We start from the raw sequence: 44,967 nt of genomic DNA on the forward strand, positions 1-44,967 counted from the left end.
CCACTTAACGCCCATACAATAACGGCGATAATAAGTATGAATGAAATACCGGCTCCGCCAAGTCCACCGCCGCTACCATTGCCGGATTTTTTCCCGCCAAATAAGCCGCCGAACTTGTTACTAAACTTGCGGAACACCTCGTCTAAATCAGGTGGGCCTTGATCACGTCCGCCTTTATTATTCCACGGATCTTTGTCATTGCCATTATTACCCGGTTCATTCCAGGCCATAGCTATACTCCATTGTTATCTAAATAAATTAGGAAATTGTGTTAAATCTAACAAATCTACCGCGTTTCTCATACAAAAACCGACATTAAAACGTCAATTTTTAATTACGGTTGATAAAACCAGCAATTTCAGGACCAAATTCTTTAATTAAACGATTCCACTCAACCATTGGCATTCTAACATCTAACAGCCAATTACCTTGCTCATCAAAGCGTTCTTCATGTACTGCATTTAAACTAAACAATGCAGCCCTTAGGCGACCATACAATGGCGTAAGAAATAATGTTTCGTTAAACATCTTCTTAGCAAGCAGTTCACTAATAGCCTCACTAAGTAATTCACACCCTTCACCAGTCTGAGCGCTAAGCCATACTCTTATAGGTTGGCCTTCGTCATCTCGATCAATACGTGGGCTTACGTTATCCAGCGCATCAATTTTATTATAAATTAATAGCTGTGGTACTTCATCGGCTTCAATTTCTTTAAGCACCGATTGTACTTGTTCAATATTTTCTTGAAGACGAGAGTCTGCTGCGTCAATTACATGTAACTGTAAATCAGCTTCACGAGTTTCAGTTAGCGTTGCTTTAAAAGCAGCAACTAAGTCGTGCGGTAAATGACGAATAAAGCCCACTGTATCAGCTAAGATAACAGGACCAACATCACCTAATTCAAGCTTACGTAGAGTCGGGTCAAGCGTTGCAAACAACTGATCGGCCGCGTATACATCTGAATTCGTAATTCGATTAAATAATGTAGATTTACCCGCATTGGTATAGCCAACTAACGATACCGTAGGTATTTCGTTACGAGTGCGAGCTCGCCTACCTTGTTCGCGTTGCACTGCTACTTTAGCTAAACGCGCACGGATATTTTGAATTCGGGCACGAAGTAATCGTCTATCTGTTTCAAGTTGGGTTTCACCAGGTCCACGTAAACCAATCCCGCCTTTTTGGCGTTCAAGATGGGTCCAGCCCCGAATTAATCGAGTCGACATATGGCGAAGTTGTGCCAATTCAACCTGCAGCTTACCCTCATGGGTACGTGCACGTTGGGCAAAAATATCAAGAATTAGCGTCGTTCTATCAAGCACACGACACTGACAAACACGCTCTAAATTGCGCTCTTGTGACGGCCTGAGTTGATGATTGAAAATTACGACATCTGCATTGTGGATTTTGACAATCTCAGCTATTTCTTCTGCTTTACCGGTACCGACGAATAGTTTCGGATGTGGTGCTTGACGGCTGCCTTGCACAACCGCCAAACTACTAACACCAGCAGAAGATACCAACATTTCTAATTCATGAAGATCTTCACGATCCCCTTCTTTAGGTAAGTCGATATGAACTAAAATTGCCTGTTCGCCGGATTCATAGCGGTCAAACAAACATTATGCTCCTAATTAAAAGTTACCAGCTTCTGGTTCCTCAGTGTCTTCACTCCCTTGAACTGCTTGGAAGTTAACTGCGCGAGCAGGGACAACTGTTGAAATTGCATGCTTATAAACCATTTGATTTACGGTGTTCTCTAGTAAAATAACAAATTGGTCAAATGACTGAATTTTGCCTTGTAATTTTATGCCATTTACCAAAAAGATTGATACTGGAATGCGCTCACGTCGTAGTGCATTCAAAAATGGGTCTTGTAACGATTGGCCTTTTGCCATGTTATTGTTCCTTCGTTCTAGGTGTTATTATAATTAAGTGGCTGAACTTATTTGATAAAAAACAATATTCAACTACTACTAGCTTAGCGAACTTACTACACGATGCAAGTTTTCTTCGTCACCCGTTGTTAACCAAGTAACATCAGGCCAGCTACGAAGCCACGTTAACTGACGTTTTGCCAATTGACGTGTTGCTGCGATGCCACGAAAAACCATTTCATCATGGCTTGTTTCACCCGCAAGGTAATCCCACATTTGTCTATAACCAACACAACGAATAGAAGGCATATTGGGGTGTAAATCCTTACGTAGATATAGGGTCGAAACTTCATTTTCAAACCCCTGATCAATCATTATTTTAAACCTTTCTTCAATTCGGCGATGTAATTCGCTACGTTCTTGCGGTGCAATCGCAAATTGATGAAAAGTATAAGGTAAAGCCGGCTGTTTTTGCTTTTGCAACTCAGTCATGGTCTTACCAGTTAACCTGTAAACCTCTAAAGCTCGATTAATTCTTTGTGAGTCATTCTCACTTATTTTTTCGGCTGCTTTTGGGTCAACTTTAACTAATTCTTTATATAAATGAGGCCAGCCAAATTCTTTAGCTTGTGCTTCTAGCTCTGATCTTATTACTGTATCTGCTTCAGGCAAAGGCGATAAACCATCAATTAAAGATTTAAAGTACAACATTGTACCTCCAACCAATACAGGCACTTTACCTTGTCTATGAAATTCGTCAATTTTTTGTACTGCATCGCGCCTAAAATCAGCAACTGAATATGTTTCACTCGGGTCAAGTAAGTCGATCAGATGATGCGGAGCTTTAGCAAGTTCTTCTGCATCGGGTTTTGCAGTACCAATGTTCATATCTTTATACACTAACGCTGAATCAACGCTGATTATTTCTGTATTTAAATGCTCGCACAGTGAGATTGCCAATGCTGTTTTACCAGCAGCAGTTGGACCCATTAAAAATATGACTGGTAAATTACTCAACACTGATACCTTAATCTAATTGCATTAAATAGTGATTTAGCTCTATTTTAACTGCTTTTTCGCGTAAGCGTTCAATAGTTTGCGGATTATTTTGTAAGCGCATTTGTTGCGCTAAAAACACATTGCTTAAATAAAACCGGGGAGGTACACATTTTATCTGCCACTCTAACCAATTCTCTATATTTTCAAGCCCTGCTTTACACCCATCAAGTAGCTCACCTATCGCTGTACTTACATCAAGTAAATATAAGCACGCTGGCAATTTTTTAACCATTACAAACTGTTTTTCTATTACGAGTTCAAAACCAAGTAAAGTAAACCACGATTGCTGAGCTTCTATAAGTAAGCAATCTTCTTTTGATAAGTTTACTCTTACGGGCAGCAAAAGAGCTTTCCCTTCTAAACTTCCGGACTCTTTAATTTGATTATGCCAATCATCTACCAATGCATATTTGAAATGTGAGCAATACAATTGCTGCTCAACACTAAATACACACGCACCTTCATTAACACTGATGATTGAAACTGTCTTTAAAACATTATGCGCAGACTCTAACTGGTGTTGTGCTACGGGTATGTTTGCTACATTATCAAAATGCGCAGCGTGTTGCTCACTCACACCTTGATAAAACGCGTTTACATCATGATGGCTCGTACTTGGTGTAGCACGGTATGCCCCGCCACCGCCAACACTTCTAGTACCTGATGATGAACTACCAGCACTTCCAGAGTAAGAGGGCTGTAATTGCGATTTAGGGTAATCAAATACTCCATCCGCTTTTGTATCATTAGAACTACTATGCGCTGACCCCATAAACACAGGCGCAGATTCCATCTCAGAGCTAAGCGGTTCATTCGTAAACTCACCTTGCAGCGGCACTACCACTTGCTTAATAGCCTGTAATATAAAGTCATGAATTAAGCGCCCTTGATGAAAACGCACTTCATGCTTAGCTGGATGAACATTTACATCAACCTGCCGAGGGTCTATATCAATATAAATGACAAAACCGGGTAATTCTTGTGTTCCACTTACTTCTTCAAATGCCTGGCGTATAGCATGCAGAATAAGTTTATCGCGCATCATACGATTATTAACATAAGTATACTGAGTCGTATTAGCTGACCCTACAGGTAGCACCCAACCATGCAGCTGTAAGCCACCCTCTCCTGATTGAATATGCAAACCTTGCTCAGCAAAAGCCTTACCTGCAACTTGGGCTACACGTGTAATAGCCTGAGAGGGATCTGTCTTCGCACGATACTGCCTTACTACTTTTTCGTTGTGAGTTAGTGTAATAGAGACATCAAAGCGACTAAGCGCAATACGCTTTATCAACTCATCAATATGGCTAAATTCAGTTTTTTCGGTACGCAAGAATTTACGACGAGCTGGGGTGTTAAAAAATAAATCTTTTACTTCAATGGTTGTGCCATCAGGGTGCGCTACTGGCTTTACTTGCACGGCCATATCGCGACCTTCTGCAAATGCTTGCCAAGCAGCTTCTTGATCTTTTGGTTTTGAGCTCAGTGTTAAACGCGATACAGAACTAATTGACGCAAGCGCTTCACCCCTAAAACCAAGTGAACAAATATTTTCAAGGTCATCTAGAGATTTTAATTTACTCGTAGCGTGACGAGAAAGCGCGAGCGTTAGCTCATCTTTACTTATCCCTGAACCGTTATCACGTATACGAATAAGCTTATGACCGCCACGCTCTATATCTATCTGAATACGTGTAGCGCCAGCATCTAAACTGTTTTCGACTAGCTCTTTTACTACCGACGCTGGGCGCTCAACCACTTCGCCTGCGGCAATTTGGTTAGCTAAACGCGCGGGTAATATTTCAATATTCATGAGATTTCCTAGCAAGCATTGCGCTAATAATAATGACTAACTTTGTGGTATATCGAGCTCTTGCCCAATAAACAAAGTATTAGAGCTAAGCTTATTAACTTGTTTTAATTCAGTGACTGTAATGCCATAGCGACTCGCCAACATACTTAAAGATTCACCCGGGCGTACCTTGTGCTTTGTTGGATATTGCGACTTTAATTTAGCAAATAAAGAGTCATCAGGTGGATTTTTTAAATAGTAATTTTTAATAGAAGTAAATATAGCTTTAGCCAAACGCTCTTGATGGTTAGCACTTTTAAGCAGCTTTTCTTCTCGTGGGTTAGATATAAACCCTGTTTCTACTAAAATTGATGGGATATCTGGTGATTTAAGTACAGCAAGACTCGCATGTTGGGGATCTTTCTTATGCAACTTAGCAACTTTACGTAGCTCTTTAACCACTTCGTCAGCTACGTTTAAGCCGGTTTTCATAGAGTGATCCATCGACATATCAAGTAATGCTTGCGCTAAGTATTTTTCGTTAGCGGCATCTTTCATTACATCCGCAGCGCCACCTAAAAGCTCAGAGTGCTTTTCTTTATCTTCTATCCATTTACCTATCTCTGAATTAGCACGCCTTAACGACAACACCCAAACAGAGGCACCATTTGGTCCCGGGCTCGTAAATGCATCAGCATGAATAGAGACAAAAAAGTCGGCCTTTTTTTCACGAGCACGATTGGTTCGCGTATTAAGTTTTACAAAGTAGTCACCGCTTCGTACCATGCGCGAAATCATCCCACGTTCGCCATCAATCATGCGCTCTAAACGTTTTGCAATTTGCAGTGTTACTGTTTTTTCGTACGTGCCAGAGGGACCAATTGAACCTGGATCTTCGCCGCCATGACCCGCATCAATTGCAATCACAATATCGCGTTCTTGGCTTAACTGGCGGTTTTTAGCTGCTGTTTGAGCAGGAGAAACAACTGTGGCAGCTTGGCTTTTATTGTATAAATCAACAACGAGCCTGTTTTTATAAGGGCCTGTAGGCGCTAAAGCAAATACAACTGGCTTTACTGGTGCGTTTAATTCAAACACTAACCGAACACTGTGCTTATTTTTAGGTTTTGAGTAGCGTAACTTGCTCACTATTTGATGTTTTGGTGGTACACCTGGTAGTATTTTTAACTCGCTAGTGTTTTCTAAATCAATTACTAAGCGGCTTGGGTTTTTAAGCATGAAATAGCTAAAGTCAGGCTTATCATTTAAATCAAATACCACACGCGTACTATCAGGGGACGGCCATACGCGTACACTATTAATTGTATTTTTGGCCCACAGCGGCAAGCTTATGGTAATAACCATAAGGTAAATAAAGAGTTTAACTACACCTCGGCTCATTTGATAATTACTGCCTTAACTATATTATTATTTGTTATTTAGTTTTTCGACAATTGCTACACCACGCTCACTGGCGCTATTAATAACAATTTTACGTTCGTTACCCATATAGCTTAGAGTAATATCTAAATCAGGCACAGGAATAAATTCACCACCTTTTTCTGGCCACTCAACAACGCAAATTGCATCTGGTGAAAAATAATCGCGTATTCCCATGTATTCAAGCTCTTCAGGGTCACCTAAGCGATATAAATCAAAATGATAAACATTTGCGCGCTCGAGTTCATAAGGTTCAACAAGTGTATACGTTGGGCTTTTAACTTTGCCTGTATGTCCAAAGCCTTGCACTACCCCTCTTGTAAACGTTGTTTTACCAGCGCCTAAATCACCATGTAAATAAATAACCGCACCTTGCTCTATAATATCAGCAACGCGATTACCCATTGCAACCGTGGCTACTTCATCAGTCAAATGAAATTCAAAACTACGCGTCATTACTACCTCAAAAATTCATTCAAAAGCGCATATTTGCTAATCATACCAGAATATTAATTTAAGGCGATAAATTGAGGTTTTAGACATAAAAAAACCAGATAAGCTGATAATGAAAGTTGTGTATGGATGTCTATTTTCGATACTTTGAAACTGTATTATTGTAATAAAATAAGGTAAGTGAGTTCTCAGACTAAAAGATAGTAAAAGATAGTAAAAGATAGTAAAAGAAAGGTAACACCACGAATTAGATGACCCCATATTGGCATTAAATTAACTGAGATATGTAAGTTTATTATCTAACTTCTTCTGATTCAGTAGATGGTTCTGCTAGCAAAAAAGTAACTGGTAAATGAAACTCTCAACTACTCCCCAAGATAACTTTGTATTTTCAGATAGAAGACTAATCCAGGTGACCCGCTCACCCTAGTTTACTGTTTGCAGGTGCTTTAAATACAAAAAGCCCCAGCTAATGCCGGGGCTTTTTTACAAAACTAACTTAATTAAAAAATTAAGCTTGTTTTGGACTAGAAATAACGTCTACTAAAGTCCAAGATTTATTCTTAGAAATTGGTGCGCATTCACGGATAGTAACTACGTCACCCGCTTTTGCTGTGTTATTTTCGTCATGTACGTGTAACTTAGTCGTACGTTTAATGAATTTCCCATAGATTGGGTGCTTCACGTAACGTGCGATAGCGATAGTGAAAGATTTTTCCATCTTGTCGCTGATTACACGGCCTTGAAGAGTACGAATTTTATCGCTCATTATTGACCTGCCTTCTGGTTAATAACTGTTTTTACACGCGCGATATCGCGGCGTACTGTTCTTAGCGTGTGTGTCTGAGCTAACTGACCAGTGCTAGCTTGCATGCGCATATTAAATTGCTCACGAAGTAGTCCTAGAAGTTCAGCATTAAGCTCTTCTACGCTTTTGTCTTTTAGTTCGCTAGCTTTCATCACATTACCGTCCGAGTTACGAAAGTTGTTTTGAATGGCAATTTACGAGCAGCAAGGTCGAATGCTTCACGAGCAAGCTCTTCTGAAACACCTTCCATTTCGTAAAGTACTTTACCAGGCTGAATTTCAGCAACCCAATATTCAACAGAACCTTTACCTTTACCCATACGAACTTCAAGAGGTTTTTCTGTAATCGGTTTGTCAGGGAAGACACGAATCCAGATTTTACCTTGACGTTTCACGTGACGCGTCATAGCACGACGAGCTGCTTCGATTTGACGAGCAGTCATACGGCCACGGCCAGTTGCTTTCAATCCGAAAGTACCGAAGCTTACTTTGTTACCGTTTTGCGCTAAACCGCGGTTGCGGCCTTTGTGCATTTTACGGAATTTTGTACGTTTTGGCTGTAACATTAGTCGCTACCTCTACTTAGCACTTTTCTTGGCTTTCTTTGGTGCGCGTTTAGCTGGCTTCTCTTGCTCTTGTACTAGTGGTAAACCACCAATAACTTCGCCTTTGAAGATCCAAACTTTAACACCAATGATACCATAAGTGGTTAAGGCTTCAGAAGTTGCGTAATCGATATCAGCACGAAGAGTATGTAGAGGTACACGACCTTCACGATACCATTCTGAACGTGCGATTTCAGCGCCGCCAAGACGACCGCTAACTTCAACTTTAATCCCTTTAGAACCGATGCGCATTGCATTTTGTACCGAACGCTTCATAGCGCGACGGAACATAACACGACGTTCTAGTTGAGAGGCAATGCCGTCTGCTACTAGTTGTGCATCTAGTTCTGGTTTACGTACTTCAGAGATATTAATCTGAGCAGGTACACCAGCGATTTTAGTTACCGCTTGACGTAATTTTTCTACGTCTTCGCCTTTTTTACCGATAACAACACCCGGACGAGCCGTATGAATTGTTACACGGATTGATTTTGCTGGACGCTCAATAACGATTTTAGACACAGAAGCCGTTTTCAATTCCTTAGTAAGGAATGTACGAACTTTGTGATCGCCAAAAAGCTGTGCAGAGAAATCTTTTGAACTCGCGTACCAGGTAGAAACCCAAGGTTTAGATATACCTAGGCGAATACCAGTAGGATGAACTTTTTGTCCCATTACTTATACTCCTAGCTATCTGAAACCATAACAGTGATATGGCTTGTACGCTTAAGGATGCGGTCTGCGCGTCCTTTAGCACGAGGCATAATACGTTTCATTGTAGGACCATCGTCCACAAAGATCGTTGTTATACGAAGCTCATCAATGTCAGCACCTTCGTTATGCTCTGCGTTAGCAATAGCAGACTCAAGTACTTTCTTAACTAATACAGCCGCTTTCTTCGGGCTGTACGCCAGGATTTCTAGTGCGCGATCTACAGGTAACCCGCGGATCTGATCTGCAACTAGACGTGCTTTTTGCGCCGAACCAGAGGCGAATTTATGTTTAGCTAATGCTTGCATTTATCTTCCCCTCTTATCGTTTCTTCGCTTTCTTATCCGCAGCATGGCCACGGTAAGTGCGAGTTGGTGCAAATTCACCTAGTTTGTGACCGATCATTTCGTCAGAAACGAAAACTGGTACGTGCTGGCGACCATTATGGACAGCAATGGTCAATCCGATCATGTTAGGTATGATCATTGAACGACGGCTCCAAGTTTTAATTGGCTTTTTCTCACCGCTTTCCAAAGCTTTCTCTACCTTCTTCAGCAAGTGTAGGTCTATAAAAGGACCCTTCTTGAGAGAGCGTGGCATGGCTATTCCTCAATATTACTTAGTACGACGACGTACTATAAATTTATCCGTACGCTTGTTCTTACGCGTCTTCGCACCTTTAGTCGGTTTACCCCATGGAGACACAGGATGACGACCACCAGATGTACGACCTTCACCACCACCGTGTGGGTGATCTACCGGGTTCATGGCAACACCACGAACTGTCGGACGAATACCACGCCAGCGATTTGCACCTGCTTTACCAAGTGAACGAAGCATATGCTCAGCATTGCCTACTTCACCTAGAGTCGCACGACAATCAGATTCAACTTTACGAACTTCGCCTGAACGAAGACGTAATGTTACATACTGACCATCACGAGCAAGGATTTGAACGTATGCACCAGCAGAACGTGCGATTTGAGCACCTTTACCTGGTTTTAATTCTACGTTGTGAACAGTCGAACCTACAGGCATATTACGCATTGGTAATGCATTACCAGGCTTGATTGGTGCATCAACACCAGACTGGATTGCATCGCCAGCTTTTAAGCCTTTAGGTGCGATAATGTAACGACGCTCACCGTCTGCATATAATACAAGAGCGATGTTTGCGCTACGATTTGGATCGTATTCTAAACGTTCAACAGTAGCTGGAATGCCATCTTTAGTACGTTTAAAATCGATTAAACGGTAGTGTTGTTTATGACCACCACCGATATGACGAACCGTAATACGACCATTGTTATTACGACCACCTGATTTAGAGTTTTTCTCTAAAAGTGGTGCGTATGGCTTACCCTTATGTAGATCAGAGTTAACCACTTTAACTAGGTGACGACGGCCCGCAGAAGTAGGCTTACACTTTTGAAGTGCCATAATTCTATCCCCTTATTACTCGGCGCCGCCGACAAAGTCTAGCTCGCTGCCTTCTTTAAGAGTAACGTAAGCTTTCTTCCAGTCGCTACGACGACCGAAACGTGCGCCAGTACGTTTTGTTTTACCCTTAACGTTAAGTGTGCGAACACCAGTTACTTCTACTTCAAAAAGCTTCTCAACTGCTACTTTAATTTCAGCTTTAGTTGCGTCATTTACTACTTTAAAAACAATAGTATTGTTTTCTTCAGCAGCAATTGTGCTTTTTTCAGAGATATGTGGAGCAAGGATCACTTTTAAAAGACGTTCTTCGCGAATCATGCTAGCGCCTCCTCAAGTTGCTTAACAGCAGCGGCTGTAATAAGTACCTTATCGAAAGCAATTAAGCTTACAGGATCGATACCAGCTACATCACGTGTGTCAACCTTATAAAGGTTACGTGCCGATAAGAAAAGATTTTCATCTACTTCTTCAGTCACGATAAGAACATCTTTAAGCTCAAGTTCTTTAAGCTTAGCAACTAGTTCTTTAGTTTTTGGTGCTGCTAGAGCAAAACTTTCAACAACGATTAAACGCTCTTGACGAACTAATTCAGATAAGATGCTTTTAATCGCACCACGGTACATTTTACGGTTTACTTTTTGGCTGTGGTCTTGTGGTTTAGCTGCAAAGCTAACGCCACCTGAACGCCAAATTGGGCTACGGATTGTACCGGCACGTGCACGGCCAGTACCTTTTTGAGCCCATGGTTTTTTACCACCACCGCTTACTTCAGAACGTGTCTTCTGAGCACGAGTACCTTGACGAGCACCTGCTGCGTATGCAACAACTACTTGATGTACTAATGCTTCGTTAAACTCACGTCCAAAAGTAGCTTCAGAAACTTCAAGACCGCCAGAAGCGTCTTTAATTGCTAATTCCATCACTAAATCTCCAGGACTTATGCTTTAACAGCTGGTTTAACGATAACGTCACCGCCAATAGCTCCAGGTACTGCACCCTTAACTAAAAGCAAATTACGCTCAGCGTCAACGCGAACTAGTTCTAAGTTTTGAGTCGTTACACGCTCAGCACCCATATGACCGGCCATTTTCTTACCTTTAAACACCTTACCAGGTGATTGGTTTTGACCGATTGAACCAGGAGCACGGTGAGATAGAGAGTTACCATGTGTAGCGTCTTGCATGCTGAAATTCCAGCGCTTAACACCACCTTGGAAACCTTTACCTTTAGAAGTACCGGTTACGTCAACCTTGTTGATTTCGTTGAATAATTCAACAGTAAGCTCAGCGCCTACTTCAAAATCGCCTTCACCACCGTTAAGGCGGAATTCCCACAGACCGCGACCCGCTTCAACACCAGCTTTAGCGAAATGACCCGCTTTAGCTTTGTTTACACGACTTGCTTTTTTAGTGCCTGCGGTTACTTGAAGCGCGTTATAACCGTCTGTTGCGTCAGATTTGATCTGAGCAATGCGGTTAGGTGTCGCTTCAATAACTGTCACAGGGATAGATACACCATCTTCAGTGAAGATTCGTGTCATACCCACTTTACGACCGACTAGACCTAATGCCATTTTCCTAAAACCTCTCTAATCTTTCGATTAACCCAGGCTGATTTGAACATCAACACCAGCAGCAAGATCTAAACGCATAAGCGCGTCTACAGTCTTGTCAGTTGGTTCTACGATGTCTATCAGACGTTTATGGGTGCGGATCTCGTACTGATCACGCGCATCTTTATTAACGTGCGGTGAAGTTAGTACAGTAAAACGTTCAAAGCGTGTAGGTAGTGGGATTGGACCACGTACTTGTGCGCCAGTGCGTTTCGCAGTTTCCACGATTTCTGCCGTTGATTGGTCAATCAAACGGTGGTCAAAAGCTTTTAGGCGAATACGAATGCGTTGATTTGACATTCTTAACCTCAATATAAAGAGCATATAAAAGAGCATAAAAAAACGACCGAAACAATCTTAAAACTTAAGATGTCGGCTGTTTGATTATATCTACGTTGAGTTCCAAATCGGAACTCCTGTTTATTAGCTTGAAATCCAAGCTTAATTTATCCTTTCTAGTTCCCAGAGGAATTTTGAAAGCCTGCGTATTATAGAGGTATTGGTGATAAATGCAACAACTATTTAGAAACAATACAATGCCTATAAATTTGATTAAATAAGCACCCATACATGCTTACTAGCTATACTTGAACTAATACCTCTACTGTTAGTCAATAAACAACTTAACACCTTAATTACGCAAACTAAGGGATTTTTAGATATTATGGTATCCTACTGCGCTAATTTTGCCCTTAATACTCTCAATATGGTGAGTCGATGCGTATTTTTAATTATTGTTTAAATATTATGTCTGCTGGATTTAGCCGCTTATTTGTAAAAAGCAAAGTGCTGCCAGAAAATCCGATTAAACAGTATGATCTAAACCCTGAGTACCCTACATTTTATATAGTGCGTTTAAATTCACGATTTGATTTAGCGGCTCTCGCACATGCGTGTAAAAAAAATGGTCTACCTAGCCCAACCGAAGAGCAAGTATTAGGTAACCAAGATTTAGACCGTTTTATTGGTATTAAAAATCCACCACCACTTTTTGGTGATGAAGCTAAGCCAACCAATGCTTTAGCTCAAGGTAAACAAATTATTGAATACCTAATACAAAGTGGGCAGCAAAACGTACAAGTGGTTCCGGTTACTATTTTATGGGGTCGCGACCCGGGTAAAGAAAAGCCGGGGCTACGCACTTTAATTACGCACTCTCTAACTCCTAGCTGGTTTAGAAAGTTTTTTGTGGTGTTGTTTTCAGGACGCGACAACTTTATTCGCTTTAGCCAACCACTCGACTTATCGCTTTTAGTCAATGAAAAAGCCGATGTAAGCGAGTTACCACATAAATTATTACGTGTAGCACGTGTTCACTTTAAGCGCCAAAAGCTAGCTGCTACAGGCCCTAAAATGCCCTCTCGTGAGCAATTATTTAATTCATTATTAGCGTCACCTACAATAAAAAAAGCAATTCAAGATGAAGCTAAAGCTAAAAACATTAGCCAAACAGAAGCCCGCCAAAATGCACTTAAGCTACTTGATGAGATAGCTGCTAATTACTCTGAAGCAATGATACGTGTGGCCGAGCGATTTTTAACTTGGTTATGGAATAAGCTCTATAACGGTATTGATATTAAACACGCAGAACAAATTCATGAACTAACAGATAAAGGCCATGAAATAATCTATATGCCTTGTCATCGCAGTCATATGGATTACTTACTGCTTACTTACTCTATTTATCATTTAGGCTTAGTTCCACCACATATAGCTGCAGGTATAAATCTTAACTTTTTCCCTGCCGGTGGCATATTTAGACGCTCTGGGGCATTCTTTATTCGTCGCTCGTTTGCAGGCAATAAACTTTATTCTGCAATATTCAAAGAGTATTTAAGCCAACTGTTTATTAAAGGTTACTCTGTTAAGTTTTACACGGAAGGCGGTCGAAGCCGAACTGGGCGCTTACTTCCACCTAAAACAGGTATGCTATCTATGACATTACAAGCAATGCTGCGCGGAATAGACAGACCAATATCTATCGTTCCTGTGTACATTGGCTACGAGCACGTAATGGAAATTAACACCTACCTTAAAGAGCTAGATGGAAAAGATAAAAAAGGCGAATCTATATTTGGTATTTTTAAGGCAATCAAAAACCTTAAAAACTACGGTCGTGGTAATTTAAACTTTGGTGATCCAATCTCGATTAACCAATACTTAAACGATAACCAACCTGATTGGCGCGATTCAATACATCCAACTGACGTGCAAAAGCCACAATGGTTAGCACCACAAGTAACTAAACTTGCCGATCAAGTAATGGTTAAAATTAATAATGCAGCGGCGCTTAATGCGGTTAACTTACTAGCGATGATATTGCTGGTTAATGATAAGCAAGCATTGAGTAAACCAAAGCTATTAGCACAGCTTGATTTTTATCTGCGCTTACAACGCGACGCCAGTTACAGCGATAAAGTAACAGCTCCAGACGAAACACCAGAGCAATTACTAACGCATGCATTAAAGCTTAATAAGTTTGAAGTTATAAGTGATGAATTTGGTGAAATTATTACTATTAGCGATAAAGAAAAGGTATTGTTTAATTACTACCGAAACAACATATTGCACTTGTTTGCAGTTCCAAGCTTAATTGCACTACATCTGTTTAAACAACACAGCACAACTATTGAGCAGTGCCAGCAACTTGTAAAAACGTTTTATCCGTTATTTGCTAAAGAATGGTACTTACAGCCTCTTGATGAAAACTATATAACGCGTATTTTAGCTAATTTTGCTGATCAAAATTTAATTGAGTTTGATGGCGATAACATTCATATAACGAACAGTAATGACTGCTTAGCTAAGCTAGAAATGCTTGGACGAGCGCTCAGCTTTACTCTGCAACGATACGCTATTGTGATTGGTTTTATTCAAACAAGTGATGGTATTGAAAAAGCTGAGCTTGAAAGAGAGAGCCAAGTACTTGCACAGCGTTTAGGCACACTCCATGGTATTAAAACACCTGAGTTTTTTGATAAAAAAGTACTTGTTAGTTTTATTGATAACTTACGTGGCGAGTCGTTAATAACAGAGGGTGATAAAGGCTTAGTAGGCAGTACACAACTTTGCGAAACCTACGCACACCTTAAAACATTACTGCCAGCACGCGTCTGGCAGTCAATCAGCGATATAGTACAAGATCAGTGTAATTAGTACTACTGTATCTATAGTAGGGGTTAGCGCTGGCGCATAACCCCTTCTTGCATTGTTGAGGCAACTAAGTTGCCTTGGCGGTCAAAAAACTGCCCTCGTACCAAACCACAACCATTGCTCGCACTTGGGCTATCAATTGAATACAAAATCCAATCATCCATTCTAAATGGACGATGAAACCACATTGCATGGTCAATCGTTGCTACTTGCATATTTGGCTGCATAAACGACACACCGTGTGGCTGTAATGCAGTTGGCAAAAATTCAAAGTCAGACGCATACGCTAATAAATAGTTATGGATGCGCTGATCGTCCGGCATTTCACCATTAGCTTTAAACCAAATATGTTTTACCGGCTCCATAACTTCTGGCTTAAACGGGTTATGAAAAGTAACCGGTCGCATTTCAATTGGCATTTCACGCGTAAACTTATTACGAATCACTTCAGGAATGTGTGAAGCGTTATCTTGGTAAAACTCAAGCGATGAGCGAAGCTCTTCAGGTGCTGGTACATCAGGCATTGTTGCTTGATGCGACAAACCATTTTCTTCACCCTGAAATGACGCTGTCATATAAAAAATGGGCTTACCGTACTGAATCGCTTTTACTCGGCGAGTACTAAAGCTCTTTCCATCGCGAATAGTTTCTACGTCGTAAACTATAGGTTTAGCTGGATCTCCTGGGCGTAAAAAGTAAGAATGTAATGAATGAACTATACGCCCCTCAGGTAGAGTTTCTTTAGCGGCAGAAAGCGCCTGCCCCATAACTTGACCGCCAAACACAGCACCAAAGCCTAAATCTTGGCTTTGTCCTCGATATAAACCTTGCTCAATTTCTTCAAGTGTTAACAACGACAATAAATCATCTAATACTTGGCTCATTACTTCTTCCTCATTACCCTAGTATCCAAATGATACTATACAATAGTGGGAAGTAAATATTTGTTAGGAATACTGTTATGGCTTACTGGCTATTTAAAACTGAACCCGATGCGTTTTCATTAGATGATTTAAAAAACGCACCAAAACAAACGACTCTTTGGGAAGGCGTGCGTAATTACCAAGCGCGAAACTTCATGCGTGATGGCGTTAAGCTCGGTGATTCAGTGATGATTTACCATTCAAGCTGTAAACACGTAGGTGTAGCGGGTATTGCCGAAGTGACACACGATGCCTACCCAGATCCTACTCAGTTTGATTTAAGTAGCGACTATTACGATGCAAAAGCCACCAGCGACAAACCACGCTGGGTTGTTGTTGAGGTTACTTACCAAAGCCATTTAAAAAAATTAATTAGCCTTAAAGATATTAAAGCCAATAATAATATTACTGAAATCGCACTTAAAAAAGGCGGACGACTATCAATAATGCCTGTTACTAAAAATGACTGGGATGAAATAATCAAAATGGCGCAGTAACACCCTCTCGGTTTGACCTAATTTCATTGAGTTTGATATGATCTACGCTGACTTATAGCTGGAGGATTAATGAAATTACTGTATTGGTTAGATGAATGGTTAACTCTCCCGCGCAATGAGCAACAAACTCGATTACCCATGACGGGTAGTGATTTACTCGGCGATGTATTTGTTAAGTATGATTTTGTTGACGTTAATAAGCCCCTGCTTTTTACCTTTTCACCCGCAGGCACTAACGTGCAAGAGCAAGATCTCAATCCTGATTTTGCACCATGGGGTTATCACTTAGCTCAAAAACAAAACGTAAACGTAATCGCTTTTCAGCATTTAGGTAAAAGTAATTGGTTTCGTAATCGTAATTTAATCTTTTTTCTCGAGCAATTATCAACATTACTTACGCCGTTTAATTGTCGATTAGGCTATGGCTTAAGCCGTGGCGGATTTGCTGTTGGCGCTTTTGCTAAACTATTAAAGCTAAACCAAGTACTGTTCTTTCACCCGGTAAGTACTAAAAATAAAGAATTAGTACCGTGGGATGACCGCTCTAGTACCGATATAGCTCAGCAGTTTGACTGGCAACAAGATTATCACGATCTAGATTTAGGAGATGCCCAAGGCTATATTATTTACGATCCTACTAATCGTATAGACCGAATGCACGCCAAGCGCTATAAGCAGTTAACTCACTTGCGAGTATTTGGTATGGGACATGGCACACACGCTACATATTTGAATAAGTTTGGGTTTTATAAGCAAGTAGCCGTTGATTTCATTCAACATCAGCAAATCGATATTGCACAGTTTCGCCTGCAAACCAAAACCTTACGCTTAAAAGAAGATTATTATCAAAGTCTCAATACGGCTAATGCAGACTCCCCCCATCGTTTAGCATTATTGAGTACAGCGCATAAAATTTTAGCTGATGAAAAAGAAGTGTATGTACAAGAGCATCAAGCAAAAATTGATATTCAGCCATTAATAGATGTGGCACTTAAGCACCAAGATGAGCACCCTAATGATGCTATTCAGCTATTAGAAGTCGCCCAGCAACTTCTACCTGACGACCCTCTAATTGAGCATAAACTCAAACAGTTGGAAGAGTAATTATTCCAACTAAAACGGCTATAAAGGCTAACTACTCTATTTAGCCTTTTTCTTTTTGTGCCTATGCTTGGGCACAATGGTAAAGTACATCATTAAACCTAACCAAGAAAATATAATGATTCCCATTAGCCAGCCATTCTTTTCATGACCCTGTGTACGCTTACTGTTGAGTACAATAACGACAGGTAATATGTAAGCACTTAAAACAACAATTAAAAATACAACTTCATTCATTATTTTTCTAGGCTCGACCAGTCTACTTCACTACTTAATACTCGATCTACCGATATATAGTGCAAAATATCGCCTTCACTTACTTTGTAATCTAATGGTGGGTTTAAATCCATATTTTGCGCACTTAAATTATGGGCAACACCTAACAGTATTGCATCATGCTCAAGCTTAAAATGATGAAACAAAGTACCAAACTCCATATCTTTGCAGCCACTTGGTACTTTCAAGCTAAATTGTGTATCGCCGTGCAAAGTAGATAGCAGCTCCTCTTGCACACGGCTCGAACCTGGATCTTGCATTGAGCGTACTAATATCTCAGCTGATTTTGCACTACTACATTCTACGTTTTGGCAATGCTCTAACATCATCTCAACTTTGGTTTCATCTAAAAAGTGAGCACTTATATGACAATCATCTTTTACTAAGCGACTTATGCGCAGGGCTGTTGTAAATGTCTGGTCGTCATCTTGACCATCAATAATCACCTTATCAGCACTACGAATAGCTACCCGCTCTAGTTCAGCTAAATTTGTAAAACTCGTTAAACGTGCAAAATCAACGCTTTCGTTAGCTAAAAAAGGATGATCCATTTGCTCTGTTACCGCGAGTAAAATACGACGGTCAGTTCGCTTCGTATCTGCCAAAATGTAATCAATCATCTTTTTTGTACGAGTGTCGTGCCAACCAAAAATAATAATATGGTGGTTACTGTGAGCAAAGTTTTTATCACCAGTCATAGCGCGCCTAATTAAGTAAGTGACAGTTTGTCCTGCTTTTCCTAGCAAAACACCAAATAAAGCTAAACCAAATGGAATTTGTATTAATGCAACCACCCAACGACCAAGATCAGTAGTTGGACTAAAGTCACCATATCCCACTGTTGATGTTGTTACTGTGTAATAGTAAAAAAAGGTAGTAAGCGAGGTTAACGCTTTCTCATTCGCTATAAATAGTAAGCTCCATGTTAATAGCATATGAGTCAAAATAGCTAATGCCACTGCTTGCCAACTCAACTGATCTATATGAGCGCGAACAAGTAACGCTAGCCTTTTAAATATCACCGGCATAATACAAAGTCTTCGTTAGTAAATTATCTATAAACAGTACGTTACTGTAAGCGATGCTTTTAAGCAATGTTTAAGCTTTTAACCGCAAATATAAGACTAAATGCTGTTTGCCAATGATGATTTTTCATGATTAATTAGCGTTAAAATAATAACCAAAACAGTTGTGCTTATGCTTAATAAAATAGCCCGCCCTTTTACTAAAATTGTAGAGCGCTATCTTCCCGACCCTTTTATATTTGTAATTTTACTTACAATAATCACCCTTATTAGTGCGAGCTTATTTACAACCGCAACCAACATTGAAGTATTACAAGCGTGGGGAGGTGGATTTTGGAACTTATTAAGCTTTGCTATGCAAATGCTACTAGTGTTAATTACAGGCTACATGTTGGCAAGTACGCCACCTATAAGTAAGTTATTAGAAAAACTAGCAACACTCGCAAATACAGCACCTAAAGCAATTATATTGGTAACGCTTATTTCGCTTTTAGCGAGCTGGATAAATTGGGGATTTGGCTTAGTTATTGGTGCCCTTTTTGCCAAGGCAATTGCTAAACATACTCGTGTTGATTATCGATTATTAGTAGCCAGCGCTTACTCAGGTTTTGTTGTATGGCATGGCGGATTAGCCGGTTCGATTCCTTTAACTATCGCAACCGATGATCACTTTTCAGAGGCCAGCATTGGTATTATTAGTACAGAGCACACTTTATTTGCGGGCTTTAATATAGCCATATTAATTGGTTTATTCATTATTATGCCGCTCGTTAATCGCTATATGCTGCCAAGCGAGCAAGAAAGCGTATATATCGACCCAGCTCTTTTACAAGAGACAACACCTAAGCCCACAACAATAACCAGACCCGCCCAACATTTGGAACAAAGTAAACTACTTGGTATGGCAATTGGCTTATTAGGTTTGGCATATTTAGGTTATTACTTTTTTATTGCTGGCGGAAACTTAAACCTTAATAGCGTTATTGCCGTATTTTTGTTTTTAGCTATTACGCTGCATCAAACACCCCATAATTTACTTAACAGTCTGCAACAAGCAATTCCAAGCGGGGCTGGCATTGTTATTCAATTTCCTTTTTATGCCGGCATCATGGCGGTAATGGTTGATAGCGGATTAGCACAACAAATATCACGTGGCTTTATTGCCGTTGCAGATGCTGATAGCTTGCCATTCTTTAGTTTTATAAGTGCAGGGTTCGTTAATATGTTTGTTCCCTCTGGAGGTGGCCAATGGGCTGTACAAGCACCCATTGTAATACCCGCAGCGCAAGAGCTAGGCGCCGATATACCTCGCGTTGCAATGGCCGTTGCATGGGGTGATGCGTGGACTAATTTAATTCAACCGTTTTGGGCATTACCAGTCCTTGCTATCGCAGGCTTAAAAGCAAAAGATATTATGGGGTTTTGTGTTGTGCAGTTGTTTGTAACTGGGGTTTTTATATCGCTGGTATTGAGCTTTTATTAACTGTAAACATAATAAAAAGGCGTGTAATACACACGCCTTGATTGTTTTATGCACTCTCGCTCTGCTGTTGTAGCTCCACCAACCTACCCTCTTTCAGTTGATAGACTTTGCTGGCCATGTTAATGGTTTCTTGGCGATGAGCAATCATAATCCGTGTGATGGGTAAGTGCTGAATTTGTTCACTTATTTTGGCTTCGTTGCCTTTATCTAAATGACTAGTCGCTTCATCCATAAACAACACGCAGGGCGATTGATACAACGCTCGCGCTAATAATAGCCGCTGCACCTGCCCGCCCGACAAGTTTGATCCCATATCACCTACTAATGAGTTATAACCCATAGTCATTTTGGTAATATCATCATGAATAGCTGCATGTCGGGCACATTGCTCTATTTTTAAGTAATTGGGCTGTGGGTCAAAAAAGCTGATGTTATCGGCGATTGAGCCAGCTAACAATGTGTCATCCTGCATCACTGCAGCTATTTGTTTACGGTAGTTTTTAAGACCAAACTGGGTGATATCTTTACCATCCAGCAGCACTTTACCCGAGGTCGGCTGTAATAACCCCAGCATAATTTTCATTAGCGTAGTTTTACCCGCGCCAGATGGTCCTGTAATCGCAATCGAGTCACCGGTATTCAGCGTTAAATTAACATTATTTAAAATCGGCACTTGCTCTTCACTGTAACTAAAGCAAATATTCTCGAGCGTAAGCTGGCCTTTAACTTTACCTTCGTCATCACCGGTATAGGCCATTTCACCGTCACGATTAGCTTCTTGTTTCGTGAGTGCTATATCTGCAATACGGTCTAAGTGTAAGCGCATCATTTTGAATTGAATAATTTGCTCAATTAAGTTGGCAAAGCGGCTGGTTAACTGGTTTTTATAAGCAATAAACGCCAGTACCATACCAACAGACAAGCTATTGCTCATAACTAGCAATGCAGCAAAGTAAATCACCAATACATTTTCAAGGCCAAATAACAGCTTATTAAATGAATCAAAGCTAATGTTTAAACGCCCTAAACGGATTTCACTATTAATGACCTCTGCATAACGGTTTTGCCAAATACCTTGACGCTGCGATTCATTACCAAACAATTTTATGGCTTGCATACCGCGAATATTTTCTAAAAAGTTCGATTGCTCTTTGGCAGATGATTGAATCACTTCTTCAGTAGCTTGGTGCAGCGGCCTATACAGCGCTAAACGTACTAAGGTATACAGCACAATTGCACCTACAACTATTGCAGTGAGCTTTAGCGAATAAATTAGCATCATAATCAATACTGTAATAGCCATCACGCCATCGACCAGTGTTTCTACAAACCCCGTGGTAATACGCTCACGTATTTGCGCTAATGAGCCAAAGCGCGAGACAATATCGCCAATATGGCGGGACTCAAAATAGTTCATTGGCAAGCGCAATAAGTGCCTGAGCAAATTCACGCCCATTTGCATATTGAGCAAACTCGAAAGCCGTAAAATTAGCCAACTTCGTACTGCATTAGTCACCACTGAAATTATCGCAATCAGAGCAAAACCCATGGCAAGTACCGTTAATAACGATTCATCAAAACTAATGAGTACTTCATCCACCACCCACTGCATATAATAAGGGGTCATCAAAGCAAATAATTGCAATACCAGTGACAACGCAATCAGTTTTATTAGCCCTGCTTTTAAGCCCTTCATTGAGCTCCAAAGTTGGGTAAACTTCATCTGTGCTTGTTCTTGTTTGGCTTCAAACTGACTGGTTGGAGTCAGCTCTAAACAAATACCGGTAAAGTGTTTACTAAACTCATTACTATTTAAACTGCGTTTACCAACAGCTGGGTCGTTTATAGCAAACTTAGCTGAAGATCCTTTACCAGAGACTTTGGTCAATACCACAAAGTGATTCATATCCCAATGTAAAATACACGGAGTTTGTAGTTTATGGACTTCATCAATAGGGCATTGCAATGCACGACTGGCGAGCCCCAAGTTATCCCCCACTCAATCAGCTGTTGTAAGTTCATCCCCTTTAAATTAGCCGAAAAGCGCTTACGCATGGCTGGCATATCCAGCCTATGACCGTGATAACTTGCCACCATTGCCACAGAGGCTAGGCCGCATTCAGCTATTTCGGATTGGAGAATTAGAGGAACTGACATGTTTATTTTAAATTCTATTGTAGCTTGCATGATAAAGGGTAAATTTTCCGTTGTTAATATTATTACCACTATAAATAAGATGGCAGAATGGAAGTACAACTAAGAAGTTTTCTATATAGTTTTACTTTCTTCTAGATATGTATGCACAAATAAAAACTGACGCTATCTCAATAATTACAACTAAAATATCTATTTTGGCGACACGTGTATTCAGATTAGAAATACTTTCTAATCCCTCTGTCTATCTGAAAAAGTATCATTAATAGCCTCAACCTTTACGATAAAACTCCTCTTAGCAACTGCCAACGAAACTAAAGTAGTTTTATTTTCTAATATTTTTTAAATATTCATATAAATAATAAGATGGGATCATTAAAAATATTATATATAATGGATAATATAAATCAGGACTTATTATTTTTTCATAAATATTAAAGATCAAATGAATTAATAAAATATAAAGTAAAGATAAGATAATTTTTTGAATATTATTCATACATTTTCCTGCGGCTTTTTAGAGCAGCTTTAAAAAGCTACTCTATTACCTCTTTCAGCTAAATATGCTAGTTAACAGGTCGGTTCACACCCTGCTTGTTTTGTTTCTTTAGAACTTTGGTATTGTTTGTACTTTTCATGTGCATAGCCAACAATAACCCCTGCAATAAAAGTAGCAGCTATAGCTCCTAATATAGGAAAACCACCACTAACATTACTTTGCTCTTTCTTGGTTAACTCTCTCATAATTAGTCCCTTATTAATTAGCTAAAGCTTTTCCAACTTCGTTACCTACAACACCAGCACCGCCTAAAGCTGGCCGTCTTTTTCGGTTGTTTGCATTTAGCAAACCACCAAAACTTTCAAATTTTTCTTCATTTTATAAAACGCTACATTTAACTTACGCGCCCTTTTAGGCTGTACAGTGGCTCGAGTAACCACTCGATTAATGTGCGCTGTTCTAACATAATATCCGCTTCAAACAACATGCCGCTTTTTAGCTCGAACGCTTTACCATAGGCCTGCATTTGCTGTTGGCTGAGTGTTGCTCGCAAACGGTACACTGGCTCTTGCAGTGCAATGGGCAAACGTATTTCATTTGGGGTAATGAGTGCTTTGTCGATACGGCTAATTTTACTGTTAATAAAACCAAAGCGTTGATAAGGGAAAGCATCAAAACGCAGGCGCGTATCGTTACCTAGCTGTATAAAGCCTGCTGAACGTGTTGGTAGCAGCAACTCTGCTACTAGCTCTGAGCCTTCGGGAATAATATGCAACAGTGGTTTGGCTTGGGTAAGTGTTTCGCCTTCAACCACTTGAATGCCAGTAACAACACCGCTGTTACTGGCTGTTATGGTATATTGATAGTTACTTTTAATTTGTGTGAGCTGGTTTTGAATATCCGCTTGTTGGCGTTTAAGACTATTTATACGCAACGTATACTGCTGGGGCACGTTGGCAATATTAAAGCTAAGTTGACTTAATTGGTTTTCTTGCTGCATCAGCAAGCGCGCTAGGTTTTGTTTTTCTTGCTTAACATCTAACAAAGCTTGCTGCTGTTGCTCTCGCTCGATGTTTGATAAAAAGCCATTTTTATTAAGTTGATTAAGGTTGCTTTGTTGGCGGTTAAGTAGCCCTAATTTTTCATCAGCCAGAGCAAGTTGACTTTGTAATGCAGCTTGCTCATTAGTAAGTGCACGTTTTTGCGCTTGCAAGTTAAGTGACTCTTGCTTTTGTAGGGTGTGGTTTTGTGTTACCTCATCATTGAGCAACTGTATTTGCATACTTAGCTGCTCAACAAGCTGGGTACTCAAGGCTATGCCTTGGCTGTTATTTTGCTGCTCAACAAGCTGGGTACTCAAGGCTATGCCTTGGCTGTTATTTTGCTGCACAATAATGGTCGCCAGCGGCTGACCTTTAGTAACGGCATCACCCTCTTGTACAAATAGCAGCTCAATCATACCACCTTGACTAGCAAAGCTTTGGATTATCCCTTTATTGGGTATTAAAAACCCCCGAACTGTTTCCTTGCGTGAATATTCTGCTGTAAATAAAAAGGCTATCATTACAATCGAAATACATACCAAAATAAATACGGTAAGTTTTATTGATAGTGGTTGTGCGAGCGTAATCACTCCTGTTAAACGCTCTCTTTGCTGAGCGACAGCTTCCTTTCTAAATAACATCCAGTTGATCCGCTAAGATTGTTCTAATTTATATTACACTAGAATTCAATTAACAATAAATCAACATAAAAGTCGAAAAATAAAATATTAATGCAAAAAACTAACTTGTTTAGTTAGAAAAAATAAAAATACTAGCTCGATAAAATAGTCATCGGCAGACTCAATATTGGATTTTCTGAATCGGCAAAGTGCATCATTACAGCTACATGCCCAGCGACTACAACTGCATACATAAACGCTGAAAAACCTTGGCCATATTTATCTAGCGGCATTAAATGTGAATAGTGACGGCCTCGCCATTCAAATACAATTTCCAGCGCACCAACAAATAAAAAGAATACCAGTAACATTAAGCCAAATGTATAGCTCAGCCATAAACCAAATAGTACACCGAGTAAACATACACTTAGGCCAATCCATGAACGCATTGAAAAGCTAATACTTTTTAATACATGCCCGCCATCAAGCGGCAAAATTGGTAACAAGTTAAATAAATTTAATAACGCACTAAGAACCGCAACACCTGCAAATATTTCCATTTCAGTCGCGTAATACAAAACCACACCCAGCACAGAGGTTATTAAACCAAACGCAGGCCCCATTAGCGATATAACGACATCTTGCCAACGAGTCGTTATTTTGTCGTCACTGACAGCAAGCCCTCCAACAAATGGGATTAAATAAATACCTTTGGTTTTTATGCCAAAGTATTTCATTGCTCGCACATGGCCGTACTCGTGTACGACTAAGCAACCAATTAGCATTAGTGCAAATTCAATACTAAATAACCATGCGTAGCCTGCAACAGAGGCCCCTGCAAGCACTACTTTAATTACCTTAGCACTTTTAAAAAGCTTAAAACCTAATGCAGCCAGCCCTAAAAAGCCTTTTTTAGGTGAGCCATTTGTAGGTGCTGGTAACGCAAGTTGTGTTGCAAATTGCTCATCAACAAAGAGCGAAATACTTTGCTCTTCGACTGTCGATGTATCAATACCTATTACTTTGTTGTCGTAAGTAAACTGATAATAGTTTTCACGAGGATTATCAAAGGTAATAGCTTGTTGAGCATGAAACACCTGCACAATTTTTTGCCCAGACACCATAAGCGAAAATGGCTGCTCGGCTAAAGTAAGATCTATTCTTATCATAATTAAGACCATTTAAAATAATGACGCTAGTATACCTAATCAACTTAAAAACACGAGTGAAGGTGTTCTATAACTATTTTCAAAATAAAAGCATTTGATACTGACAAAATAAAAAAACACTACTACTTTTATAGTAACCATAAGCTATACATTGAAAGGGATAACAGTGAACAAAATAGTGCCTAACATTTTAGTTGTTGACGACTCAAAAGCGATTTTGATTGTTATGGAAGCCATATTAAATGAATTAAATATGTCTGATAATGTAGTCACCTGCTTGAGTGCTGCTGAAGCCCTCGAAAAAGTTGCTTCTGATATAAACTACTTTGATGCTATTTTTACTGATCTCAATATGCCCGAAATGGACGGCATGGAACTAATCCGCCACTTAGGAGAGTTACATTATCAAGGCGGTATTATAATTGTTTCTGAAATGGACCATAAAGTTATTAGTTTAGCTGCCAGCCTTGCCAAGCAACATAACGCTCACCTCATTGGTAATATTACAAAACCAGTGCAACTATCTCAGGTAAGTAGGTTACTTATTAAAGTAGCGCAATTAAATAGCCATACTTTATTAAAAGAGTCAGCCATTTCAAAAGATGAGCTTATTGAAGCATTAAAAAATGATGAAATAACGCCTTTTTATCAACCAAAAATAAACGCTGATAATAATAGAATTGAGAGCGTTGAAGTATTAGCGCGTATTCTATCAAGTAAAGACGGCAATATTATTTTACCTAACCGTTTTATAGGTATTGCCGAGCAACATAACTTAATTAATCAAATTACATTTTCTCTTTTTGAAAAGGCCACCAGCGAATTCAAAAATATGAAAGCGCAACTAGGTCATGATTTTAAGATGGCATTTAACTTATCGCCAACTCAGCTCGACGACTTAAACTGCCCTAATAAATTACTACTCATTTTAGAACTAAATCAACTCACGCCTAGTAATATAATTATAGAAATAACAGAACAACATGCACTCTCAAGCCTCATGCAATTAGAAACACTAAACAGATTAAGAATGCATGGCTTTGGTATATCGCTAGATGACTTTGGTGTTGGTTTTACTAATATGAATCAACTTCGAAACCTTCCTTTTACTGAAATTAAGATAGACCGCTCACTCATTAGCCATATAGAAACAGATTTATTTTCTCAAGTGGTTGTAAGTTCGTTATTTAACATTACGAGTAAAGATAATTTAGATTTAGTGGCAGAAGGTGTTGAGCGCCCAGAAGAGCTCGTTTATTTAAGGCACTATAAAAGAAAACTAGCCATACAAGGTTTTTTATTTAGTCGTCCTAAACCACAAAACGAATTTATATCTTGGGCTAAAGATTGGCTGAAAACTGATGGTAGCCCCGCTTAAAGCGGTATTAATATTTAATCGGGGCTGGTTAACTAATTATCACCCCGAGTGTGTTTATCTTCTTCGCTGACTATATGTGCACTACTTGCTAAACGTTTGTGCCAACGCTGCCTTGCTACTGCGCGCATATTAGTAGATTGGTCACGCTCATCTACAATCTCTAGCCCCATTAAAGCTTCAATCATGTCCTCTAGCGTTACAATACCCTGCACGTCACCGTACTCATCTACAACTAGGCATATATGCGTGCGCTTTGTTAAAAGAGTTTGCAGTAACGACGATACATTTTGAGAACTCGGCACCGTATAAATAGGCTTAATCAATTTGCTAATTTTGTAATCGGTACCTAAGCGGTGAAATGCCAACATAATATCGTTTTTATGCACAAACCCTACAATATCGTCGCTGTCTTTATCAAATACCAATATACGAGAAAATGACGACGAACCGTGATCGTTTAAATACTGATTCACGGTTAAGTCTTTGTGGATTTTAAAAATTACAGTTCGAGGCGTCATTAAGTCGCATAATTTTGCATGTCTAAAATGCAATAAATTACGAATTATTTCGGACTCATCCTGATGTAATGCACCAGACTCCGTACCTATATCAGCCATTGCCTCTATCTCTTGACGAATATAGTAAGCCTCATCGTGCTTTGGACCCATTAAATTTGTTAGCTTTTGTGCAAACCATACAAAAGGCTTTAGCAATATAACTAAAAACCTCAAAGCGTAAGTAACACTTGGCGTTAGAGCTCGCCAGTAATTAGCCCCCAAGGTTTTAGGAATAATTTCAGAAAGAATTAATACGAGGAATGTCATAATGGCTGATGCAATGCCTACAGCCGCATCGGAAAACACGACAGCTGCCTGTGCGCCTACCCCAGCAGCACCCGCAGTATGGGCAACCGTATTTAAAGTTAAAATAGCAGCTAAAGGCTGATCTATATTGTTTTTAAGTTTTTCGAGCTGTTTAGCAAGCTCAGGATGATCTTTCCTAAGTGATGCAACATAGCTGGGCGAAATACTTAATAACACAGCCTCCATCACAGAACATAAAAACGAAATAACAATCGCCACTACCATATAAACTATCAGTAAAGTCACTTTCTCTCCTCTATATTGGATATGTGAGCATGGTATCAATACATGCTATATTTGGCCAAACTTCCAATAATAATAGGCATAATAATGAAATTTAGCGCACCATGGTGTCATCAAAATAAGCTATTTAAGCATGCAGCGGCTCTTTTGACGCTTAGCAGCTTAAGCTTTGCTGCAATAGCCGCACCATTGGATAAATCAAAAATTCAGTTTATCGGCCCACTTGCCGAAGACATGCAGTTAAAGCCTTTTCAAACACCTCATGGCAATGCCATTATTAGTAACCTATTGCCGCAGCTACAAGCAGACTCAGATAGTTTTTCTGTATTTGGGAAAAAACAAAATTGGCAGCCGTTTAATAAAATCAATGCGCTCACTTTAGGTGGGTTACAGGCACTAAAATTTAATATTGAAACAACCCGCTTTACACAAGGTACACTTACCTTAAAAGGGATTGAGCAAGGTCAGTTATTTATTAATGGCGAACTACAAACAGGCGATAAAAATAGCTATAAGTTAGCTTTAAATAACAGTACTCACTCTATTTTAATAGTAGCCCAACAAGTAGCTAATTGGCACGACGTAATGCTTGATTTTGCACCTAAAAGCGACGTTGATAAAATTACGCTTAGCGCCTCACAAACAAAACGCTTATCTGCAAAACAATTGTTTGATGCCCCTACAATCAGTCAATTATCACTCGCACCTAATGCTAAGCAGTACGTTACTACTACTCGCACTTATAGCGATAAAACACAAAACCAAGCAAATACAGTTACTGTACTTAAAGATTCAGATAATCAAACGCTTTATCGCTTCGAAGCAGGCCAACCAAGTAACATTATTTGGAGTCCAGATAACCAATATTTAGTGTATTTGTTAAATGGTGAGCTTAAACAACTTAGCCGTAAAAACTTCTCAATAAAAACATTAGCAAACGATTTAGAAGGAGCCAATGGCTTTACCTTTTATAACGACACCAGCCTTTTGTTTAGCTGGTCTAAATCACCTGAGAACACTAACAGCTTAACTAAGCACTATAAAGGTCTACAAGATCGCTGGTCGTATGCACGTACCACCAGCCAAATTTATATGTTTGATACTAAAAGTGGTTTAACAAAAGCACTTAGCCAAGGTCCTCTTTCTTACAGCCTTGAAGATTCAAATAGTAACCGTGGCAAAATATTAATGAGCCGCCCAGTAATGGCAATGCAAGCATCAACCCACCCTGAAACAGAGTTAGTCGAACTCGATTTAAAATCAAATAAGCTTTCATCGCTTGGTAAATTCAAAACGTTTAATTTAGCTAAATATGCAAATAAAGACATTTATGTAATTGCAGGCCCTGACTTTAAAAATGGCGCAGGCAGAGCTCTACCAAAAGCAATGCTTGCTAATAACTACGACGGGCAACTTTACCTACTTACTGAAGGCGGTAAAAACGTAAAAGCACTTAGTAAACAATTCGATTCTGCTATTGGCCAACTGCAAGTTTTAGAAAACGGCGATGCGCTCATTAAAGTAACAGAGCAAGACACTCAACCGCTTTACCTATTTGATTTAAGTAAACAGCGCTTTAAAAAGTTAAATACAGGATTGGATATTGTTGAACAATTTAGTTACTCACACGACCGTAATACCGAAATTTTATTAAGTGGCACTAACGCTTTAGCGCCACAACAGCTAAAACGCCTTAACGTAAGTAAAAATAAAACAGATTTAATATGGGATTCAAAACCAAGTAGCTATGCAAATACACGACTCCCTACATTAGAGGAGTTTAATTTTAAAAATAAACATGGGGTTGAAATAACTGGCCGCGTTTATATTCCTAGCAATTTAGATAAAACTAAAAAGCACCCGGCGCTCGTGTATTACTACGGCGGCACTTCACCAGTTACGCGTGGTTTTACAGGTCGTTATCCGTTTAACTTATGGGCAGAAAATGGCTACGTTGTTTATGTAGTACAGCCTACTGGCGCAACAGGGTTTGGACAAAAGTTTTCAGCGCAGCATGTTAATGCCTGGGGCGACTACACTGCAGACGATATTATCGAAGGCACGCAAGCCTTTTTAAAGAAATACAACTATGTTGATAGTGAAAAGGTAGGAAATTTAGGGGCATCATACGGTGGCTTCATGACCATGTTATTGGCAACTAAAACCGATATATTTAGTGCTTCAATAGCTCATGCGGGTATTTCTAATATTACCTCGTATTGGGGTGAAGGTTGGTGGGGCTACTTATATTCTGGCGAAGCGTCAAAAAATAGCTTCCCATGGAATAACCCTGAGCTTTACAGCCAACATAGCCCTGTATTTCATGCCGACAAAGTAACAACACCTATGCTGCTTCTTCATGGTGATAGCGATACCAATGTACCTGTTGGCGAAAGCTTAACAATGTACACTGCGCTTAAACTGCTTAACAAGGACGTAGAATTAATCGAATACAAAGGCGCCGATCATCAAATATTTGCACGCGATAAACGATTTGATTGGTGGAACACCATGCTCGCATACTTTGATAAAAAGCTAAAAGATGAACCTCAATGGTGGGACTCAATGTATAAAAATGACTGAGCCTGAACCTTTAAAATAACGACTTAATACAGATTTATTAATAGTAGTATTAATTATTTAGCACCTTTTAATTAGTTTAAAGGTGCTAACCTCATCCTCTAATAACGTCTTATACACCTTTGAAATATTAAGTTACTTAAAACTAATAAACCCCCTTCTCAGCATTTACCTAATGGTGCTACCATACAGAGCTATAAGCATTCAAAATAAAGTACTATGGCTATTAATGTTTTATTGGTTGAAGACGATGAACTACTCGTTAAACGCATCCAAAATCACTTTGCAGATACCGAATTTACAATAGAGGTAGACCCAACTGGCGCTGATGCACTTAACATTGTAAGGCAGCGGGTAAACCTGCGCGGTGCTATATCATTAGCCATAATTGACATTGTTTTGCCAAAGCGCGACGGGCTTCAGCTCGCAAAAGAATTAAACACACTTACCGATATTGGCGTTATTGTATTATCGAGTCGTGACTCCCAAGCCGATCGTATTGCAGGCCTTGCACAAGGTGCTGATGACTATATTTGTAAGCCCGTCGATTTACTGGAGTTAGAACTTCGCATGCGCGCGCTCTATAAGCGTGTTGCCGTTAACCTAGAAGACGACGAAAGCGAAGAGTTTATAGAATATGCTGACTTTAAGCTTCACCCCGATAACCGCACACTAATTACTGCTGCAGGCGTTGAATCACGCTTAACTGAAGCCGAACATAAAGTGCTTATTTGCTTAATTAGTAATGCAGGTAAAGCCACATCCCGTGAAAAAATATCAGAAGAAATAGGCCAGCCCGATTGGAGTCCAAACGATCGTACTGTTGATGTGCTGATTGGTCGTTTACGTAAAAAATTAAATGACGAAAAAGATCAAAAACGTATTGTTACCGTTCGCGGTAAAGGCTATATGCTCTCTATTTAATATTTAGTTAATTGCGCAATAAGGCGCTCAAATGCACGGTAATTAAGAGCTTCCTTAAGCTCATTTAAACTAATATTTTCAGCCCCCTTTAAATCACTAATAGTTCGCGCCACCTTAATTACTCTATGATAAGAGCGTGGCGATAAAGACAACTTTTCGCTTGCTCTGGCTAAAAACTGCAACTCTGCTGGCGCCAGTACACAGTGCACACTCATTTCTTTATTATTAAGCCTCGCATTAACCTTACCTTGGCGTTTTAGTTGTAGGTAATAAGCCGCTTCAACTCTTGCTCTAACCTCAGCACTACTTTCCTCCGGCTGAGTACTTTGTAGTTCAACACTCGTTAAACGAGGCAGTTCTATTTGCAAATCAATACGGTCAATAAAAGGCCCTGATACTCGCGATAAATAACGCATAACTTGATCGGGAGTTGCCCGCTTATCAGTATGGCTCCCTGTTGGGCTTGGATTTAATGCTGTAATAAGCTGAAACTGCGCCGGAAACTCCATTTGCCTAGCTGCACGTGAAATAGTAACTGTACCGGTTTCCATTGGCTCACGCAGTGAATCAAGTACCTTACGCTCGAATTCCGGTAACTCATCTAAGAAGAGCACACCGTTATGTGCCAGAGAAATTTCACCAGGTTTGGGATTCGAAGAGCCCCCCACCAAAGCAACAGCTGAACAAGTATGATGTGGATTACGAAATGGCCGCTGTCGCCAATTAGTTAAATCTATGGATTGCCCAATAATAGAGTAAAGCGCAGCTGTTGAAATAGCTTCATCGTCCGACATAGTAGGCATTATAGTTGCCATTCGCTGGGCCAGCATCGATTTACCAGTACCTGGAGGACCTAAAAATAGTAAATTATGCCCGCCAGCTGCAGCAATTTCGAGTACTCGCTTTGCACCGGGCTGACCTTTCACATCGCTTAAATCAAGTAAAAAGTCAGGGGCTTGTGTGCAGTCGGGATATTCTATATTTAATGGTAAGGGTTGTTGATTAAGTAAATCCCCCCACACTTCTTGAATAGAGCTTACGGCTTTGCGTTTAACGCCATTAACTAGGCTTGCTAGGCTGTCGTTTGCAAGAGGTAAAAAGCAGCAACGATCTTGCTCTTTTGCAGCAAGTACCGAAGGTAAAATAGCGTTTACACCACGCACCTCACCATTAAGAGCAAGCTCCCCATAAAACTCATACTTATGAATATCAGGACACACTATTTGCCCAGAGGCGACTAAAATACCCACCGCAATAGCAAGATCAAACCGTCCGCCATCTTTTGGCAAATCGGCAGGGGCTAAATTTACAGTTATTCGTTGATCGGGAAAACCAAATTGTGAGTTTTCGAGTGCGCTACGTACTCTATCTTTTGATTCTTTAACGGACGCTTCGGGCAGGCCTACTATATGAAAAGCGGGTAAACCATTTCCTAGGTGAACTTCTACAATAACTTCAGGGGCATTTATACCCACTTGAGCACGAGAAAATATACGAGCTAACGACATTCCTTATCCTAGTAAATGGTGTGATTACACCAGTTTAGTCAGGATATTTAAAAACGTGTAATGTGATTTGCCATTTTATAGCAGCTAAACGAAGTAATAAGGTCATTAACATACCTAATACCATCGCCATTTCGGTTACTAACGAAAAACTAATGCCAAGCGTATAAACAGTGCCACCCGCTATACAGGTAATAGCGTAAAGCTCACCTTTTAATAGCATAGGGATCTCGCGTGCAAGCACATCTCGAATTAACCCACCAAAGCAGCCTGTAATTACAGCCATAATTACCGCAGTCATATCGGGCATACCAACAAGCTGCGCTTTTTGCGCCCCCATTACTGCAAAAAAAGCTAAACCAAACGCATCCGCTGTTTGTAAAATATAATGAGGTATCGGCTTTTGTTTATTTATAAGGCGTGTTGTAACAAATACTGAAGCTAGTATGGCAAAAAAGTAACTTTGATCGTGTAACCAAAACACAGGAACATCTAAAATTAGATCTCGCACTGTACCACCACCAATAGCAGTTACCGTCGCTAAAACTACGACTCCAAAGCCATCCATTTTTTTTTCGTACGCTAGCAAAGTGCCCGACACAGCAAACACCGCAATGCCTATTAAATCAAACCAGTGATAAAGTTCTGTCATGTGATGTGTATTGTTACTTAAAATCTTTTAACCGTTTTAACATAAAATACTCTTTTTTAAAAAATAAGTTATTTGTTAAACGTCACAGATATTAGAGTAAAGTCATTAAATAAAGCAGAATATAAGGTATTTTATCAAACTGCTGACACAAAAAATCACTCGATAAAGAGTGCGATTTTGTTTTAAATTTTTAGGTATTTAATTTCAGTGGTTGCGGGAGCTTGAGTTTATAAAAAGCGAACCGACGACCTTCGCTTACTTGTGCAAAGTGTTTTGCGCAGTAACAGTGGGTTTAAATTTATAAGAATTTATTAAACTGCAGACGCAAAAAATCACTCGATAAAGAGTGCTATTTTGTTTTAACTTTTTAGGTATTTAATTTCAGTAGTTGCGGGAGCTTGAGTTTGTAAAAAGCGAACCGACGACCTTCGCTTACTTATGCAGAGTATTTTGCGTAGTAACGGTGAGTTTTATAATTATAGGAATTCATTAAACTGCAGACGCAAAAAATCACTCGATAAAGAGTGCGATTTTGTTTTAGCTTTTTAGGTATTTAATTTCAGTGGTTGCGGGAGCTTGAGTTTATAAAAAGCGAACCGACGACCTTCGCTTACTTGTGCAAAGTGTTTTGCGCAGTAACAGTGGGTTTAAATTTATAAGAATTTATTAAACTGCAGACGCAAAAAATCACTCGATAAAGAGTGCTATTTTGTTTTAACTTTTTAGGTATTTAATTTCAGTAGTTGCGGGAGCTTGAGTTTGTAAAAAGCGAACCGACGACCTTCGCTTACTTATGCAGAGTATTTTGCGTAGTAACGGTGAGTTTTATAATTATAGGAATTCATTAAACTGCAGACGCAAAAAATCACTCGATAAAGAGTGCGATTTTGTTTTAGCTTTTTAGGTATTTAATTTCAGTGGTTGCGGGAGCTTGAGTTTATAAAAAGCGAACCGACGACCTTCGCTTACTTGTGCAAAGTGTTTTGCGCAGTAACAGTGGGTTTAAATTTATAAGAATTTATTAAACTGCAGACGCAAAAAATCACTCGATAAAGAGTGCGATTTTGTTTTAGCTTTTTATGTATTTAATTTCAGTGGTTGCGGGAGCTTGAGTTTGTAAAAAGCGAACCGACGACCTTCGCTTACTTGTGCAAAGTGTTTTGCGCAGTAACGGTGAGTTTTATAATTATAAGAATTTATTAAACTGCAGACGCAAAAAATCACTCGATAAAGAGTGCTATTTTGTTTTAACTTTTTAGGTATTTAATTTCAGTGGTTGCGGGAGCCGGATTTGAACCGACGACCTTCGGGTTATGAGCCCGACGAGCTACCAGACTGCTCCATCCCGCGCCTGAAATTTGTAGACTTGTTTAAAGTTGCTTACATTACAACTTGGCTTCCAATTAAAGAATTGGTTGCGGGAGCCGGATTTGAACCGACGACCTTCGGGTTATGAGCCCGACGAGCTACCAGACTGCTCCATCCCGCGCCTGTGTATTTTAAGTCTATCGACTACTTTATTTTATCTCTTAAGCTAGAGTTTACAGTAACCAAATCTTATAAAAAATTGGTTGCGGGAGCCGGATTTGAACCGACGACCTTCGGGTTATGAGCCCGACGAGCTACCAGACTGCTCCATCCCGCGCCTGTAATTTCTTTAAAACATTTTCGTAATATTTACGAGCCTGCCTTGAAGAGAGCGCTACTATATAGGAATAAACATTTAATGCAAGGCCNCTTGAAGAGAGCGCTACTATATAGGAATAAACATTTAATGCAAGGCCTAAACTAATTAAAGTTGTTCAACCGAACAAAAAGCAATCAAATTGCTATTCTGCGCTCAACCTTTGATGCGGATTAATCATTTTTTGCCATTCCCAGTCTGGATGCCCCATCACTATAAAGTCAGGGTTCTCAGTACTCTCGCGTTGGTTGTACGTTAGCGGGTTAAATTCTGCATCGGTAATACAACCACCGGCTTCTTCAACAATAACTTGTGAAGCACCTGTATCCCACTCTCCCGTTGGACCAATTCTTAAAAAACAATCTGCTTTGCCTTCTGCAACAGTACAAGCTTTTAATGAGCACGAGCCAATAGCAATAGTTGTAAACTGACTATTTAAATACTGACTCACCGCTTCTATTTTTTGGCGGCGGCTCACTGCAAGCGTCAAGTTCTCTGGCGGCGCTACAGATATTTGCTTATCAATTGAGTTTTCACGTTTAAAGGCACCATTTTTAGCTGTAGCAAAATAAGTCACACCTTTTGCAGGCCAATGAATAACTCCAAGCACAGGATGATTATTTTCAATCAATGCAATGTTTACTGCAAAGTCGCCACTTTCTAAAATAAATTCGCCTGTACCATCCATCGGATCGAGCAACCAATAGCGCTGCCAGTCCTGTCTGTCGGCGAGTGCAGGTATAGGTGTTTCTTCCGACATAATTGGGATATCGGGCGCTAAGACTTTTAATCCAGCAACCAGTACGTCATTTGCTGCTAAGTCAGCTTTGGTAACAGGCGTATTATCTGATTTCTCTTGTTGGCCAATATCGCCTTTTTTATAAATGGCCATAATTGCATCGCCAGCACGCTCAGCTAATTCAATACACGGTTCGATTAATTTATTCATCGGCAGCTCCAGACGCTAAATACTTATCTAATAATAGCAAAGCTGCAACACTGCGTGCTTCGGTAAAATCTTCTTGGTCTAATAATGACTGCCACTGAGTTAATGGCCACTTAACAACAACAAGCGGCTCTGGTTCGTCGCCAATAAGGGTTTGTGGGTATAATTGCTTAGCAAATAAAATATGCATAGTGGCATTAAAGTAACTCGGCGCCATTGTTACTGTTCTTAATGGTTTAAAATACTCAGCACCAAAGCCAATTTCTTCTTTAAGCTCTCTGTTAGCAGCTTGCTCTGGCGTTTCGCCCGGATCGATTAAGCCTTTAGGAAAACCTAACTGGTAATCGTTTGTGCCCGCACAGTATTCACGTACAAGTAGTAATTCGTTGTCTGCACTTAACGGAACAATCATCACTGCTCCCCGGCCACCGCCGCGAATTCGCTCATACTGGCGCTCTTCGTTATTAGAAAACTTTAGCTCTAAAGACTCCACAGTAAACAGGCGGCTTTTAGCGACAACATTGTTACTGAGGATTTGTGGTGGTGTTGGGTGCTTTTTCTGTGTCATTGGCGTTAATTTGCTATCATGGCAGTTAGTTCAATAATAAACCTTATAAGTTGAAATTCCTATGTTAAATTGGTCAAAAATCGATACCGTTTTGCTCGACATGGATGGAACATTACTCGATTTACATTACGACAGTCATTTTTGGCTTAACGTTATTCCTGCGCAACACGCATTAGCAAGGGGCATTAGCCTAGATGCAGCTAAAGCAGATATTTTAAAACGCTATCAAGCTGTGAGCGGTCAAATACAGTGGTATTGTTTAGATTATTGGGAGCAGCAATTAAGCTTGCCTATAATGGAGCTTAAACGAGAGTCTCAGCATTTAATTAAAATGCGCGAAGACGTACCTCATTTTTTAACTGAGCTTAAAAAAGCAGGCAAAGAGTTAATTTTACTTACCAACGCCCACCCTGAGAGTGTCATGCTTAAATTTGAGCATACAGCGATTGATAACTACCTAGATGGCGTAGTGTCGACTCATGAATATGGAGTAAGTAAAGAGCAACAAAGTTTGTGGCACCAAGTACAAAAAGACTTAGGATTTAATAAGCAGCGCACTTTGTTTGTAGATGACAGTGTGCCGGTTTTGAATGCCGCACGAGAATACGGCATTGAGCACTTACTTGCAGTTGCTAACCCAGATAGCCAACAACCACATAACGAAATAGCCGATTACCTAAGTGTTACCGACTATCGTAAGATTATCTAACTCAACTTACGTGACTTAAATTTTTGGGTAACGCGCTTCTAGCCCTTGATATACTAACTTTGCAAAATCTGCATGTTCTGTATCAAGGCTTTTAACTACTTCAACTAAATGCTCGTTATCTTCTTGCCCATTCCATTCTTTAATATAGCTACCATCTTTGTAACCGTGATCTTGGCGGAAAAAGTTTAACGTGTTTTTACCTACGTAGCCGCGATATAAATCATCAATATCCATACCCATTTGCGCCATACAGCCGGCAAAGGCACCTGCATTAAACGTTTTATCTGCAACTGCAGAAGCCGCTAATATCTCTAGTGTTTGTTTAAAGTCATCAGCTTGTTGAGCATTACTAAGCTCAGTTTCAAGTTGCTTTGCTAAGTCTTCGTAGCTAGTTTCGCCGTCAATTCTAAGCGATAGACCAAAATGAAAAATATCAACCAACTCTAAAATAACTTGTTCAGTATCTGGTGTTTGTTTTTTCCACCATTTCCAACCATGATGATCCAACATTTCAGCACACTCAACCCAAATAGCGCGGTACCATTCAAACCCTTGAGTAAACCATTGCTCATGTACTTTAGTATTCATGGCGTTTTGCATTTCTAGCATCACTACTAGCTTGTTTAAATTGGCAGACATATCAGTTCCTGTCGTTTTGATTGGCGTAATGTTCGTTGGTGTAATAATACAGATAAAATGCTGATTGTGCATTGCTGTATATTTTTATTAGTGTGCTAGTTATGTTTATCGTGACGTCGTAAACTCATGCCATGAATCAATTAAATCAATGAAATCTTCAAAGCCACAACCACTACTTAAGCCATTTTCTTCAAGCGCTAAATCGTCATCTTGATACGCTATTAGGTCTTCGCTGTCTTGATGAAGCGCATGGGCTTCAAATAATGCTTCGTCTTTCGTTAATATTAAATCTATTTCTTGGCCTTTTAGCGTTAGCGGCTCATAGCTTGAACTCACCGATGCAATAAGCGCTTGCACCATGGCTACTTTGTCTTTGCCTATTTCTTCGTTTAGCCAGCGACCAATAATAGCGTGTTCACTGCTTATTTTAATACGTAGCCCACTAATAGGGTCGCGAATAAATTGATATTCCATAGGGTTTGCCTGTAAATCTTTAATTGCGTAATTATATACGTAAACGCCCGTAAACCACAGGACATATAAAGTAAAATAGCGCCACATGGGCGCTATTTTACTCAACTTGAAAACCGTTAACTTCGCGATCTATAACGCGCTGCGTCAATAATCGACCATAAGTAAATAATAGGCACAAGTACAAAGCCTACAAGCACATAAATTAGTGCGTAACTTATTATAATAGCGAGTGCAAAAAATATAGCCGCTAAAATACGCCCTTGCACTAACTGCCCTAAACCAGGAAAAAATATATTACATAATGCTGCGATTACGTTACCGCCAGAACCTTGATCTGCCATACTAACCTCTGTATTTATTTGATTTTATAATTATTTACTTACACACTCTATGCCAATTTATTAAAGCTTACAAATCAAATAGTTAAATTAGTCTAGATTTAGAGAGTTAGTAAATTTTGCTAACTTTAGGTCAAATTAGCAATTTTTGTTATGTGTTTGCACTTTTCTATTCGCTCAATTAATTAGCAAGTTACTCGTTTTGAACACTATTTTATAAATAGCTGTTTATAAAAACAGTATTTTATTTAGCCTAACAAAAACACCTGTTATACTGGCCACAATATTGATTAAAAAGGCGTAACGATGGACGTTTCACAATTACTCGATGGCTTAAATGACAAACAACGCGATGCCGTTGCAGCCCCACTACAAAACATGCTGGTATTAGCAGGTGCTGGGTCTGGTAAAACACGAGTGTTAGTTCATCGTATTGCGTGGCTTATGCAAGTTGAGCAAGCCTCCGCTTACAGTATTTTTGCAGTTACATTTACTAATAAAGCCGCTAAAGAAATGCGTGGCCGCGTTGAAGAAACACTAAAAGCGCCTGTAGGTGGCATGTGGATTGGTACTTTCCATGGTTTATCGCATCGTATTTTACGTGCTCATCACCGTGAAGCTAATTTACCAGAAGCCTTTCAAATTTTAGACTCTGACGATCAGCTTCGGATGATCAAGCGCTTATTAAAGTCGATGAATATTGATGATAAAAAATGGCCTGCTAAACAATTTGGCTGGTACATAAGCGCCAAAAAAGATGAAGCACTTCGCCCTAAAGATATTCAAGCATACGATATTAATGAGCAAATGATGCTGCGTGTTTATGCCGCCTATCAAGAGGCCTGTGATAGAGCGGGCCTAGTTGATTTTGCTGAAATATTACTACGCAGCTACGAAGTGTTAAAAAATAACCCTACGTTACTGCGTCATTATCAGCAACGCTTTGCGCATATGCTCGTAGACGAGTTCCAAGATACAAATACCATTCAATATGCTTGGTTAAAATTACTTGCTGGCGATACTAACAGCATTATGATTGTAGGCGACGATGACCAAAGCATTTATGGTTGGCGTGGTGCTAAAATCGAAAACATTAAACGTTTTTTAACTGACTTTAGCGCAGAAACCATTCGTCTTGAACAAAACTACCGCTCAACAGCGACTATTTTGAAAGCGTCTAACGCATTAATTCAAAATAACTCAGAACGTATGGGTAAAAGCTTGTGGACCGACGGTAACGACGGCGAGCCAATCTCTATTTATGCAGCATTTAATGAGTTAGACGAAGCACGCTTTGTAAGTAGCAAACTACGAAGCTGGTTAAATGCAGGTAATGCCCTACAAGATACCGCAATTTTATACCGTAGTAACGCGCAATCTCGTGTACTCGAGGAGGCCATGCTGCAAGAAGGCTTAAAATACCGTATTTATGGTGGTATGCGATTCTTCGAACGACAAGAAATTAAAGATGCGCTTTCGTATTTACGCCTAGTAGGTAATCGTCAAGACGATGCCGCGTTTGAGCGTGTAATTAATACGCCAGCACGCGGTATTGGTGATAAAACATTGAGCCATATACGAGATTGTGCACGAGCAGAATCGTTACCGCTTTGGTATGCCGCAAAAGCAATTGTAGAACAACAGCACTTATCTGGTCGTGCCTCTGGTGCAGTAAGTAAGTTTGTAGAACTAGTCGAACAAATAGAAGATAAAATTAGCGATCTAACTTTGCATGAGCAAGCCAAGTACACAATTCAAACCTCAGGCTTGATGGCAATGTACCGAGCTGAAAAAGGTGAAAAAGGCCGTGCTCGCGTAGAAAACTTAGAAGAGCTAATTAGCGCATGTGACCAGTACGAACTTCCTGAAGACGAAGAATACAGCTCGCCTTTACAAGGCTTTTTAGCACATACATCACTTGAGTCAGGTGAAGGACAAGCAGAAGAGCACGAAGACGCCGTGCAAATGATGACACTTCACTCAGCTAAAGGCTTAGAGTTTCCGTTAGTGTTTATGGTGGGCGTAGAAGAAGGCATGTTCCCTTCTCAGCAAAGTAACGAAGAGTCTGGCCGCTTAGAAGAAGAGCGCCGCCTTTGTTATGTAGGCATGACACGAGCAATGGATAAGTTATACATTAGCCATGCTGAGAGTCGCCGTTTATACGGGCAAGAAAAATACCATAGCCCATCTCGCTTTTTACGCGAAATCCCTGAGGACTGCGTTGAAGAAATTCGTATTAAAACACAGGTTTCTCGCCCGCCTGCCGCCGGGCGTTTTAGCGCATCAGTTAGCCATGCCGCATTTGAAGACAGTGGCTTTAACTTAGGGCAACGAGTTTTGCATGCTAAGTTTGGTGTTGGTACCGTACTTAATTACGAAGGCAGTGGCGCGCAATCTCGCGTACAAGTTAACTTTGACGACCTTGGCAGTAAATGGTTAGTAACGGCCTATGCACGATTACAAGCTGTATAAAGCTCACCTAAATGAGTTAGAACAACAACTAGCTGGCGCGTATCATCGTCAGCTAGTGTTGATTACGGGCAGCCCTGCTTGGTGTTATGAATTACTTAACTCATTAATAGATGAAAACAATATACTTGTTGTATCAAAGCAGTGCGCGATTAAAAATTCGTACTGGCCTACTCGCACTCACCAAATTTTAGGGCAAGAATTTGCTCATGCTGTTTACGATGGTTTTAGTGGTTTACACCCTGATAAACTTGCAGCACTTACCGGCACCGTTAAAGCAGGCGGTATACTGTTTTTATTACTGCCCGAATTAAATGATTTAGCCTCTTGGCAAGACCCCTCATTAAGTACAGTGCAATCACACGGTCAGAGTATTGACTACAGTTTATTTAATCAACGTTTCGCGGCTATTATTAAGCAATTACCCGCTTTTCATTTTAGTGAAAAAAATGGCTGTATTAGTAATCTCGTCAGCTCTGTTACGCATAATAAAATTGATTATGTACCACAGCAAAACTGCGTTGAACAAATAGTAAAAGTAGCTAATGGTCGTGCCAACAGGCCTTTACTCATTAATGCTGATAGAGGTAGAGGCAAGTCGGCAGCACTTGGCTTAGCAGCCGCAAAATTAGCTGATAAAAAAGTAATTATTTGCAGCACTCAGTTTAAAGCGACCCATAGTAGCTTTAAACATTTAGCCAACGAGTTAGACCTGCAATACAACGCTGAACATAAACAGCTCGCCAACTTGCATTACGTTGCACCTGACGCGTTATTAAATGCATTACCTGAGTGCGATTTATTACTCATTGATGAAGCTGCCGCGATCCCTGTACCGTTATTGCTAAAAATGCTAGCTCATTACCCTCGTATAGTCTTTGCAAGTACACTGGTTGGGTATGAGGGCAATGGTAGGGGTTATACCATTCGCTTTAGTAACTATATAAAAGCGCACTATAAAGCCTCTAAAGTTGTAACGCTTGATGAGCCACTGCGTTTTGCTAAACACGATCCCCTCGAGAAGCACATTCGCACCTTGCTTGCACTCGATGCGCAATATAAAGAGTTAAGTATTGAGCAATTAGAGCAGCCAGTTCATAGCGAAATAACTCAGCAATCCCTTGTAAACAATGAGCCTTTACTGCAACAAGTTATTGCCCTGCTTGCATTGGCTCACTATCAAAGTAGTGTAAACGATTTACGCCAACTACTAGACGCACCATCGCAACGAATATTCATCAGCAAAATTAACAATCAATTAGTTGGTGTATGTTTAATCGCAATAGAAGGTGGTTTAAGTGAAGAACTTGCTCTACAGGTTATAAGCGGAGAGCGCCGCCCACAGGGTCATTTAATGGCTCAAACCCTCTCACAACTTAGTTTTAATAATGACTACTTAACACAGTTGAGCGCTCGCGTTGTACGAATAGCGATTGATCCGAGTTCTCACAATATGGGTTCTGGTAAAAAGCTACTTAGCTATTGCGAGTCGCAAGTAAAAAGCCAATGTAGTTGGTTTGGTGCAAGCTTTGGCGCAACAGCGCAGCTACTTAACTTTTGGCAAAAACAAGGGTTTGATACCGTAAAACTGGGTTATCAACGCGATAAAAGCACAGCTGAACATTCAGCGCTTGTGGTTAAATGCTTAAGCAATAAAAGTGCAATTATCCAACCTTTGAAAAAGCAGTTTAAAAACGACTTTTTTTATGCTCTTTTAACACATTTTAAAACACTAGATTGGCAACTTGTAAGTATTTTAATTGAAGGATTTAGCGATGAGTTAGTAAGCCCCGAGACTCGCGAACGATTAGCCTTGCTCGTAAACAGTAACTTCACTCAATTTAATATCTCTGCGACTCTCTGGCAGGTAGTGAATCAGTCTCCTTCTTGTATGTCTCAATTAACAGAGTCTGATAAACAACTTTTAATAAAGTTAGTGCTGCAAAATGAATGTAATGAAAAAGTGATTCAACACTTAGGTTTATTAGGAAAAAAGCAGCTTGAGAATCAATTTAAACGTGCCATAAAAAACCTCACTAGTGCCATCTAATAACTCCTAGTTACCTATCTCTATTAAATCTTATCCATCTTTAAGCTATTTATTTAATTTGTTCTATCCTTAAAGCATTAACAGGTAAATTAAGATAAAGGCATGGAATTAATAAACTTTAAAGTGGGCTGCAAAACAATTTCACTTAAAATACTCGATATTTTATTAACAGAGCGCTTTGACAATAATCTAACAACTTTACCCAACAATAATAAAAGCTTTATTGGTGTTAAAGATTATATGGATATACCAACGCCTGTGTTTGATTTAGGTATTATTTTAAATAATATCTCAACCGAACAAAGTAATGCGCATGTACTAAAACAACTAAGAACATGGCAAGAAAAACTATTAAACTGGTTCAATACCCTTCAAAGTAACTTGCTAAATAGCTCGGTTTCTATTTCAAGCAATGATGCAGAACTACAAGATTTTGTTCTGTTTTACAAAGAGTTCAACACCGATAATGAAGACTTAAAACTAACAATGTCTCGACTTAACGAACCTTTCCAATCATTGCTAGAAACGGTAAAAGAAGCTATATCAGCTCATAATCAAAGCGATTATAAACAAGTATCAGCTCTGCTCGAAAAAATTAAGCGTAGTAACCTAATTCAGCTAGAGCGTTTATTCGAATCAGCTAAAGAGCAAATAACCTTAGACTATAAACCTATTATTGTTTTTACCACTAAAGACGGCTTAAACCCACACGTAGGGTTATTGGTAGATAAAGTCGAAGATAATATCGACTATAAAAAAGAAGACATTAAACCACTAGATAAGCTCACTGAGGTTGGTTTTGATCTAGACCCACAAACTAAAAATATGATGCGAGGATTAATCAAGCTTTCACAAAAGCACAGTGTATTAATTGATCCAAGCGTAATATTTAAACCAACACAACTAGAAGAATCTGAAAGTGAAGAAACTCAAGCTTACGGACTATTTTAAATAGTCTTTAGATTTGGTTATAAACTTTAGTACTGAAGTAAGGAGCTATTCTACTCGACTTGTACATTTAGATAAATTGGAGAGAAATCGAGTGCGTAATGTTAGTTACTCATATTTCACTTTTCTGCAAACGTAAAAAAGCCCGAATCGTTAGATTCGGGCTTTCTACAATTTGAAGCCTGGTAATGTCCTACTTTCACATAGCAAATGCTACACTATCATCGGCGCTGTTTCGTTTCACTACTGAGTTC

At 39.7% G+C, this 44,967-nt stretch carries 43 protein-coding genes, 3 tRNA genes and 1 pseudogene (1 of these 47 cut by a window edge); 11 read left to right on the forward strand and 36 right to left on the reverse strand.

The genetic code is table 11. The features are described from left to right. The 18 genes from hflK to rpsJ all read right to left on the reverse strand — a co-directional run. Positions 1 to 230, reverse strand: the 5' portion of a protein-coding gene (gene hflK, locus I6E82_RS15820) for an FtsH protease activity modulator HflK (RefSeq protein ID WP_197118272.1). Its footprint begins 940 nt before the window's first position; the window shows 230 of its 1,170 coding nt (coding positions 1-230); it begins with the start codon at positions 228 to 230; its stop codon lies off the left edge, out of view. A gap of 100 nt (positions 231 to 330) precedes the next feature. Then, the gene (gene hflX, locus I6E82_RS15825) at positions 331 to 1,620 is read right to left on the reverse strand and encodes a ribosome rescue GTPase HflX (protein WP_007586404.1); all 1,290 of its coding nucleotides are present in this window, start codon (positions 1,618 to 1,620) and stop codon (positions 331 to 333) included. A gap of 15 nt (positions 1,621 to 1,635) precedes the next feature. Further along, entirely contained in the window at positions 1,636 to 1,899 is a 264-nt protein-coding gene (hfq, locus tag I6E82_RS15830; RefSeq protein WP_007586402.1) for an RNA chaperone Hfq, read from the reverse strand. A 78-nt stretch (positions 1,900 to 1,977) separates the two neighbouring features. Further along, positions 1,978 to 2,895 (reverse strand): tRNA (adenosine(37)-N6)-dimethylallyltransferase MiaA, encoded by a 918-nt coding sequence (gene miaA / locus I6E82_RS15835; protein ID WP_007586400.1) that lies wholly within the window; start codon positions 2,893 to 2,895, stop codon positions 1,978 to 1,980. A 10-nt stretch (positions 2,896 to 2,905) separates the two neighbouring features. After that, entirely contained in the window at positions 2,906 to 4,753 is a 1,848-nt protein-coding gene (gene mutL / locus I6E82_RS15840) for a DNA mismatch repair endonuclease MutL (protein WP_165722389.1), read from the reverse strand. Between the two features lie 36 nt (positions 4,754 to 4,789). Beyond that, on the reverse strand, positions 4,790 to 6,133 hold the full coding sequence (locus tag I6E82_RS15845; protein ID WP_024597271.1) for an N-acetylmuramoyl-L-alanine amidase: 1,344 nt from the start codon (positions 6,131 to 6,133) through the stop codon (positions 4,790 to 4,792). Between the two features lie 27 nt (positions 6,134 to 6,160). Then, positions 6,161 to 6,628 carry a tRNA (adenosine(37)-N6)-threonylcarbamoyltransferase complex ATPase subunit type 1 TsaE gene (tsaE, locus tag I6E82_RS15850; RefSeq protein ID WP_024608194.1) on the reverse strand — a complete coding sequence of 156 codons (468 nt, stop codon included), beginning with the start codon at positions 6,626 to 6,628 and terminating at the stop codon, positions 6,161 to 6,163. Between the two features lie 508 nt (positions 6,629 to 7,136). Beyond that, positions 7,137 to 7,394, reverse strand: a complete 258-nt coding sequence (rpsQ, locus tag I6E82_RS15855) for a 30S ribosomal protein S17 (RefSeq protein WP_002957888.1) — start codon at positions 7,392 to 7,394, stop codon at positions 7,137 to 7,139. Further along, the gene (gene rpmC, locus I6E82_RS15860) at positions 7,394 to 7,585 is read right to left on the reverse strand and encodes a 50S ribosomal protein L29 (RefSeq protein ID WP_002957889.1); all 192 of its coding nucleotides are present in this window, start codon (positions 7,583 to 7,585) and stop codon (positions 7,394 to 7,396) included. The genes rpsQ and rpmC overlap by 1 nt, the downstream gene beginning before the upstream one ends. Beyond that, a complete protein-coding gene (gene rplP, locus I6E82_RS15865) occupies positions 7,585 to 7,998 on the reverse strand; it encodes a 50S ribosomal protein L16 (protein WP_002957890.1) in 414 nt (137 codons plus the stop codon). The genes rpmC and rplP overlap by 1 nt, the downstream gene beginning before the upstream one ends. Before the next feature lie 12 nt (positions 7,999 to 8,010). After that, positions 8,011 to 8,712, reverse strand: a complete 702-nt coding sequence (gene rpsC, locus I6E82_RS15870; RefSeq protein WP_002957891.1) for a 30S ribosomal protein S3 — start codon at positions 8,710 to 8,712, stop codon at positions 8,011 to 8,013. A gap of 11 nt (positions 8,713 to 8,723) precedes the next feature. Beyond that, positions 8,724 to 9,056, reverse strand: coding sequence for a 50S ribosomal protein L22 (rplV, locus tag I6E82_RS15875; RefSeq protein ID WP_002957892.1), 333 nt, complete (start codon positions 9,054 to 9,056; stop codon positions 8,724 to 8,726). Positions 9,057 to 9,069: 13 nt separating this feature from the next. Beyond that, positions 9,070 to 9,348 carry a 30S ribosomal protein S19 gene (rpsS, locus tag I6E82_RS15880; RefSeq protein ID WP_004588689.1) on the reverse strand — a complete coding sequence of 93 codons (279 nt, stop codon included), beginning with the start codon at positions 9,346 to 9,348 and terminating at the stop codon, positions 9,070 to 9,072. Between the two features lie 15 nt (positions 9,349 to 9,363). Continuing rightward, the gene (gene rplB / locus I6E82_RS15885; RefSeq protein ID WP_002957895.1) at positions 9,364 to 10,188 is read right to left on the reverse strand and encodes a 50S ribosomal protein L2; all 825 of its coding nucleotides are present in this window, start codon (positions 10,186 to 10,188) and stop codon (positions 9,364 to 9,366) included. A gap of 15 nt (positions 10,189 to 10,203) precedes the next feature. Then, positions 10,204 to 10,506: a 50S ribosomal protein L23 gene (rplW, locus tag I6E82_RS15890; protein ID WP_002957896.1), complete on the reverse strand. Its 303-nt coding sequence runs from the start codon at positions 10,504 to 10,506 to the stop codon at positions 10,204 to 10,206. Further along, entirely contained in the window at positions 10,503 to 11,108 is a 606-nt protein-coding gene (rplD, locus tag I6E82_RS15895) for a 50S ribosomal protein L4 (RefSeq protein WP_002957897.1), read from the reverse strand. Before rplD ends, rplW begins: the two co-directional genes overlap by 4 nt. A 17-nt stretch (positions 11,109 to 11,125) precedes the next feature. Then, a complete protein-coding gene (rplC, locus tag I6E82_RS15900; protein ID WP_002957898.1) occupies positions 11,126 to 11,761 on the reverse strand; it encodes a 50S ribosomal protein L3 in 636 nt (211 codons plus the stop codon). A 27-nt stretch (positions 11,762 to 11,788) separates the two neighbouring features. Continuing rightward, a complete protein-coding gene (gene rpsJ, locus I6E82_RS15905; protein ID WP_002957900.1) occupies positions 11,789 to 12,100 on the reverse strand; it encodes a 30S ribosomal protein S10 in 312 nt (103 codons plus the stop codon). A 417-nt stretch (positions 12,101 to 12,517) separates the two neighbouring features. Here rpsJ and plsB point away from each other — a divergent pair, with 417 nt between their 5' ends. After that, positions 12,518 to 14,956 carry a glycerol-3-phosphate 1-O-acyltransferase PlsB gene (plsB, locus tag I6E82_RS15910; RefSeq protein ID WP_197118273.1) on the forward strand — a complete coding sequence of 813 codons (2,439 nt, stop codon included), beginning with the start codon at positions 12,518 to 12,520 and terminating at the stop codon, positions 14,954 to 14,956. 23 nt (positions 14,957 to 14,979) lie between these two features. Here plsB and tesB read toward each other — a convergent pair whose 3' ends face one another. Next, a complete protein-coding gene (tesB, locus tag I6E82_RS15915; RefSeq protein WP_002957902.1) occupies positions 14,980 to 15,837 on the reverse strand; it encodes an acyl-CoA thioesterase II in 858 nt (285 codons plus the stop codon). A gap of 77 nt (positions 15,838 to 15,914) precedes the next feature. On the opposite strand from tesB, the gene I6E82_RS15920 reads away from it, so the two are divergent. Both I6E82_RS15920 and I6E82_RS15925 read left to right on the forward strand, forming a co-directional pair. Beyond that, positions 15,915 to 16,373 (forward strand): EVE domain-containing protein, encoded by a 459-nt coding sequence (locus I6E82_RS15920; protein WP_007587049.1) that lies wholly within the window; start codon positions 15,915 to 15,917, stop codon positions 16,371 to 16,373. Between the two features lie 69 nt (positions 16,374 to 16,442). After that, entirely contained in the window at positions 16,443 to 17,477 is a 1,035-nt protein-coding gene (locus I6E82_RS15925; protein WP_165722380.1) for a cytosolic protein, read from the forward strand. Between the two features lie 36 nt (positions 17,478 to 17,513). Here I6E82_RS15925 and I6E82_RS19890 read toward each other — a convergent pair whose 3' ends face one another. Together I6E82_RS19890 and I6E82_RS15930 are read right to left on the reverse strand one after the other, a co-directional pair. Beyond that, complete coding sequence (locus I6E82_RS19890; RefSeq protein ID WP_007587044.1) at positions 17,514 to 17,711, reverse strand: PLDc N-terminal domain-containing protein; 198 nt, start codon at positions 17,709 to 17,711, stop codon at positions 17,514 to 17,516. Beyond that, entirely contained in the window at positions 17,711 to 18,778 is a 1,068-nt protein-coding gene (locus tag I6E82_RS15930) for a potassium channel family protein (RefSeq protein ID WP_007587041.1), read from the reverse strand. Before I6E82_RS15930 ends, I6E82_RS19890 begins: the two co-directional genes overlap by 1 nt. 169 nt (positions 18,779 to 18,947) lie before the next feature. On the opposite strand from I6E82_RS15930, the gene I6E82_RS15935 reads away from it, so the two are divergent. Next, on the forward strand, positions 18,948 to 20,258 hold the full coding sequence (locus tag I6E82_RS15935) for a short-chain fatty acid transporter (protein WP_197118274.1): 1,311 nt from the start codon (positions 18,948 to 18,950) through the stop codon (positions 20,256 to 20,258). 46 nt (positions 20,259 to 20,304) lie between these two features. On the opposite strand, the pseudogene I6E82_RS15940 reads toward I6E82_RS15935, so the two are convergent. From I6E82_RS15940 to I6E82_RS15960, 4 genes and pseudogenes are all read right to left on the reverse strand, one after another. Further along, positions 20,305 to 22,445: pseudogene (locus I6E82_RS15940) on the reverse strand (peptidase domain-containing ABC transporter). Between the two features lie 537 nt (positions 22,446 to 22,982). Continuing rightward, a complete protein-coding gene (locus I6E82_RS15950; RefSeq protein ID WP_155945840.1) occupies positions 22,983 to 23,156 on the reverse strand; it encodes a hypothetical protein in 174 nt (57 codons plus the stop codon). Between the two features lie 149 nt (positions 23,157 to 23,305). Continuing rightward, complete coding sequence (locus I6E82_RS15955; RefSeq protein ID WP_197118275.1) at positions 23,306 to 24,595, reverse strand: HlyD family efflux transporter periplasmic adaptor subunit; 1,290 nt, start codon at positions 24,593 to 24,595, stop codon at positions 23,306 to 23,308. Positions 24,596 to 24,726: 131 nt separating this feature from the next. Next, positions 24,727 to 25,743, reverse strand: coding sequence for a metalloprotease (locus tag I6E82_RS15960; protein WP_197118276.1), 1,017 nt, complete (start codon positions 25,741 to 25,743; stop codon positions 24,727 to 24,729). A gap of 166 nt (positions 25,744 to 25,909) precedes the next feature. Here I6E82_RS15960 and I6E82_RS15965 point away from each other — a divergent pair, with 166 nt between their 5' ends. Then, a complete protein-coding gene (locus I6E82_RS15965; protein WP_197118277.1) occupies positions 25,910 to 27,121 on the forward strand; it encodes an EAL domain-containing response regulator in 1,212 nt (403 codons plus the stop codon). A gap of 32 nt (positions 27,122 to 27,153) precedes the next feature. Here the strand turns inward: I6E82_RS15965 and I6E82_RS15970 are convergent, their stop codons facing one another. Then, positions 27,154 to 28,230 (reverse strand): hemolysin family protein, encoded by a 1,077-nt coding sequence (locus tag I6E82_RS15970; protein WP_007587021.1) that lies wholly within the window; start codon positions 28,228 to 28,230, stop codon positions 27,154 to 27,156. Positions 28,231 to 28,314: 84 nt separating this feature from the next. On the opposite strand from I6E82_RS15970, the gene I6E82_RS15975 reads away from it, so the two are divergent. Beyond that, positions 28,315 to 30,810 (forward strand): alpha/beta hydrolase family protein, encoded by a 2,496-nt coding sequence (locus I6E82_RS15975; protein WP_197118278.1) that lies wholly within the window; start codon positions 28,315 to 28,317, stop codon positions 30,808 to 30,810. 216 nt (positions 30,811 to 31,026) lie between these two features. Further along, entirely contained in the window at positions 31,027 to 31,731 is a 705-nt protein-coding gene (locus I6E82_RS15980) for a response regulator transcription factor (RefSeq protein ID WP_002957913.1), read from the forward strand. Here I6E82_RS15980 and I6E82_RS15985 read toward each other — a convergent pair. The 7 genes from I6E82_RS15985 to nudE form a co-directional block, all read right to left on the reverse strand. Beyond that, the gene (locus I6E82_RS15985; RefSeq protein WP_024590552.1) at positions 31,728 to 33,239 is read right to left on the reverse strand and encodes a YifB family Mg chelatase-like AAA ATPase; all 1,512 of its coding nucleotides are present in this window, start codon (positions 33,237 to 33,239) and stop codon (positions 31,728 to 31,730) included. The two genes, I6E82_RS15980 and I6E82_RS15985, sit on opposite strands and share 4 nt — an antisense overlap. Positions 33,240 to 33,273: 34 nt before the next feature. Further along, positions 33,274 to 33,888, reverse strand: a complete 615-nt coding sequence (locus I6E82_RS15990; RefSeq protein ID WP_007587018.1) for a trimeric intracellular cation channel family protein — start codon at positions 33,886 to 33,888, stop codon at positions 33,274 to 33,276. Between the two features lie 1,273 nt (positions 33,889 to 35,161). After that, positions 35,162 to 35,238 (reverse strand) — tRNA-Met (locus tag I6E82_RS15995). Positions 35,239 to 35,300: 62 nt separating this feature from the next. Continuing rightward, positions 35,301 to 35,377: transfer RNA gene (locus I6E82_RS16000), tRNA-Met, on the reverse strand. Positions 35,378 to 35,456: 79 nt separating this feature from the next. Next, positions 35,457 to 35,533: transfer RNA gene (locus I6E82_RS16005), tRNA-Met, on the reverse strand. A gap of 184 nt (positions 35,534 to 35,717) precedes the next feature. Next, the gene (gene cysQ, locus I6E82_RS16010) at positions 35,718 to 36,521 is read right to left on the reverse strand and encodes a 3'(2'),5'-bisphosphate nucleotidase CysQ (protein WP_007586545.1); all 804 of its coding nucleotides are present in this window, start codon (positions 36,519 to 36,521) and stop codon (positions 35,718 to 35,720) included. Then, positions 36,514 to 37,086, reverse strand: a complete 573-nt coding sequence (gene nudE, locus I6E82_RS16015) for an ADP compounds hydrolase NudE (protein ID WP_007586548.1) — start codon at positions 37,084 to 37,086, stop codon at positions 36,514 to 36,516. The genes cysQ and nudE overlap by 8 nt, the downstream gene beginning before the upstream one ends. Positions 37,087 to 37,147: 61 nt before the next feature. Here nudE and yrfG point away from each other — a divergent pair, with 61 nt between their 5' ends. Then, on the forward strand, positions 37,148 to 37,795 hold the full coding sequence (gene yrfG / locus I6E82_RS16020) for a GMP/IMP nucleotidase (RefSeq protein WP_007378908.1): 648 nt from the start codon (positions 37,148 to 37,150) through the stop codon (positions 37,793 to 37,795). A gap of 15 nt (positions 37,796 to 37,810) precedes the next feature. On the opposite strand, the gene I6E82_RS16025 is transcribed toward yrfG, so the two are convergent. The 3 genes from I6E82_RS16025 to I6E82_RS16035 form a co-directional block, all read right to left on the reverse strand. Continuing rightward, positions 37,811 to 38,434, reverse strand: coding sequence for a dUTP diphosphatase (locus I6E82_RS16025; RefSeq protein ID WP_007586550.1), 624 nt, complete (start codon positions 38,432 to 38,434; stop codon positions 37,811 to 37,813). A gap of 105 nt (positions 38,435 to 38,539) precedes the next feature. Next, on the reverse strand, positions 38,540 to 38,908 hold the full coding sequence (locus I6E82_RS16030; protein WP_024592461.1) for a YacL family protein: 369 nt from the start codon (positions 38,906 to 38,908) through the stop codon (positions 38,540 to 38,542). A gap of 116 nt (positions 38,909 to 39,024) precedes the next feature. Further along, positions 39,025 to 39,249: a hypothetical protein gene (locus tag I6E82_RS16035; RefSeq protein WP_002963009.1), complete on the reverse strand. Its 225-nt coding sequence runs from the start codon at positions 39,247 to 39,249 to the stop codon at positions 39,025 to 39,027. 303 nt (positions 39,250 to 39,552) lie between these two features. Here I6E82_RS16035 and uvrD point away from each other — a divergent pair, with 303 nt between their 5' ends. The 3 genes from uvrD to I6E82_RS16050 all read left to right on the forward strand — a co-directional run bounded on the left by uvrD (position 39,553) and on the right by I6E82_RS16050 (position 44,716). Continuing rightward, entirely contained in the window at positions 39,553 to 41,718 is a 2,166-nt protein-coding gene (gene uvrD, locus I6E82_RS16040) for a DNA helicase II (protein ID WP_197118279.1), read from the forward strand. Then, entirely contained in the window at positions 41,696 to 43,765 is a 2,070-nt protein-coding gene (locus tag I6E82_RS16045) for a GNAT family N-acetyltransferase (RefSeq protein WP_197118280.1), read from the forward strand. The genes uvrD and I6E82_RS16045 overlap by 23 nt, the downstream gene beginning before the upstream one ends. Positions 43,766 to 43,867: 102 nt before the next feature. After that, positions 43,868 to 44,716, forward strand: a complete 849-nt coding sequence (locus I6E82_RS16050; RefSeq protein ID WP_197118281.1) for a chemotaxis protein — start codon at positions 43,868 to 43,870, stop codon at positions 44,714 to 44,716. The last annotated feature ends 251 nt before the right edge of the window (positions 44,717 to 44,967 follow it).

Origin of the sequence: Pseudoalteromonas sp. NZS11 (genome assembly GCF_015864765.1) — a bacterium.
GTDB classification, from domain to species: domain Bacteria; phylum Pseudomonadota; class Gammaproteobacteria; order Enterobacterales; family Alteromonadaceae; genus Pseudoalteromonas; species Pseudoalteromonas arctica.

What these genes read in the sequence shown, in the direction of transcription:
- I6E82_RS15980 (WP_002957913.1), top strand. Translation starts at nt 31,027, where the DNA reads ATGGCTATTAATGTTTTATTGGTTGAAGACGATGAACTACTCGTTAAA.
- rpmC (WP_002957889.1), bottom strand. Translation starts at nt 7,585, where the DNA reads ATGAAAGCTAGCGAACTAAAAGACAAAAGCGTAGAAGAGCTTAATGCT.
- I6E82_RS15985 (WP_024590552.1), bottom strand. Translation starts at nt 33,239, where the DNA reads ATGTCGTTAGCTCGTATATTTTCTCGTGCTCAAGTGGGTATAAATGCC.
- rplC (WP_002957898.1), bottom strand. Translation starts at nt 11,761, where the DNA reads ATGGCATTAGGTCTAGTCGGTCGTAAAGTGGGTATGACACGAATCTTC.
- hfq (WP_007586402.1), bottom strand. Translation starts at nt 1,899, where the DNA reads ATGGCAAAAGGCCAATCGTTACAAGACCCATTTTTGAATGCACTACGA.
- rpsQ (WP_002957888.1), bottom strand. Translation starts at nt 7,394, where the DNA reads ATGAGCGATAAAATTCGTACTCTTCAAGGCCGTGTAATCAGCGACAAG.
- I6E82_RS16050 (WP_197118281.1), top strand. Translation starts at nt 43,868, where the DNA reads ATGGAATTAATAAACTTTAAAGTGGGCTGCAAAACAATTTCACTTAAA.
- I6E82_RS15925 (WP_165722380.1), top strand. Translation starts at nt 16,443, where the DNA reads ATGAAATTACTGTATTGGTTAGATGAATGGTTAACTCTCCCGCGCAAT.
- rplD (WP_002957897.1), bottom strand. Translation starts at nt 11,108, where the DNA reads ATGGAATTAGCAATTAAAGACGCTTCTGGCGGTCTTGAAGTTTCTGAA.
- uvrD (WP_197118279.1), top strand. Translation starts at nt 39,553, where the DNA reads ATGGACGTTTCACAATTACTCGATGGCTTAAATGACAAACAACGCGAT.
- I6E82_RS15930 (WP_007587041.1), bottom strand. Translation starts at nt 18,778, where the DNA reads ATGCCGGTGATATTTAAAAGGCTAGCGTTACTTGTTCGCGCTCATATA.
- rpsS (WP_004588689.1), bottom strand. Translation starts at nt 9,348, where the DNA reads ATGCCACGCTCTCTCAAGAAGGGTCCTTTTATAGACCTACACTTGCTG.
- rplB (WP_002957895.1), bottom strand. Translation starts at nt 10,188, where the DNA reads ATGGCACTTCAAAAGTGTAAGCCTACTTCTGCGGGCCGTCGTCACCTA.
- cysQ (WP_007586545.1), bottom strand. Translation starts at nt 36,521, where the DNA reads ATGAATAAATTAATCGAACCGTGTATTGAATTAGCTGAGCGTGCTGGC.
- I6E82_RS16025 (WP_007586550.1), bottom strand. Translation starts at nt 38,434, where the DNA reads ATGTCTGCCAATTTAAACAAGCTAGTAGTGATGCTAGAAATGCAAAAC.
- rplV (WP_002957892.1), bottom strand. Translation starts at nt 9,056, where the DNA reads ATGCAAGCATTAGCTAAACATAAATTCGCCTCTGGTTCGGCGCAAAAA.
- I6E82_RS16035 (WP_002963009.1), bottom strand. Translation starts at nt 39,249, where the DNA reads ATGGCAGATCAAGGTTCTGGCGGTAACGTAATCGCAGCATTATGTAAT.
- rplW (WP_002957896.1), bottom strand. Translation starts at nt 10,506, where the DNA reads ATGATTCGCGAAGAACGTCTTTTAAAAGTGATCCTTGCTCCACATATC.
- yrfG (WP_007378908.1), top strand. Translation starts at nt 37,148, where the DNA reads ATGTTAAATTGGTCAAAAATCGATACCGTTTTGCTCGACATGGATGGA.
- tsaE (WP_024608194.1), bottom strand. Translation starts at nt 6,628, where the DNA reads ATGACGCGTAGTTTTGAATTTCATTTGACTGATGAAGTAGCCACGGTT.
- I6E82_RS15935 (WP_197118274.1), top strand. Translation starts at nt 18,948, where the DNA reads ATGCTTAATAAAATAGCCCGCCCTTTTACTAAAATTGTAGAGCGCTAT.
- I6E82_RS15845 (WP_024597271.1), bottom strand. Translation starts at nt 6,133, where the DNA reads ATGAGCCGAGGTGTAGTTAAACTCTTTATTTACCTTATGGTTATTACC.
- rpsC (WP_002957891.1), bottom strand. Translation starts at nt 8,712, where the DNA reads ATGGGACAAAAAGTTCATCCTACTGGTATTCGCCTAGGTATATCTAAA.
- mutL (WP_165722389.1), bottom strand. Translation starts at nt 4,753, where the DNA reads ATGAATATTGAAATATTACCCGCGCGTTTAGCTAACCAAATTGCCGCA.
- I6E82_RS15960 (WP_197118276.1), bottom strand. Translation starts at nt 25,743, where the DNA reads ATGATAAGAATAGATCTTACTTTAGCCGAGCAGCCATTTTCGCTTATG.
- I6E82_RS15920 (WP_007587049.1), top strand. Translation starts at nt 15,915, where the DNA reads ATGGCTTACTGGCTATTTAAAACTGAACCCGATGCGTTTTCATTAGAT.
- I6E82_RS16045 (WP_197118280.1), top strand. Translation starts at nt 41,696, where the DNA reads ATGCACGATTACAAGCTGTATAAAGCTCACCTAAATGAGTTAGAACAA.
- rplP (WP_002957890.1), bottom strand. Translation starts at nt 7,998, where the DNA reads ATGTTACAGCCAAAACGTACAAAATTCCGTAAAATGCACAAAGGCCGC.
- tesB (WP_002957902.1), bottom strand. Translation starts at nt 15,837, where the DNA reads ATGAGCCAAGTATTAGATGATTTATTGTCGTTGTTAACACTTGAAGAA.
- plsB (WP_197118273.1), top strand. Translation starts at nt 12,518, where the DNA reads ATGCGTATTTTTAATTATTGTTTAAATATTATGTCTGCTGGATTTAGC.
- I6E82_RS16030 (WP_024592461.1), bottom strand. Translation starts at nt 38,908, where the DNA reads ATGGAATATCAATTTATTCGCGACCCTATTAGTGGGCTACGTATTAAA.
- I6E82_RS15950 (WP_155945840.1), bottom strand. Translation starts at nt 23,156, where the DNA reads ATGAGAGAGTTAACCAAGAAAGAGCAAAGTAATGTTAGTGGTGGTTTT.
- nudE (WP_007586548.1), bottom strand. Translation starts at nt 37,086, where the DNA reads ATGACACAGAAAAAGCACCCAACACCACCACAAATCCTCAGTAACAAT.
- I6E82_RS15975 (WP_197118278.1), top strand. Translation starts at nt 28,315, where the DNA reads ATGAAATTTAGCGCACCATGGTGTCATCAAAATAAGCTATTTAAGCAT.
- I6E82_RS19890 (WP_007587044.1), bottom strand. Translation starts at nt 17,711, where the DNA reads ATGAATGAAGTTGTATTTTTAATTGTTGTTTTAAGTGCTTACATATTA.
- I6E82_RS15990 (WP_007587018.1), bottom strand. Translation starts at nt 33,888, where the DNA reads ATGACAGAACTTTATCACTGGTTTGATTTAATAGGCATTGCGGTGTTT.
- rpsJ (WP_002957900.1), bottom strand. Translation starts at nt 12,100, where the DNA reads ATGTCAAATCAACGCATTCGTATTCGCCTAAAAGCTTTTGACCACCGT.
- I6E82_RS15955 (WP_197118275.1), bottom strand. Translation starts at nt 24,595, where the DNA reads ATGTTATTTAGAAAGGAAGCTGTCGCTCAGCAAAGAGAGCGTTTAACA.